Origin of the sequence: Shewanella sp. SW32, from assembly GCF_025653365.1 — a bacterium.
Lineage (GTDB): Bacteria > Pseudomonadota > Gammaproteobacteria > Enterobacterales > Shewanellaceae > Shewanella > Shewanella oncorhynchi.
Genome location: NZ_JAKKSJ010000023.1, coordinates 1 through 57671, shown reverse-complemented (window position 1 = coordinate 57671; position 57671 = coordinate 1). Strand labels below are relative to the sequence as shown.

Annotated in this window: 49 protein-coding genes, 1 tRNA gene and 1 rRNA gene (1 of these 51 running past the window's edge); 30 read left to right on the top strand and 21 right to left on the bottom strand. The window is 45.5% G+C overall.

The annotated features are described in order from the left end of the window. The 6 genes in view from L5M28_RS14700 to L5M28_RS14675 are tightly spaced (at most 25 nt apart) and all read left to right on the top strand, a layout consistent with a single transcriptional unit that may run on beyond the window. Positions 1-674, top strand: the 3' portion of a protein-coding gene (locus L5M28_RS14700; protein WP_263203730.1) for a hypothetical protein. It extends 331 nt beyond the left edge of the window; the window shows 674 of its 1005 coding nt (coding positions 332-1005); the start codon falls outside the window, past its left edge; the stop codon is at positions 672-674. Continuing rightward, positions 667-966: a hypothetical protein gene (locus L5M28_RS14695; protein WP_012089172.1), complete on the top strand. Its 300-nt coding sequence runs from the start codon at positions 667-669 to the stop codon at positions 964-966. The genes L5M28_RS14700 and L5M28_RS14695 overlap by 8 nt, the downstream gene beginning before the upstream one ends. Positions 967-970: 4 nt before the next feature. Next, positions 971-1303, top strand: coding sequence for a hypothetical protein (locus L5M28_RS14690; RefSeq protein ID WP_263203728.1), 333 nt, complete (start codon positions 971-973; stop codon positions 1301-1303). Next, complete coding sequence (locus L5M28_RS14685; RefSeq protein WP_263203726.1) at positions 1300-2208, top strand: hypothetical protein; 909 nt, start codon at positions 1300-1302, stop codon at positions 2206-2208. The genes L5M28_RS14690 and L5M28_RS14685 overlap by 4 nt, the downstream gene beginning before the upstream one ends. Next, entirely contained in the window at positions 2201-4171 is a 1971-nt protein-coding gene (locus L5M28_RS14680) for a hypothetical protein (RefSeq protein WP_263203725.1), read from the top strand. Before L5M28_RS14685 ends, L5M28_RS14680 begins: the two co-directional genes overlap by 8 nt. A 25-nt stretch (positions 4172-4196) precedes the next feature. After that, positions 4197-4409: a hypothetical protein gene (locus tag L5M28_RS14675; RefSeq protein WP_011847761.1), complete on the top strand. Its 213-nt coding sequence runs from the start codon at positions 4197-4199 to the stop codon at positions 4407-4409. On the opposite strand, the gene L5M28_RS14670 is transcribed toward L5M28_RS14675, so the two are convergent. Then, a complete protein-coding gene (locus L5M28_RS14670; protein ID WP_012088299.1) occupies positions 4406-5470 on the bottom strand; it encodes a tyrosine-type recombinase/integrase in 1065 nt (354 codons plus the stop codon). The two genes, L5M28_RS14675 and L5M28_RS14670, sit on opposite strands and share 4 nt — an antisense overlap. A gap of 121 nt (positions 5471-5591) precedes the next feature. On the opposite strand from L5M28_RS14670, the gene dusA reads away from it, so the two are divergent. The 3 genes from dusA (at position 5592) to L5M28_RS14655 (ending at position 7464) form a co-directional block, all read left to right on the top strand. Next, positions 5592-6611, top strand: a complete 1020-nt coding sequence (dusA, locus tag L5M28_RS14665) for a tRNA dihydrouridine(20/20a) synthase DusA (RefSeq protein WP_263203723.1) — start codon at positions 5592-5594, stop codon at positions 6609-6611. 210 nt (positions 6612-6821) lie between these two features. Next, positions 6822-7112 carry a hypothetical protein gene (locus L5M28_RS14660; protein ID WP_263185669.1) on the top strand — a complete coding sequence of 97 codons (291 nt, stop codon included), beginning with the start codon at positions 6822-6824 and terminating at the stop codon, positions 7110-7112. A gap of 151 nt (positions 7113-7263) precedes the next feature. Then, positions 7264-7464, top strand: coding sequence for a PspC domain-containing protein (locus tag L5M28_RS14655; protein WP_263197396.1), 201 nt, complete (start codon positions 7264-7266; stop codon positions 7462-7464). A 131-nt stretch (positions 7465-7595) separates the two neighbouring features. Here L5M28_RS14655 and L5M28_RS14650 read toward each other — a convergent pair whose 3' ends face one another. Next, entirely contained in the window at positions 7596-8333 is a 738-nt protein-coding gene (locus L5M28_RS14650; RefSeq protein ID WP_028761866.1) for an enoyl-CoA hydratase, read from the bottom strand. Positions 8334-8366: 33 nt separating this feature from the next. Here L5M28_RS14650 and L5M28_RS14645 point away from each other — a divergent pair, with 33 nt between their 5' ends. The 3 genes from L5M28_RS14645 to L5M28_RS14635 are packed head-to-tail and all read left to right on the top strand — an operon-like array spanning position 8367 to position 10569. After that, the gene (locus L5M28_RS14645) at positions 8367-8849 is read left to right on the top strand and encodes a copper chaperone PCu(A)C (protein WP_028761867.1); all 483 of its coding nucleotides are present in this window, start codon (positions 8367-8369) and stop codon (positions 8847-8849) included. Positions 8850-8860: 11 nt separating this feature from the next. Beyond that, a complete protein-coding gene (locus L5M28_RS14640; protein ID WP_105251468.1) occupies positions 8861-9829 on the top strand; it encodes a DUF2333 family protein in 969 nt (322 codons plus the stop codon). 2 nt (positions 9830-9831) lie between these two features. Next, positions 9832-10569: a TIGR04219 family outer membrane beta-barrel protein gene (locus L5M28_RS14635; protein WP_028761742.1), complete on the top strand. Its 738-nt coding sequence runs from the start codon at positions 9832-9834 to the stop codon at positions 10567-10569. A 76-nt stretch (positions 10570-10645) separates the two neighbouring features. Here L5M28_RS14635 and tolC read toward each other — a convergent pair whose 3' ends face one another. After that, positions 10646-11953, bottom strand: coding sequence for an outer membrane channel protein TolC (tolC, locus tag L5M28_RS14630; protein WP_105251469.1), 1308 nt, complete (start codon positions 11951-11953; stop codon positions 10646-10648). A 244-nt stretch (positions 11954-12197) separates the two neighbouring features. On the opposite strand from tolC, the gene nudF reads away from it, so the two are divergent. From nudF to parC, 7 genes are read left to right on the top strand one after another with little or no spacing between them, the layout of a single operon-like run. Then, a complete protein-coding gene (gene nudF, locus L5M28_RS14625) occupies positions 12198-12800 on the top strand; it encodes an ADP-ribose diphosphatase (protein ID WP_028759445.1) in 603 nt (200 codons plus the stop codon). A 6-nt stretch (positions 12801-12806) separates the two neighbouring features. Continuing rightward, a complete protein-coding gene (locus L5M28_RS14620) occupies positions 12807-13247 on the top strand; it encodes a DUF1249 domain-containing protein (protein ID WP_105251470.1) in 441 nt (146 codons plus the stop codon). A 15-nt stretch (positions 13248-13262) separates the two neighbouring features. Then, entirely contained in the window at positions 13263-14102 is an 840-nt protein-coding gene (gene cpdA / locus L5M28_RS14615) for a 3',5'-cyclic-AMP phosphodiesterase (protein ID WP_105251471.1), read from the top strand. Between the two features lie 26 nt (positions 14103-14128). Continuing rightward, positions 14129-14704, top strand: a complete 576-nt coding sequence (locus tag L5M28_RS14610) for a YqiA/YcfP family alpha/beta fold hydrolase (RefSeq protein WP_263203720.1) — start codon at positions 14129-14131, stop codon at positions 14702-14704. 56 nt (positions 14705-14760) lie between these two features. Continuing rightward, complete coding sequence (gene parE, locus L5M28_RS14605; protein WP_105251473.1) at positions 14761-16647, top strand: DNA topoisomerase IV subunit B; 1887 nt, start codon at positions 14761-14763, stop codon at positions 16645-16647. Positions 16648-16699: 52 nt separating this feature from the next. Next, a complete protein-coding gene (locus L5M28_RS14600; RefSeq protein WP_105251474.1) occupies positions 16700-17872 on the top strand; it encodes a PQQ-dependent sugar dehydrogenase in 1173 nt (390 codons plus the stop codon). Next, the gene (parC, locus tag L5M28_RS14595) at positions 17865-20141 is read left to right on the top strand and encodes a DNA topoisomerase IV subunit A (protein ID WP_263203719.1); all 2277 of its coding nucleotides are present in this window, start codon (positions 17865-17867) and stop codon (positions 20139-20141) included. Before L5M28_RS14600 ends, parC begins: the two co-directional genes overlap by 8 nt. A 168-nt stretch (positions 20142-20309) precedes the next feature. On the opposite strand, the gene L5M28_RS14590 is transcribed toward parC, so the two are convergent. Next, a complete protein-coding gene (locus L5M28_RS14590; RefSeq protein ID WP_263197389.1) occupies positions 20310-21368 on the bottom strand; it encodes a porin in 1059 nt (352 codons plus the stop codon). A 435-nt stretch (positions 21369-21803) separates the two neighbouring features. Further along, a complete protein-coding gene (locus tag L5M28_RS14585; protein WP_263197387.1) occupies positions 21804-22868 on the bottom strand; it encodes a porin in 1065 nt (354 codons plus the stop codon). A gap of 426 nt (positions 22869-23294) precedes the next feature. Between L5M28_RS14585 and tcdA the strand changes: the two genes are divergently transcribed. Continuing rightward, positions 23295-24104, top strand: coding sequence for a tRNA cyclic N6-threonylcarbamoyladenosine(37) synthase TcdA (gene tcdA / locus L5M28_RS14580; RefSeq protein ID WP_219255115.1), 810 nt, complete (start codon positions 23295-23297; stop codon positions 24102-24104). Between the two features lie 86 nt (positions 24105-24190). Here the strand turns inward: tcdA and L5M28_RS14575 are convergent, their stop codons facing one another. Beyond that, a complete protein-coding gene (locus tag L5M28_RS14575; RefSeq protein ID WP_105251479.1) occupies positions 24191-25816 on the bottom strand; it encodes an ATP-binding protein in 1626 nt (541 codons plus the stop codon). Between the two features lie 168 nt (positions 25817-25984). Between L5M28_RS14575 and L5M28_RS14570 the strand changes: the two genes are divergently transcribed. Next, positions 25985-26596 (top strand): superinfection exclusion B family protein, encoded by a 612-nt coding sequence (locus tag L5M28_RS14570; protein ID WP_105251480.1) that lies wholly within the window; start codon positions 25985-25987, stop codon positions 26594-26596. Positions 26597-26738: 142 nt separating this feature from the next. Here L5M28_RS14570 and L5M28_RS14565 read toward each other — a convergent pair whose 3' ends face one another. Further along, positions 26739-26870: a DUF3149 domain-containing protein gene (locus tag L5M28_RS14565; protein WP_105251481.1), complete on the bottom strand. Its 132-nt coding sequence runs from the start codon at positions 26868-26870 to the stop codon at positions 26739-26741. Between the two features lie 311 nt (positions 26871-27181). On the opposite strand from L5M28_RS14565, the gene L5M28_RS14560 reads away from it, so the two are divergent. Together L5M28_RS14560 and L5M28_RS14555 are read left to right on the top strand one after the other, a co-directional pair. Then, positions 27182-28771: a bacteriohemerythrin gene (locus tag L5M28_RS14560; protein ID WP_105251482.1), complete on the top strand. Its 1590-nt coding sequence runs from the start codon at positions 27182-27184 to the stop codon at positions 28769-28771. 146 nt (positions 28772-28917) lie between these two features. Then, positions 28918-29004: transfer RNA gene (locus L5M28_RS14555), tRNA-Leu, on the top strand. An 87-nt stretch (positions 29005-29091) separates the two neighbouring features. Here L5M28_RS14555 and modC read toward each other — a convergent pair. From modC to modA, 3 genes are read right to left on the bottom strand one after another with little or no spacing between them, the layout of a single operon-like run. Next, on the bottom strand, positions 29092-30177 hold the full coding sequence (gene modC, locus L5M28_RS14550; RefSeq protein ID WP_219255111.1) for a molybdenum ABC transporter ATP-binding protein ModC: 1086 nt from the start codon (positions 30175-30177) through the stop codon (positions 29092-29094). Beyond that, positions 30171-30908 (bottom strand): molybdate ABC transporter permease subunit, encoded by a 738-nt coding sequence (gene modB, locus L5M28_RS14545; RefSeq protein WP_263203716.1) that lies wholly within the window; start codon positions 30906-30908, stop codon positions 30171-30173. Before modB ends, modC begins: the two co-directional genes overlap by 7 nt. Before the next feature lies 1 nt (position 30909). Continuing rightward, positions 30910-31701 carry a molybdate ABC transporter substrate-binding protein gene (modA, locus tag L5M28_RS14540; protein WP_263185678.1) on the bottom strand — a complete coding sequence of 264 codons (792 nt, stop codon included), beginning with the start codon at positions 31699-31701 and terminating at the stop codon, positions 30910-30912. A gap of 205 nt (positions 31702-31906) precedes the next feature. On the opposite strand from modA, the gene L5M28_RS14535 reads away from it, so the two are divergent. The 4 genes from L5M28_RS14535 (at position 31907) to L5M28_RS14520 (ending at position 37938) form a co-directional block, all read left to right on the top strand. Next, on the top strand, positions 31907-32686 hold the full coding sequence (locus L5M28_RS14535) for a TOBE domain-containing protein (RefSeq protein ID WP_263203714.1): 780 nt from the start codon (positions 31907-31909) through the stop codon (positions 32684-32686). A gap of 512 nt (positions 32687-33198) precedes the next feature. Continuing rightward, positions 33199-34431, top strand: coding sequence for an efflux RND transporter periplasmic adaptor subunit (locus tag L5M28_RS14530; protein WP_263203713.1), 1233 nt, complete (start codon positions 33199-33201; stop codon positions 34429-34431). Between the two features lie 2 nt (positions 34432-34433). After that, positions 34434-36467, top strand: coding sequence for a MacB family efflux pump subunit (locus tag L5M28_RS14525; protein ID WP_263203711.1), 2034 nt, complete (start codon positions 34434-34436; stop codon positions 36465-36467). A 7-nt stretch (positions 36468-36474) separates the two neighbouring features. Next, positions 36475-37938 carry an efflux transporter outer membrane subunit gene (locus L5M28_RS14520; protein ID WP_263203709.1) on the top strand — a complete coding sequence of 488 codons (1464 nt, stop codon included), beginning with the start codon at positions 36475-36477 and terminating at the stop codon, positions 37936-37938. A 114-nt stretch (positions 37939-38052) separates the two neighbouring features. On the opposite strand, the gene L5M28_RS14515 is transcribed toward L5M28_RS14520, so the two are convergent. The 10 genes from L5M28_RS14515 to L5M28_RS14470 all read right to left on the bottom strand — a co-directional run bounded on the left by L5M28_RS14515 (position 38053) and on the right by L5M28_RS14470 (position 49497). Next, complete coding sequence (locus L5M28_RS14515; protein WP_263203707.1) at positions 38053-39195, bottom strand: site-2 protease family protein; 1143 nt, start codon at positions 39193-39195, stop codon at positions 38053-38055. A gap of 231 nt (positions 39196-39426) precedes the next feature. Then, positions 39427-39804 carry a DUF4144 family protein gene (locus tag L5M28_RS14510; RefSeq protein ID WP_028759298.1) on the bottom strand — a complete coding sequence of 126 codons (378 nt, stop codon included), beginning with the start codon at positions 39802-39804 and terminating at the stop codon, positions 39427-39429. A gap of 233 nt (positions 39805-40037) precedes the next feature. Continuing rightward, complete coding sequence (locus tag L5M28_RS14505) at positions 40038-41726, bottom strand: DUF342 domain-containing protein (protein WP_198573564.1); 1689 nt, start codon at positions 41724-41726, stop codon at positions 40038-40040. Positions 41727-42206: 480 nt separating this feature from the next. Beyond that, entirely contained in the window at positions 42207-43250 is a 1044-nt protein-coding gene (locus L5M28_RS14500) for a methyltransferase (protein WP_263146794.1), read from the bottom strand. A 184-nt stretch (positions 43251-43434) separates the two neighbouring features. Beyond that, positions 43435-44757 carry an alkaline phosphatase gene (locus tag L5M28_RS14495; protein WP_263142797.1) on the bottom strand — a complete coding sequence of 441 codons (1323 nt, stop codon included), beginning with the start codon at positions 44755-44757 and terminating at the stop codon, positions 43435-43437. 74 nt (positions 44758-44831) lie between these two features. Beyond that, entirely contained in the window at positions 44832-45785 is a 954-nt protein-coding gene (gene gshB, locus L5M28_RS14490) for a glutathione synthase (RefSeq protein ID WP_131525067.1), read from the bottom strand. A gap of 93 nt (positions 45786-45878) precedes the next feature. Then, on the bottom strand, positions 45879-46610 hold the full coding sequence (gene rsmE, locus L5M28_RS14485; RefSeq protein ID WP_105251496.1) for a 16S rRNA (uracil(1498)-N(3))-methyltransferase: 732 nt from the start codon (positions 46608-46610) through the stop codon (positions 45879-45881). An 8-nt stretch (positions 46611-46618) separates the two neighbouring features. Next, positions 46619-47395 carry an endonuclease EndA gene (gene endA, locus L5M28_RS14480; protein WP_411569178.1) on the bottom strand — a complete coding sequence of 259 codons (777 nt, stop codon included), beginning with the start codon at positions 47393-47395 and terminating at the stop codon, positions 46619-46621. Between the two features lie 129 nt (positions 47396-47524). Continuing rightward, the gene (locus tag L5M28_RS14475) at positions 47525-48184 is read right to left on the bottom strand and encodes a SprT family zinc-dependent metalloprotease (RefSeq protein WP_113941552.1); all 660 of its coding nucleotides are present in this window, start codon (positions 48182-48184) and stop codon (positions 47525-47527) included. A 158-nt stretch (positions 48185-48342) separates the two neighbouring features. Beyond that, positions 48343-49497, bottom strand: coding sequence for a hypothetical protein (locus tag L5M28_RS14470; RefSeq protein WP_263203704.1), 1155 nt, complete (start codon positions 49495-49497; stop codon positions 48343-48345). A 330-nt stretch (positions 49498-49827) separates the two neighbouring features. Here L5M28_RS14470 and blaOXA point away from each other — a divergent pair, with 330 nt between their 5' ends. Continuing rightward, a complete protein-coding gene (blaOXA, locus tag L5M28_RS14465; protein ID WP_105251500.1) occupies positions 49828-50652 on the top strand; it encodes a class D beta-lactamase in 825 nt (274 codons plus the stop codon). A gap of 164 nt (positions 50653-50816) precedes the next feature. Here the strand turns inward: blaOXA and L5M28_RS14460 are convergent, their stop codons facing one another. Continuing rightward, positions 50817-51728 carry a LysR family transcriptional regulator gene (locus L5M28_RS14460; protein WP_263203703.1) on the bottom strand — a complete coding sequence of 304 codons (912 nt, stop codon included), beginning with the start codon at positions 51726-51728 and terminating at the stop codon, positions 50817-50819. 121 nt (positions 51729-51849) lie between these two features. Here L5M28_RS14460 and L5M28_RS14455 point away from each other — a divergent pair, with 121 nt between their 5' ends. Together L5M28_RS14455 and L5M28_RS14450 are read left to right on the top strand one after the other, a co-directional pair. Then, the gene (locus L5M28_RS14455) at positions 51850-56403 is read left to right on the top strand and encodes a biotin carboxylase N-terminal domain-containing protein (protein WP_105251502.1); all 4554 of its coding nucleotides are present in this window, start codon (positions 51850-51852) and stop codon (positions 56401-56403) included. Between the two features lie 953 nt (positions 56404-57356). Then, positions 57357-57671: ribosomal RNA gene (locus L5M28_RS14450) — 16S ribosomal RNA — on the top strand; the annotation flags it as partial.

The window sequence follows — 57671 nt, the reverse complement described above, 5'->3', positions numbered from 1 at the left end:
GGCGTTGTGCCACTGGTAATTCAGCACTTGCCTACAAATGGGTAATAATAGCCACCGCAGCCAGTTTTTATTTATTTACTCACGGTGATTCACCAGTAGATAAAACACCATTTAACACAAGCATAATGTTGAGTTTTTTCGTTGGTGATATTCACAGTGTCATACCCAACGATTTTAACCGCTTTATCACATATTCGTATCCATCTAATACGGATGCGATCGATTCAACCACGCCAGATTGGTCTTACGGGATTGGGTATATAAGTAACGGCACACCAGTTGCTAAAATGCACCAAACTGACGGTACTGATAATCCAAAACAGATGGTGATATCTCTTTCATCTGATACGTTCCAGACCACCAGAATTACCGCATTACCTAGCGATGGTTTGGCAATGCTATTTACACCCGCCAGAATTCAGGCCAGTTCTATCAACCCTTCATCCAACTCTTCTACATTTTTGGACTCTACTGGTCAAAACATGTGTAACAGTAATCTCCATCCTGCATTTAGAGGTTATCTGCCCGGGATGCTTCAATCCTCATTCACTGGGTATTGTGATTCACTATTACCACTGATTCGAACTGTAAATGGTGTGGCATTCTATCATATGCCTATTAATCATGTTGGTGCAGGTAATTTGTGGATTTCAACAGGTGATTGGTATGAGTGATTTTATTGCTAAACCAATCATTGAGCGTTCGAATTACCTTGTCGGGTTGTTTGAACTGGATGCCGATGTTGCTGCTGAGCGATATGCCATTTTAGACCGAGTGACTATGAAATTGATCTGGCAAGGTGGTATCAAGCCGGGTGTAATAGTTAGGCACTTGGTTCGCAAAAGCTATGCTATCAATGGCGTGATCGTGCTAATGATTGATGATAATGAAACATTCAATGCAGTGGTTGCAGATGGTGTACGTCTGCCACTTGTCAATAGTAATGATATTGAAATTGGATATTAACGGCATGAATACGGTAATAAGCGTTGCTACAAAAAACATCCTTCTTGGTGCTATCGCTATCGATAAAATTGCTATTCACAGTGGTGAGCCAGGTGCTAATGGTGTTGATAATGAATTGAGTTCGCCACGCCAAGATTGCGTTTTCTCTGCCCCAAGCAATGGTGTTATTTCATTAGTGAATAACGTGCAATTCACCGTTTCTGCTGGTTCTACTGTCAAATATATTAGCTATTGGGAAGGGGCAACGTTCCATTTGTCTCAGCAAATTGATGATTTGGTATACAGTGCAACAGGTACGTTTACGTTATTAAGTGCAGACACTAGGGTGTCACTATGATTATCGACCCTAAAACTGGCAAGCAAATTTTCAATGACATTGTTGAAATAACACCATTACACGCTAATGCATTGCTCGCATACAGCGCATGGGCTACTGAGCTTGGCCTCAGTGATACTGCCACTTTACCCGGCTTGGTTCAGGCTGATGATGCTGCAACGGAAATAGATATAGGGTTTCCAACAGCAATAGATGGGCTATCATCCAAAATAATGCAATCAACTGAGGGATCAATCGGTATTTATGTTGACGAACCACCGGGCTCTGTCTCATCGTCTAGTCGTGCTATAGTAGCCGTTGCACCCAGTCAAGTCAGTGTACCTCGTGCCTATACATCACGCGCCACGATCAACCCTTCATTTGTTATTAACTGTAAGAGCCCCAATGTTGATAGTAAATCGTACAATGCCAAGTGGTATAAAACGGCAGATGCTGCAATTCTATTTATCAGTTGGTCGCAATACGGTAACAGCAATTTAAATAAGACCGACCTCGCGATCAAGTTTTCGAGAGGTAATATTGAACTGGTTTGCACTGCGGGTACTGATGCAGGCAGTTATCTTCAGTTTTTTATCATGGACTCGACCTCTGCATCTGGTCAAGCATTAGTCGGAAATGGCAATTTTGGCAAACAGCTAACACCATCCAACACGTACCAATTCAGGTCTGTGTCACTAAAGAAAATATCTGGTCAAGTGATTGGTGAGAATGGTACCGGTATCATCACCGATATTAGAGCATATCTCCGCAGTAGTGGTTTGCTCGTTGGTTCAACCACTTCTGATAGTTCGGGTGACTACCTCATTGAAACTGCATATCCAGATGAACATTATGTGGTTTGTTTGGCTGAGGATAGTTCCGCACTTAATGCCTTAGTCTTTGACAGGGTGATCCCAATTGATTGATTTCAAGTTTCCTCAAGGGGCTTATTTCCCGCCAAACGGTGAAGCTGTAGATTTTCAGTTTTCTGCAGATCGAGTCATTGCAGTTACGTCTAATTTAACTATCAATGTTTATGAAAATTATTTGCAGGGATTTAGTTTATCTGTACAGAGTAAAGTTGAAGTTTCAACAACTGTACGCATAACCAAACCGATACAGTTAAGATTTAATACACCTTGGCTCAATGCTACATCACCGATAACTTTGCGGTTTGGTGATGAACAGGTCCCAGAGCAGCCAGATCCTATACGTGTAGGAACCATTGGAATGGTTTGCGGGGTGGTTTTCAATACGAGTCAAATTATCGAGCAGCAACTTACACTAAGCCAGCGCAGTCAATCACATGCTGCCCATGCAGTGTTTGCATGGGATAGCTTTTTTAGCTTAAAACAGCAAATTGTAATGGTATGGAATACGCCGCCATTAGCTGGCGAAATATTTGCTGTTAACTGGCAATGGAATACGCTGGTACCTTTTCAACTCAACATGAATTGGTTAGTACCAGAGGCTCATTGTCAGCAAGCCATAAGCAAATGGATAGTGCCAGAGCTGCAGCAGATAATGCTTGAAATGCAGTGGTCACAGGCCGCCGCCAAGAGCCAGCAAATTACCGTTAAACTGCATATCGGCGAGCAACTCGCGACTGAGATAGCGCTTAGCTATACCAACATTCAAAGCCAAGGTGATAATAAGACTGTGGCATGGGCTCCCCATGCGGCGAGATGGGTATGTTCCAGTAAATACGTACCGCCAGTGGGTAAGGTCACGCTGCGCTTTAGCGAACCTTGGATCAACTCAACTAGCCCAACACGGCTTAGATTTACGGCCTCACCGAACGTGTGCTACTGGGACGATGGCGGCGGCCTTATCGATGCTAACCCACCATTACCCAATATCGATTTTAAAATCCCGATTGAACCACAAATCCGCAGGTACTACTTAATGCAGCCAACGATCACATGCGTGCGAGTATCAGACAGTTTACCGATTGTGATCACCAGTGTGAGCATTAGCCAAAGCCGTGGACAGTGGGCGAGGTCGGTTAGCCTTGAGTTCTCAAGCCGTATCGATGCGCAGCGTGCTCACAATGAACTATTGCTGATCACCATCAACGGTTATGAGTTTTATGCCATTACCGAGCAGCCAAGCGCCAGCAAAGCCTTTGGTATTGAAACCCACAGCAGCACAGGCCGATCACGCGCCGCAGAGCTGTCATCGCCTTACCTTTTGCCTATCAGCTACACCAACACTGTATTGCGCAGCCTTGGCGGTATTATTGGTGATCTGTTGCAAAACACAGGCTGGACTGCAGAGCTAAGCGGGATACCAGATTTTAGCGTCCCTGCAGGCGCGTTCAGTGTGGGTAACAAGTCACCGATCGACGCGATTAATGAAGCAGCGAGCCAATTGGGCTGCATGATCTTAGCGGATGATGCCACCCGTAAATTGACTATCATTCCACGCTGGCCAACCGTGCCGTGGGAAATGGCAACAGCGGTACCGGACCTAACAGTGCACGATGCTGTGATCACCAATTACAGCGAATCAGTCTCCCGCAATCCTTTGTGTGATGTAGTGTGGCTGCGTGGTGAACAACAGGGGATTAGCGCCAAGGTGAAACGCACCGGCAGCGCGGGCAATATTCCTGCTGCTGATATTAGCGCTCAGTTGATCGTAGATAACCAAGCGGCGCGCATCGCTGGCACCAATGCGCTGGCAGATACAGGCGACAAGCTGAACGTCACGCTATCCTTGCCCGTCATGGTTGATTTGCCACCCGCAACGCCTGGCATGTTAATTGGTATTCGTGAAGGTGCCGAAGTCTTTAAAGGAACGTGTGACAGTTGGAGCATCCGCGCCAGCGTCAGTGATCGCGGTGATATCGATATCGAACAATCCATTACAGTGATCCGCTCAATCGCGTAACCCTGCTAACAGCCAGCGAGGCACCATGCTTAAACAACTTCAAACAGCGTTAGTACTGCCACGGATGATCATGACTGTAGCTGCAGTAAACGCCGATGGAACGGTCACCGCCAGCAGTGCCAGCGGCCACACTATCCGCGCCATTGGCTCGGGAACGGTTGGTGATCACATCTACGTACAAGATGGCAGGGTGCTAGGGACGGCACCCGACTTGCCATTTGTGGAGATAGAGGTTTAAACATCCTTATCATGCAATCGCTTAGGGAATAACTCGGTATACACCTGCCACAGTGTGTTGATGTTCCTATGGCCTGTCACCTGCGCCACTTCATCAATGCTATAGCCCTTCTCAAACAAACGGCTGGCACCTTCGCGCCTTAGGTCGTGATAGCGTAAATCTTCAATTCCCAATTCATTACGCACCCGCTGAAACCCTGCAGTAACGCTGCGCTCGTTGTAGGGGAAAACCCGCGCATCATTCCTAGGCTGCTTTTGCAGTATCTCCCATGCCCCACCCAACAGTGGTACCAACATATGGTTGCCTGCTTTTTTACGTGGGTCTTTGCGGTCCCGAACGATTACGGCCTTTTGTGCCTCATCCACATCGTCCCATGTTATCCGGCATACCTCACCAATACGCATGCAACTCAGTATCGAGAAATCGAGCAAATCAATATAAGGAATATGCGCAGCTCGTTGATCTGCTCTTGCAGCTAATCCAACTTTTAACCTCTCAATCTCATCCGTAGTCGGTCTGCGCGAACGCTTCCCCGATTTAGCGATCAAGTCTTGGCTATACAGTGCATCGTAAGCCTCAATAACCGAAATTTGTGAAACCTCATGCCCAAAATTTGATTTAGCGATTCGTAGTAGCCATCGGATCACGCTTACATCAACTGCAATAGTAGATGGCCCTGTGCCTGCGCTGCGTCGCAATTTACAGTGATCGATGATGTGGTGCGGCTTAATATCAGTCAGATTCAATTTAGCAATATCGCAATCCGATAACAGCCGTAAACAAAAGCGCTTCGAACGACCAATGCTGCTGTCGATGTTTTCATCTGTCAGGGCTTTGCTGATGATGCTGCCCAATGTAATAGGAGCCGTATCCTCAGTAGCAAACCCGTTTGACTCAATATCAATCACCCGATCTTTACCCCATGCCTCGGCAGCGGCATATTTGGTAAAGGTACGTTGCTCCGTGTATAATATTTTGCCGTTTTTCTTTACACGAACTAGGCAGCGATGCCGCACAGTACCGTCGGCTTTTTCACGTTTTTGAATGCTATAAGATGCCATGTTTTTTGGTTCCCCGAACCCCTCAGTCCAATCCATTGTGGATCACTATAGGTTCCCCGAGCAATGCAAAACATGCAAAAACGTACAAAAATTAGCAAAAATATTAACTTTTCGGATTGTAATGAATTTAGATAAAACCCAGCAACACCAAGGTTTAGCGCCTAAAACCCTCGATCGTACCTTTTCCATTGCGCCCATGTTGGATTGGACGGACCGTCATTATCGTTATTTTGCACGTTTGATGTCGGCTAATGCTTTGTTGTATACGGAAATGGTGACAACAGGAGCGATATTGCATGGTCGCGGTGATTACTTGGCGTATAACCAGGAAGAACATCCTTTGGCGTTGCAGTTAGGTGGCTCTAATCCCTTAGATTTGGCTCGTTGCGCTAAACTCGCTGCTGATCGTGGCTACGATGAAGTTAACCTTAATGTGGGTTGTCCTTCCGATCGAGTGCAGAATGGTCGCTTTGGCGCGTGTCTGATGGCGGAACCTGAGTTAGTGGCTGAGTGTGTTGACGCCATGAAACAAGTCGTTGATATTCCTGTGACTGTGAAAACGCGTATCGGAATTGATGAACAAGATAGTTATGCGTTTTTAACCCAGTTTATTGATGTGGTCAGTGAAAAAGGGTGTACGGATTTTACTATCCATGCGCGTAAGGCGTGGCTTCAAGGGTTAAGCCCAAAAGAGAATCGCGAGATCCCGCCGCTCGATTATGAGCGTGTGTATCAACTTAAGCGTGATTATCCTGCACTTAATATTGGTATTAATGGCGGCGTAACAACTCTCGAGCAAGCACAAGTTCATTTAGTGCAGCTCGATGGAGTAATGATGGGGCGCGAGGCTTATCAGAATCCTTATATTCTGGCGCAGGTGGATCAAATATTGTGTGGCAGTCAAAAAGCAGTGATCAGCCGAGAGGCTGTGATTGAGGCTATGTTGCCTTATATTGAAGCGCATTTGCAGTCGGGTGGCCGGCTCAATCATATTACTCGTCATATGATAGGTTTATTTCAAGGTTTACCAGGTGCCCGTGCGTGGCGTCGTTATTTGAGTGAAAATGCCCATAAAAACGGCGCTGGGATAGAAGTGGTAAAACAGGCTTTTCAGAATATTCAGGCTGAAGTCGCTGAGTGATTTCTAATCAACTTAAAAGATGGTGAAATTTACTAATTTGAGTAGTATTTTTCACCACTTGTTATTTTCCAATCCATCCCTATATCTCATCTTGTCCACATAAAATTTTTTAAAATGATTAAAATCATAATCTTAAAAATACTTTTATAAGTTGGCACGCAGTTTGTAATACTCCTTTCGTCAAGTTAATTAATCGAAAGGGATGCCATCATGTTTACGTTAACCATTAAAAAATCAGTACAAATGAGTGTGTTATTAGGCGCGTTAGTCGGTAGCGTTGCAGCACACGCAGAAGCCGCACCAATATCAGATGTTGTGGGAACTATTGAGCAAACATTAACTGCGCAGACACAAGAATTGTTCGTCAGTGTAAAGCGTGAATTTGTGATGTCATTGCAAACACAACTGGCTGAAAGTATGTATGACTTCAACAGTCAACTTAGCTTAAACGCTGAAAATAAAGGTGAATCGGCAGGTGCCGATGAATATAGCGCTAAGTAAAGGATCTGCTTATGTGGTTTGTAGCACCTTTGATGACATTGCTACTGTTACCTGTAATTAGTCTTGCGTTGTTTTCAGGCATTATTTGCTGGTTTCAGTGGCATAGTGTTAGTGATAAATAAGTTCGCGATCAACTGAGCCGAGGTTTTAGATGAAACGATTAAAAGTGCGTATGGAGAGTCCAGAGCGATTAGTGTGTGGTGTTGCCGCTGGTATGGCATGGAAATTTGATTGGTCTTGTTTTTGGACTCGTGCGGTGTGGATTGGTGCAGTTGTATTTATGCCGGGTGTGAGTTTGTTAATTTACTTTGTTTTAGCATTGTTAGTTGACCAATGGAAAAAACCAGCCTAAGCATGCAGTGATGGCTGGTGTTGATGAGCTAATAAGTGGCTTGTTTTGATTTAAAATGATGCAGTTAAACCTATCAACAAGAGGGTACTTTGACCCTCATGCGAAAATGTATATGCATACTGCCTTGCAGACTACTTTTTCAAAAAAGCCTGAAATCTGCTTTTGGCTTCATCACTTTTTAGCCTAGCGCTAAATTGTTCAAGTTCCTGGTGCATTTGGTGTTGTACACGATTTTTATGCGGACGCATTAATTGACGTGTGATTTGTAGTGCTTGTGGCGGTTGATTGGCCAATTTTTTTGCCTGAGATAATGCATAACTGAGTAAATCTTCATGGGCCACAATTTCGTTGATCATATTGAGTCTATGGGCCGTCTCGGCATTAAAACTTTCACCAAGTAGCAGTAACTCAGCCGCTTTTTGATAACCAATGAGTTCTGGTAAGAGTAGGCTAGCCCCCGCTTCCGGCACGAGAGCCAAGTTGACGAAGGGAAGTTGAAATTTCGCCGTGTTGTCAGCGTATACCAGATCGCAATGTAGCAGTACGGTTGTACCAATACCGACGGCGGCACCAGAAACGGCAGCCACCAGAGGTTTTTTGAGTTCGAGCAGACAAAATAAGAAACGTACTGCGGGATGATTTGGCCCTAAGTCACTATTTTTCAAAAAGTCAGCAACATCATTGCCTGAGGTGAAACAATTATCTTGGCCATGGAGCATAAAGGCACGAATGTCGTTGTCTGCTTCACCTTCGATCAGGTATTCTGTCAGTTGTTTATACATATTAAGATCAAGTGCATTGCGTTTATCAGGGCGATTAAAGCTAATAATACGCACGCCCTGATCATCCTGAACCTGTATATGACTCATGGGTTGTTTCCTTTACGACGACATTGGGTAGACATGGAGTTTAAGACATTGAAACCAATATTCAAACAGCTGTTTAATTGTCTAGTTTTATCTTGTGCATCATTTTCAGCGTTGGCGAACGTAGTCATGACTGAAGGTCATATACGCGCCATGCCTGAGACAGTACCAAATACTGCCGCTTACTTTACGCTTGAAAACCACACAGATAAAGCGATTCGTCTTATCGGTGTCAGTACGACTGTGGCAAAGGATGCCCAATTACACACGATTATCGAAGACCAAGGCATGGTGAAGATGCGCCATGTTGAAGGTTTTGACATCCCCTCCCATGGCACATTAACGTTAACGCCGTCAGGGGATCACGTCATGTTGCTTGGCTTAAAAGCGCCATTGGTGTTAGAGCAACAAGTTGAACTGCAATTAGAGTTTGACGGTGGCGAGAAAATGGCAATTACCCTGCCTGTTAGTAAAGCAGCAGAAAACGCCGCAGAGCAAGAGCATCATCACCATCATTAAGGAGTCGCTTGATGCAAATTACATGGAAAAAAGTTACCGGGGTCGGTTTATTTTTAGTATTAATCGGTTATGGCGTGAGTGTATGGTGGAGTATCGAACCGGATCCAATTAGCCCTCAACAATTAACAGCATCCAATAAGAATATTGTTGGATACGCTACTACTACATCGCTAATCCTCACTGTCGAAAATTTACTCGATAAGCAAGGTGGTTGGTTATCAAACGATGTGATGCCACCTTCCATCTTCATGGATAACATGCCCGCATTTGAATATGGTGCTTTGGAGCAAGCCCGTGATTTAGCCTTGATTATGCGTAAAGAGTTTAGCCGCTCACAGTCACAATCTGCGGCGGACAAAGATTTAGGCGAAGCCCAATCTAAGCTCAATATTGACCACACTAGCTGGTTAGTACCCAGTGCCGAAAGCGAATATCGCGATGCAATCAAATTGCTGAAGCTTTATCGTGCCCGCATGATGGACCCTAATAATCAAGATGCACAGTTTTATGCCCGTGCTGACAACCTTAATGAATGGTTGAAAGAAGTGCAGAAACGTCTGGGCAGTATGTCACAGCGTTTATCTGCCAGCGTTGGCCAAGAGCGCTTAAATACAGACCTAGCTGGTGACAATTCGGCGCGTCAATCAACCCCAAATTTGACCAGCCATCAGGTAAAAACCAGTTGGTGGAAAATTGATGATGTCTTCTATGAGAGCCGTGGTGCTTCATGGGCGTTGTTGAACTTTATGCGCGCAGTTGAAGTTGACTTTGCTGACGTATTGAAGAAGAAAAATGCTGAAGTGAGCCTAAGACAGATCATTCGTGAGCTGGAGGCGACTCAGCAAACTGTCTGGAGCCCTGTTGTGCTGAATGGCAGCGGTTTTGGCTTAGTCGCTAATCATTCATTGGTTATGGCTAACTATGTGTCGCGTGCGAATGCCGCGGTGATTGATTTAACGAACTTGCTATCTCAAGGTTAATTATGAAAAAAACTCTCCTCGCCAGTGCGGTATTAGGATTCTGTATGGCCTCATCTGCCCAAGCGGCAACTGTGGTTGGTTTTACGATTGGTGGTGATTACTGGCGCGCCGATACTAGCGGTACTTTTGCTGATAAAGGTCAACCACAACAAACATTTGATTACAGTTCATCTGCTCAAGGCAGTTATTGGATTGCAGTTGAGCACCCATTGCCATTTGTCCCTAACATTAAAATCCGTGAAAATAGCTTAGATCAGAAAGGCAGCATGTCTGGTGCTGATTTCAACTTCAATGGTCATGATTTTAAAGGTAATGTGACTGCTTATACTGATTTGAGTAACACAGACTTCGTGCTGTACTACGAAATATTGGATAACGACATAGTGTCATTGGACCTTGGTGCTGCATACAAGTTAATGAATGGTTCACTGCGCGTGCAAGACCCTGGTCACCCTGAAGAGAAAGATGTCGATAGCGGTATTGTGATGGGTTACGCCAGTACGCATGTAGGTATGCCTGGCTTAGGCTTGTACGGTTTTGCTGATTTGATGCAGGGCGTCAATGAGTCAAGCGTGCACGACTATGCAATTGGTTTAGGTTGGCAATTTGATGGTTTGGCCGTCGATACCCGTGTACGTGTAGGCTACCGTGAATTTTTATTCGATGTGAGTAATTTCTCGGGTGTGAGTGCTGATACTAAATTTAAAGGTTATTTTGCGGGTGTTGAAATCAACTTCTAATTTTGTTGATTTTAACTTTAAAGCATAAAAAAACCGCCAAATGGCGGTTTTTTATATTTAATGACTGAGAGCGTTGTTACTGTGCAATCAAGCCATTATTGATGGCGATAACATCATCTTCATTCAATGTACCCGCAGCTTGCTTTAGTGCAACAACTGAGTTGATGTAGCTATAGCGCGCATCGGATAATTTACGTTTTGAGTCGTACAAGTCACGGGTACGGTTCAAAACATCAACGATAGTACGAGTACCCACTTCGAAACCCGCTTGAGTGGCTTTTAGGGCACTTTCTGATGAAATAACAGATTGCTCATAAGCTTTGATTGAACTGATAGAAGCACCTACGTTGTTGTAGTTATTACGAACGTTTTTCACTACACCACGGTAAATTTGCTCAAGCTTTTCACTTGCTTCAACATACTGGAATTGTGCTTCATTAACTTGTGAGCTGACTTTAAAACCTTCGAAAATCGGAATGCTTAAGTTGACACCAACGCTGACATTATCAAAATCAGGTTCGTTGAGATTCCCCATTTTTTGCTCAAGACCTTTGTTGTAACCGGCATTTAAGCTTAAAGACGGCATGTGGCCTGCTTGATAAAGCTTAATGGTCTCTTGGGCAATATCTTTACCAATACGTTGAGTCATTAAATCAACACTATTGGTTTCAGCAATTTTTAACCATTCGCTAGATGACGTTGGCGCTGGCGTAACGGCTGAGAAACGGTTGGTATCTAACACATTAATCGTCTTGTGATCGATGCCGGTGATTTCACGTAAGGCTTCATAACTATTGGCGAGCGTGTTTTCGGCTAAAATTTCAGTGGCTGAGGCTAAGTCATATTGCGCTTGAGCTTCATGCACATCGGTAATCGCGGTTAAACCCACTGCGAAACGTTGTTTAGTTTGTTCAAGTTGACGCTCGATGGCGCGTTTTTCTGCACCTTGGAACTCGTAGTTGTCTTTCGCCGTTAATACATCGAAATAGGCTTTAGTGATACGAGTAATCAAGTTTTGTAATGCGGAAGCATAAGCGGAATCAGCTTGAGAAGCGGCTTTCTCAGCAAGACTTAAACCAACCCAAGCACTGTGATCATAGATGACTTGATTTAATTTCAGGCTACCTACTAGACCACTTGCATCATCCTTCGGATCATTCCAAGCTTTGTCATAACCGACGTTTGCACTAATGGTTGGCAACAGCGGAGCGCGGTTTTGTTCGATTTTCTCAAACAAACCATTACGCTGGGCTTGGGCTTGCAATACGAGCGGGTCGCTAGTCAGTGCTTGCTGATAAATTTGCAACAAATCATCTGCTTGCACCGCTGAAGCGGAAGCCGCAAGTGTTAATGCTGCGCATAAATTATGGATCTTAAATTTCATTTGCTGTCCTTATTAGACAAAATCCCCCCACGGAGGAATATTTTAACTTCGTTTAGACTAAGTAATGCCTTTACCAAGGCGGTTTGCGCTTCCCGACGCTTCCCGATACAGCTAAAACTTAATGACCTAGAGTCTAAGAACTCTGACACTTTCAAGTCAAATTCGAAGTGTAACAGATTTTATTTTAAAAATGTGCTCAAATTGCCTTGATTATAGGCGCAAATTTAACTTTTAAGGATAGAGTATGAAACCCCCTGTTTTTTCGCAAACGGATATTGAGATCTTAGGAAAAAAATCCCTTTATCAAGGGTTTTTCTCAATGGACGAATACACTTTCAAGCATAAATTATTCGCTGGTGGCTGGAGTAAGCCTGTCACTCGCGAAGTGTTTGAACGGGGTCATGCTGTGGTCGTCCTTCCCTATGATGCCAAGCAAGATAAAGTCGTACTCATCGAACAGGTACGCTTTCCTGCATTAGCAACTGCTAAATCTCCTTGGCTTCTTGAGTTAGTCGCGGGTATGATTGCGCCCGCAGAAACGCCTCTGGATGTTGCACACCGAGAATTAATGGAAGAAACTGGCTTAATGGCTAAGCAAATACACAGTGTAAATAGCTATTTAGCGAGCCCAGGTGGTAGTACAGAACGTTTCTATTTCTATTGGGCTGATGTCGATTCAAACGACGCCCGTGGATTGCATGGATTAGCTGAAGAGCACGAAGATATTCGATTGCATGTCATGAGCCGCGAGCAAGCTTATGAGCGAGTGGTTGCGGGCGAGATCGATAATGCGTCGACCGTTATTGGATTACAATGGTTACAATTAAACTATCAGCAACTGGTTTAAGTTGGGATGAATTTGGCTACTTCGAGTCTAAAACGGCGCTATAAACCCAACGTCAGTGATTTTTTAGCACTGTGCGGGCGTAATTATGGCTACATGTTGAAATGGTTACCGTTAGAGATAGCTATCGGTGAGTCATGGCGACTCGAAGGTGAGTTTGGTATATTAGTAGTGCGAATTTTAGAAAATACCAAATATACTCAGCTAGTTGAGATATCTCGTCCTATCGAAATAAAGGAGTTTATCAATACTCCCAAGGTGTTAGTGAGAATTTATCACGATGCTAAATTAGCAGAAGTGTTAACTGGCCAACAGATTTACCAATTACGCCCAGTGTATGATTATCCCAATGTACGCATGTATCAAAGTGATGAAAAGTACCAGGTGAATGCATTCCTGGAAGAGTTATTAAAGATTGGTTACCAACACAGTGTCGTGTGCCAGTCTTAGAATTGGGTATTCAATGTGCTGAAAGAGGCTGTCTCTTACTCCATAGCTGAAGGGGAAAGCGTGCGTATCGTGCAAGTCACAGATCCGCATCTTTTTGCCGATCCTGAAGCTCAGCTATTAGGAGTTAATACTAGCAAAAGTTTTGCTGCCGTATTAAATACGATTAGAGCTGTGGACTATCCTGCTCACTTGATGCTCGCCACAGGCGATTTGAGTCAAGACTATTCGGCTGAGTCCTATCAGCAATTTGTGAAAGCAGTCACTCCCGTTGGCTTACCTTGCCATTATCTTCCTGGAAATCATGACGATCCACGGATCATGTATCTGCACATGCAGGGTGAACAGATTTTTGGGCAGCAGCGTATTCTGGCGGGAAACTGGCAAATCCTCATGTTGGATTCAACCGTGCGGGGAAAGCCTGGCGGCAATATGGCCGAGACTCAGTTCGAATTAATTGATGAAGCCATTGCCGCACATCCTGAATGCCATACTTTACTGGTGATGCATCACAATCCCATCGTTGTGAATTGTACTTGGCTGGATCAGCACTGCATGGACAATGGCGCCGAGTTTATCGCGCGAGTGGCAAAGTATCCGCAGGTCAAAGGATTGCTCTGGGGACATGTGCACCAATGTATTGATACCCATCATAATGGGCCCCATGGCACGTTGCAGTTGATGGCGACACCTTCCACTTGTATTCAATTTAAGCCGTTATCGCCTTATTTTGCCTTGGATGGCGTTCAACCGGGTTATCGTTTGCTGGAGTTGAAAGCCGATGGTAGCATCAATACTAAAGTGTATCGCGTACCGGGTAACCATTTTTCCCCCGACAACAACTCTAGCGGTTATTAACGCGAATAGCCGCAGCCTGAGGAAATATGCTGCTTTATATTCACGGTTTTAATAGCTCTCCATTTTCAGATAAAGCTGTGATGACGGCTAAGTACATGGCGCTGCATCACCCTTGTGTGGCCTTCCATCAGCCCCAATTGCCTAATACACCTAAGGCTGCGATGGTGCTCTTAACCGCTTATGTTGAGGCGGCGATTGATGCCAAAGAGCCATTAGCTTATATAGGCTCATCTTTAGGTGGGTATTTCGCCAGCTATTTAGCCGAAACCTATGGTGGCAAAGCGGTGTTAGTTAATCCTGCGGTAAAACCCTTTGAGTTGTTCGATGAGTTTATGGGGCCGCAATTCAATCCTTACACTGAACAGCATTATCTTGTCTTACCTGAGCATAAGTCTGAAGTCGCTGAATTTAATACGGCTGTGATCCGCAATCCGGATCGTTTTTTGGTATTATTGCAGACAGGTGATGATGTGCTGGATTATCGCGAAGCGGTCAATAAGTATCATCACTGTCAATTGCGAGTTGAAGCGGGTGGTGATCACAGCTTTGTTGGTTATGAGTCGCATCTGCAAACTGTAAGCCAATTTTTACACTTACCTTGACAAACTGACATGCCGAGCCGCAACATGGCCGGATATAACAACCTATAGCGTGCCCTATGACAAATCAATACACCTCTGACGCCATTGAAGTTCTCAACGGACTCGATCCTGTTAAACGCCGTCCAGGTATGTATACCGATACCTCCAGACCTAACCATTTGGGCCAAGAGGTCATAGATAACAGTGTCGATGAGGCATTGGCAGGTCACGCGACAAAAATTGAAGTTGTTCTACATACAGATAACTCCCTCGAAGTCACTGATGATGGCCGTGGTATGCCGGTGGATATCCACCCAGAAGAAGGCATTCCTGGAGTTGAGTTAATTCTGACCAAATTGCATGCCGGCGGTAAATTTTCGAATAAAAACTATCAGTTCTCCGGTGGTTTACACGGTGTCGGTATCTCGGTGGTTAACGCTTTGTCGCGCCGTGTCGAAGTTACGGTTCGCCGTGATGGCCAAGTGTATGACATCGCTTTTGAAAATGGCTTTAAGGTTGAAGATTTACGCCCAACAGGGACCTGTGGTCGTCGTAATACGGGGACTCGAGTGCATTTTTGGCCCGATGCGAGCTATTTTGATTCGGCTAACTTCTCAAATTCAAAACTGATTTATCTGCTTCGTGCTAAAGCGGTACTGTGCCCAGGTTTACGGATAAAATTCACCAATAAACAGACAAATGAAGTCCATGAATGGTTCTATGAAAGCGGCCTAACTGATTATTTAAAGGCGGCTATCGGTGACAATTTAAGATTGCCAGAAGAGCCGTTTGTGGGTTGCTTTAAAGGTCAACTAGAAGCCGCAGATTGGGCCATTACTTGGTTGCCTGAAGGCGGTGAATCCATTGGCGAGAGTTATGTTAATTTAATTCCGACTCCACTGGGTGGTACCCATGTGAATGGTTTCCGCCAAGGTTTATTGGAATCGATGCGGGAGTTCTGTGAGTTCAGAAATTTAATCCCCCGTGGTATTAAACTTTCACCCGAAGATATCTGGGATCGCGCCGCGTTTATATTGTCGGTGAAGATGCAAGAACCGCAATTCGCTGGTCAAACAAAAGAAAAGCTTTCTAGTCGCCAATGTGCTGCTTTTGTGTCTGGCGTTGTGCGTGACGCATTCTCACTCTGGTTGAACTCAAATACCGAGTTAGCTGAATCCTTAGCCGAAATGTGCATTAATAATGCCCAGAGCCGCTTAAAGGCCGCCAAAAAAGTGGCCCGCAAAAAGGTGACTTCGGGACCTGCACTGCCGGGTAAGCTGACAGACTGTAGTGGCCAAGATCCGATGCGCGGAGAGTTATTCCTCGTGGAAGGGGATTCTGCGGGTGGTAGTGCTAAACAGGCCCGCGATCGTGAGTTTCAAGCCATCATGCCGCTGCGTGGCAAAATCTTGAATACCTGGGAAGTCGATGCTTCACAGGTGTTAGCTTCACAGGAAGTCCATGATATTTCGGTCGCGATTGGTTGCGATCCCGATAGTAGTGATATCTCTGAATTACGTTATGGCAAGATTTGTATCCTTGCGGATGCCGACTCAGACGGACTGCACATTGCTACCTTGTTATGCGCGCTATTTTTGAAGCATTACCGTATCTTAGTTGAGCAGGGTCATGTGTATATTGCTATGCCGCCGTTGTTCCGTATAGATATCGGCAAAGAGGTGTATTACGCCTTAGATGAGGCAGAAAGAGCGGGTATTTTAGACCGTATTGCCGCTGAGAATAAAAAGGGTAAGGTACAAGTCACCCGCTTTAAAGGTTTGGGTGAGATGAATCCTTTACAACTTCGTGAAACAACGATGGATCCAAACACCCGTCGTTTAGTACAGTTGACGATAGATGACATCGAAGAAACGGATGCTTTGATGGATATGTTGCTCGCTAAGAAGCGTTCGCCGGACCGTAAAAACTGGCTTGAAGATAAGGGTGACATGGCTTTACTTTAATGTTGTGCACTATTGCCGATAACAATAAAACATAGGCATAAAGAAAATTACAATGTTGTATATTAAAACTAATAATTATAATTGCTTAAAGGTGTTTTCTGCCGGTTTTACGCTCTTAGCGAGTGTGACGTTATTGCTCTGCAATAGCGCCTTTGCGGGTTCCCAATCGATCATGATTACCGTCGCTAAGGGGTTTGGTTTATCGCTTTATGCCTCGGATATTGGCGATGCTAAGCAGATGGCGATGGGGGCTAATGGCACTTTATTTGTCGGTTCCAATAAGAGCGGCACTATCCATGCTCTCGTTGATAGTAATCAAGATGGTCGTGTCGATAAGCGCTATGTGATAGCCAAAGGGCTTGAATCACCTGATGCGATTGCATTCCACAACGGTGACTTGTTTGTCGCCACTGAAAATCAAATAGTGCGCTTTGTTGATATTGAACAAAGATTGCGCCGCCCAAGTCGACCCAAAGAGATTTACAGTGACTTGCCTTACTCAGAGAAGAAAAGTTCTCGGGCAATTAATTTTGGCCCAGATGGCCGTTTATATGTGTCTATTGGTGCGCCCTGTAACGTCTGTGAAGCGCCAGTGCCTTACAGTAGTATCATAGCGATCAATGTTGATACAGGCGCGAGTGAGCAGATTGCGGCTGGTGTGCGTGATGCAAGTGGATTTGATTGGTCGCCAATAGACAAAAAATTATGGTTTGCCGATCAAGGCCGTGATTGGATGGGGGACAACTTGCCACCCGATGAGATTAACCGCATCGATGTGATAGGGAGTCATTATGGCTTCCCTTATTTACATGCCAGTAGTGTTGTCGAACCCGCCTATGAAAAACCGAAAAATTTAAAAATCACTCTGCCAATGTATGAATTGCCAGCCCATGTTGCACCCACGGGACTTGCATTTTATCGCGGCAGTCAATTTCCCGATATTTACCATAATCAGTTGTTTGTCGCCGAAAATGGCTCGTGGAATCGTTCGAGTAAAGTTGGCTATCAAGTGGTGATGTTGAAGATTGAAGATCAAAAAGTGGTGAGTCGTGAAACGGTTGTTAGTTTCCTTGACGGTGAATTTCCCGTTGCTCGACCCTTTGCGCTGTTATCGGCATCCGATGGTGCTATGTACATCTCCGATGATTTAAAAGGTAACGTGTATCGCTTGTTTTATAAGGGCGATAGTACTGAAGAAACACAGGAACTAGAAGAAAATGAGTGACGCTATCAAGTTAAGTCTCGATGGGGTAGAGCAAATGCCATTGCGGCGCTTTACCGAAGAGGCTTATCTGAACTATTCCATGTACGTCATTATGGACCGAGCCCTGCCACACATTGGGGATGGACTTAAACCGGTACAGCGTCGAATTATCTATGCGATGAGTGAGTTAGGTTTATCGGCTCAATCTAAGCATAAAAAGTCGGCCCGTACGGTTGGTGACGTATTAGGTAAATACCATCCTCACGGCGATAGTGCCTGTTATGAGGCTATGGTATTGATGGCGCAGCCATTTTCATATCGCTACCCGTTAGTCGATGGCCAAGGTAACTGGGGTGCCCCCGATGATCCTAAGTCATTTGCGGCTATGCGTTATACCGAAGCACGTCTCTCTAAATTCTCTGAAGTGTTACTCAGTGAACTGGGACAAGGTACGGTTGAATGGGGTGCTAACTTCGATGGCACTTTGAAGGAACCTAAAGTACTGCCTGCACGTTTACCGCATATCTTACTCAATGGTATTACTGGTATTGCCGTAGGTATGGCGACGGATATTCCGCCGCATAACGTGAGAGAATTAGTCTCCGCCTGCGTAGCATTGCTCGATGATCCTAAGCTTGAACTCGAGCAATTGATGGCCTTTGTACCAGGCCCTGATTATCCAACTGAAGCCGAGATTATTACCCCGTCTGCCGATATTGCAAAAATTTATGAGTCGGGGCGTGGGTCATTAAGAGCACGTGCGGTTTACACCGTAGATGGCGGTGAAATCATCATAACGGCGCTGCCACATCAAGCCAGTAGCGGTAAAATTTTAGAGCAAATCGCCGGTCAAATGCAGGCGAAGAAATTGCCTATGGTGGCCGATTTACGCGATGAGTCGGATCATGAAAACCCAGTGCGTCTTGTGGTGGTGCCGCGCTCCAATCGCGTCGATTGCGATCAACTGATGGCGCATTTGTTTGCCACCACGGATTTAGAAAAGAGCTTTAGAGTTAACTTAAACGTGCTGGGTCTCGATGGACGTCCGCGAGTTAAAGGGTTGAAAACCTTATTAACTGAGTGGTTAGAGTACCGCGTTGATACGGTTAAACGTCGTTTAGAATATCGTTTAGACAAGGTGGTATCGCGGTTACATATACTCGAAGCCCTAATGATCGCTTTCCTCAACATTGATGAAGTGATCGAGATTATTCGTTTTCACGATGATCCTAAAGCCGAGTTGATGGCCCGTTTTTCACTCAGTGATAAACAAGCCGAATCGATCCTCGAGTTAAAGTTACGGCATTTAGCTAAGTTAGAAGAATTTAAGATCACGGCCGAACAAAATGAGCTTGAAGCCGAACGCGAAAAACTGGAGCAGTTATTGGGCTCAGAGCGTCGCTTGAAGACGTTGATCAAGAAAGAATTAATTCAAGATGCCGAAACCTATGGCGATAATCGTCGCTCGCCAATCGTATTGCGTAATGAGTCCAAAGCATTAACTGAACAAGAGTTAACGCCGACAGAAGCCGTGACTGTTGTCTTATCTGAAAAAGGTTGGGTGCGTTGTGCTAAGGGTCACGATATCGATCCTTTGTCGCTCTCCTATAAGTCTGGCGACCAATATCTATGTAGCGCGATGGGACGTAGCAATCAGGCCGCAGTGTTTATTGATTCGTCTGGGCGGGCTTTTGCGACGGATAGCCATACTCTGCCATCGGCCCGTAGCCAAGGTGAGCCTATTACGACTCGCTTCAATATGGCACCTGGCGAAACCATGCAGCATGTGTTGATGGGTGAAGAAGACCAATGTTACTTGTTAGCAACGGATGCGGGTTACGGTTTTATTTGTTCATACAACGATATGGTGTCGCGCAATAAGGCAGGTAAAGCCTTGCTGAGTCTACCAACAAACGCTAAATCATTAACGCCTAAGTTGATCGACCGCACTAAAGAAATGTCACTGCTAGCGATCACAAACGAAGGGCGGATGTTACTGTTTTCGCTAGAAGCGTTACCGCAATTATCCAAGGGTAAAGGTAATAAAATTATTGGCATACCAACCGAAAGGGCCAAGAGTCGCGATGAACTTATGACGCATTTACAATTAGTGCCTAGTGATACGCCGGTTACCTTGTGGGCAGGTAAGCGCAAACTCACACTGAAGCCAAGCGATCTTGAGCATTATCGAGGTGAACGTGGTCGTCGTGGTGCTAAATTGCCTAGAGGATTACAACGTGTCGATAGCGTTGAATTAGGTGACGGTGGTGATGCTTTAGCGAGCATCTAATGCTTTGTAATGGTTTCAATGCTGTAAAGAATTAAATGGGTTAACTAAAACCACCTTAGTTTGGCTTAGGTGGTTTTTTATTTTTGGCGCTTTTGGATTAGATTTGAGACATAAAAAAACCTACTGTATCGCTACAGTAGGTTTTTAATTTATCTCTTGGTTAAGAGATTAGAAGTCGTAACGTACACCTACAGAGAATACGTTGTCATCTTGTAGATCTGTTTTAGCATTAGCAACAGTAAAATCACCACGGTACATAGCGTATTGACCATAGATCATAGTTGATTTCGCTACGCGATAATCAGCACCAATGTTGAAGTTTTGGAAATTGATGTCATCAGCACCTTTTACGCCGCCCAGTTTAGTGTAAGCGCCACCTAAACCAGCTTCATCAATGCCGTATTCAGCCTTCAGGTTTACACCGTTCAGATCATAAGAAACGTTAACAAAGTAAGTGTTACCTTCGATGTCATTGTTCACAACATCTTCAGAGTTTTGGAATAAACCACCAACTTTGAATTGACCGAATTTTGCTTGGCCAACTAAACGGTATGCATCAACACCCGCGATGCCTTTGTTATAGGCTACTGCAGCGTAGTAGTTTTGCTCTTTAAACTTGCTGTCACCTAGAGTTGCGCTTAATGCATATAGGCTTTCAGAAGTCTTAGCTGTAGTGTCGTTATCATCAAATTGATAGTTAGCGTTTAATGTCACTAAGCCTGCAATTTTTGGTGAATAGTACCAAGCACCATCGGCAGTACGAGTTTGGGCACTGACTAAACGGTCGATATCGGCGTTAGTGTTACCGAAAATATCCACAGCACCTTCGGCTTGTTTGAATACTGAGTCATTACGACCCACTAACACAGTACCAGCGTTAGTTTTTAAACCTAAGAAAGTGTTACGTGCTTTGAAAACATCACCTGCACCAGAAGTGTTTTCAACTTGGAATTCCATTTGGTAGATAACGTCAAAGCCATCAGCGATTTTTTCTGAGCCTTTAACACCTAATAGAGAGAAGTTATTTTCTAAATAAGTACCTGCGTTATTTTCATCGGCATAGTTTGCATTTAAGCCGTTAGTACCTGATTGTAGAGTGGCACCTGTGTCAGTATGGGTTAGAGCAAGCTCTAAACGACCATAGAAGCTTGGGCCTTCGGCTAGCGCACCGAATGAAGCCAATGCCAATACTGATGCAACTGATGCAGAGATGAATGTCTTTTTCATGTTTTGTGCTCCCTCGAACCTAAGTTCTTATCCATTTTTCATGGTTTTTGTGTGGTTTAACGCATTTGCTACCTGAGTCGGTAACAAAGTTGCCGCCGATTTTTACAGTTTTACGACTCGCAGGCTGTGGCGCAGATCATGTTTTTGGCTCTCCTTGCCTATATTCGGGCCATTTCTGGGATCTTTCCTTATATCTTGACTGCAAATTTACCTGAAAGGGGTAAAACTCTATTTTTCACTTACTACTTAAGTGGTAGGTAAGGCGGATTGCCTTAGATAGTGCGTCGGCGAGGGTAACTGTAGCATATACTAATGCTGTAGCAAGTCTGTCATATTGGTTATAGATTTGTGTTTGGGGGCGATATCTAAGCAGAAAAAGCGGCCGAAGCCGCTTTTTTATCAATAAATAACCTTGGGGTTAGTTGATTAATCTATTTAAAAATCAACGCGTAAACCAACAGTAAAGATGTTGTCATTCAGGTCTTGCTTTACATCGGCCAACATAAGATCGCCATCGAAGCGTGTGTAGTGACCATAGACCATAGTCTTAGTGCTCAGGCGGTAATCAGCTCCCACACTGAACTGTTGCAGGTCAACATCACGGACCTGTTCTAGGCCACTGTTGTTTTGGTCACCAACATAACGGCTCACGTACTTGCCTAGACCTGAGTCATCTTTGCCGTACATCATCTTTAGTTTTAAGTCGCCAATTAAGTAGGCTGCGTTGACAAAATAGGTATCGCCTGAGAGATTGGCAAACTTATCATCCACATGCTCACTGTGTTGATATAAGGCACCTAAGATTACGTCACCGAATTTAGCTTGGGCCACACCACGATAGGCTTCAACGTTATCAATACCATCACTATAGGCGGCAGCGACATAGTAGTTTTGTGCTTTAAGGGCTTTATCCCCTAAGGTGGCGCTCAGAGCATACATTTGATCTTTGCTATACACGTCGTTGCCATTGCTATCCACTTGGTCATAGTTATCACTCATCAGATAAGTGGCATTAAGCGTCACGAGATCGGCAATTTTAGGTGAATAGTAAGAAATGCCATCGGCGGAGCGTGTTTGGCCTGCAACCAGTAAGTCGATATCAGCATTGGTATTACCGAAAAGATCGAAGCTACCTTCAGCTGCTTTAAATACGGTATCGTTACGACCCACTAAAGCCGTACCTACGGCACTTTTGATACCTAGGAATGTATTACGGGCATTGAAGGTTTTATTTGAGTTATCAAAGTTTTCGACACCAAATTCCATTTGATAAATGATGTCAAAGTAAGGGCTTACAGCTTCAGAACCTTTTACGCCTAACCAAGAGAAGTTGTTTTCAAGAACAGTGCCCTCCTTTTGGTTTTGAGTTGCATAACCTGTGTCTGAATTGGTAATGGCAAGATCAGCATGACCATAGAATTCAGGGCCATCGGCGAGTGCTGTGAATGAATAGAGTGTGAGGCTAGAAATAATAGCCGTCGTCAGTAGATTCTTTTTCATCTTCATTTTCCTGTGCTTATCGCTGTTATATGCATTGATAACTTCAGTATCTATGCATGCTGTTGAGCTTTTGTGTGGCAAAGTCTGCACAGACTTGAAATGATAAAGTGTGATCCTGATCAAGTTTTATATAAAGGGCGGCTTATTCAACATATTGTTTTACAAGTGAAATACAGGTTTTTATTAAGTCGATTACCAAATGACTCGATTGTAAATGATGGGCCTTTGCTTTTGTTACACTCATTTAGTATTCGTATCCCTTTGCATCTAGTGTTTGGTGGCTGAGGATCTGATTTCGGTTTATGTCGATATCGTTTAGAATCCACGGCACATTTCTGGTGTTGCTATTAAGCTGCCCCTGTTGGCATCCATTCGATGCTAGGGCAAGCGCTCCTGCTGTTATTGGGTAATATAAGGTAAGTATTTATGACTGAGGCCTATCTAAATCGATTTGGCGGAATTGGCCGTTTGTATGGACAAAAGGCGTTGGCTAAATTTGCCACATCCCATGTGATGGTAATTGGCATTGGTGGCGTCGGTACTTGGGCGGCAGAGGCCTTAGCGCGGAGCGGCATAGGGCAGATAAGCTTGATAGATTTAGATGATATCTGTGTCACTAATACTAACCGACAAATACATGCTCTTAGCTCCACCATCGGCGGTTCTAAAGTTGCTGTGATGGCACAACGGATCCGTGAAATTAATCCTGATTGCCAAGTGAATGAAATTGAAGATTTTATTACATTGGATAATCTAGGCGAGTATTTGCTTGGAGCTAAAGAGGGTGGCAATATTGATTATGTTATTGATTGTATTGATGCCGTTAAGCAGAAGGCTGCGTTAATTGCTTGGTGTAAACGTCAAAAAATTAAGATAGTGACAGTGGGCGGTGCGGGTGGACAGACAGATCCGACGCAAATTCAGTTAACTGATCTCGCTAAAACCTACCAAGATCCTTTGCTAGCCAAAGTGCGTAATATTTTGCGCCGCGAGTATAACTTCTCTAAAAACGTGCAACGCCGGTTTGCTATCGATGCTGTTTTTTCCAGTGAGCAGTTAGTGTATCCCCAAGCCGATGGCTCAGTGTGCGGTACTAAAGCGGCGGCTGATGGCAGCATGAGGATGGATTGTGCTTCTGGTTTTGGGGCTGTGACTATGGTCACTGGGACATTTGGTTTTGTGGCGGCAAGTCGCGTGTTAGCGCGATTGGCACAGCAGGCTCAAGAGGCGGTTTAAACTCTTAATCTAGATTCAGCCAAGATATCACCGCTTTCAAGGGCGGTGATACCCCTTCAATATTATGTAATTTCATTAGGTTATAGTTAGATATAAAAATCTTGTTGATTATTGACTGGTTCACATTGAGTGTATGGAAATTTAATATCAAATTGTGGGCCGCCTAGTTTTGAGTCTGCGCGATAACTCATAGTGCCTTTCAACAGTGTTGCGGCATTAAAGGCCGCTGATAATCCTAAGCCAGTACCACCTTTATTACGATTTGTAGTAAAGAAGGGTTCGAACATGTGCTCAGCAACATCGGCTGGAATGGCTAAGCCATTATTTTGAATGCTGATTTGAATTGATTCTTCATCCAAAGTCGCACTAATGTGGATAAGATTGTCTTCATGTCCTTGGAATGCATGGGTAAAGGCGTTCGAGAGAATATTACTAACAATTTGATTTAACAAACTGATATTGGTTTTGATATTGAGTGTAGGCTCCACGTTGATCTCCGTTGAGGCGTTAACATTGGGATGCATAATTAATGTCGACTCTAGGATTTCATGTAGCTGCTGGTTTAGGTTACAGCATTGGTGTTCTTCATGACTGCGATCGATGGCGATCGTTTTAAATTTTTGAATTAAACTGCTGGCTTTAGTGATATTACGGACAATGAGTTCACAGCTTTCTTGGTACTCATTAAGTATTTCATTTATCTCATCTAATGTGGCTTGATCGCTGTGGATCAGGTCGATCAGTTCTTCAATATGGCTGAGCTGCGCACTTGCCGCCGTCAAACAAATGCCAATTGGGGTGTTTATCTCATGTGCAACCCCTGACACGAGTCCACCCAAGGCCGCCATTTTTTCTTGCTCAACTAAAACCTGTTGTGCTCGTTTTAGTGCGCTAAGGGATTGTTCTAACTCTAGTGTTCTTTCTTTAACTTGTCTTGCTAGCTCTTCTTTATAGCTACGTTCGAGCTTGAGTAGCCGCTCTCTATCTTCTAAGGCTATTTGCAGTTCCGTCTTAGAATTCTTTAAGGCGCTAAATGAGCTTCTAAGTTGTACTTGCATGCTATTGATGGAATCGGCGACTTGTTTAAACTCATCAATTTTTTCATGACGGTCAAATTGTAGTGGCTCGTATTCATGGTCTATGTCGATATTTTTGCAGTATTGGCTGAGTTTATCTAAGTGTTTAGTAATGTTGAACCACACTAAAAATAGAATAAACCCAGCCACTAAGAAGGTTTTAATGCCATTAGAAAGCAGAATGATAATGGCCTTATCATACAAGCGTTGATAGATAGCATCGACATCGACTTGTATTTCGAGTGTGCCGACATTGATGTTTTCAGTCGGTGATTTATAGACTAAAGGAAAGGTTTTATCTAAGGAGTGTTCTTGTTTCTGCTCGCCTGCATTCCATGCTTGGCCGCTGTCATCTTTAATCGAAATATAGTTAATATCGGGCAGCTGAATTAGCCCATTGAGCTGAGTGTTAATGAGCCGCTCGTCAATAACCCAAATACTGGCGGCGAGCACATCTAAGTTCACCTTTTCCATGTTGGAAAATACTCTATCGATACGCACGACATCATTGCGATAATCACTGATCAACTGATACGCAGTGGTGATTAAGGTGATAACAGAACTAAAAAGTACAATAGACAGGGTAAGGTGCCTGCCTATGGGGCTTTTGATAAGTTGGCTAAAGAATGTCAGCATCTTAAATTTTCTTTATGCAATAGCGGCTTGAGATGCTTATAAGCATAGACCTACAGATCCAGAAAGTGCATTTTCTCGCAGATAAAATCAACGAAATATGTCTTCATTTGTGGCATTAAATTTGCTTATTAGCCGATAAGTTCAATTTTTTGTCACTGGGATAGCACTATGTTTAAACTCAAGCTGGATTCAGTTAAGTTTTTTAGCCCAAAGAAAATGATGTTTAGAGTCATGCTGTGGCTTATGGTGAGTTGTTCTGTCTTACTTCTTATTCCCCCTAATGTGCTGGCAGTGCTGGCGCTCGATAAATTTGTGCCAGAACATGCACAGTTTGTTGGATTAGGTCTAATCGTTTCTATCGCTTATTTTTTGAGTCAATTAATTAACTTAGGTTTAGATGAGTCTATCCGTCATTTAAGCGATAAGCGTGTTATTGAGACGATTGAAGCTAAAGTGAATCTACTTGATCCCGCTGAGCGAGCTTTAGTGAGGGAATTCTTTCTTCAAGGCGCCACGATTTTGACTCTGCCGCAAAATGAACCCGCTGTAAAAAGTTTAGTAAATGCCTGCATCTTAGAAAAGCTCGGTAACGAGCGCCATTATGCGATTCAGGGACCGACCGCTGACTATAAGATTGCCATGAAAGCGCGTATGTACCTCAACCGTGATGTGCTGCGTTTGCCAGCAGGTGAGCCGAGCCAAGAAGAAATGCAGTCGTTGATTAAGGCGCGCCCGCAATTTTTGAATGGATTAGTACAAAACAGAAAACACGCTGCATAGGCGTGTTTTGTCTCGCTCGGATGAGTGCTGGCTTTAGATGAGTTGCAGTATTCTGAAAAGCGAGACAACAAAAAATGGGGGTGATAAAACCCCCTAGATTTTGCATTTATACAAGAAACATGAAGAACAACTGGAGCAAAAACTATGGTTTCGGTGCCGACTTCACAATGAACATCCAAGTGATATAAGACACTATCCCTATTGTGCTAAAGATAACGATCATTGAAAGTAAGCCTATGGGGTTACCAAACATCAGATCTAACCAAAATGCCATGACTGAAATCCTCTTTCCTGTGAAGTCCTCGCTAAATTAGCGGTATTCGATAGCTAAAATACTGATCTCGATCAATAAAAAATCGACATAGGAATACAAAGTCATAACGCTTAGTTAACTCTGTGATCTTGGTCAAATTTAAAGGTATGCTTAACAGCGACGAGTTCAAATAATTTAGCTTTGTTTCTTCTTCCGTTAGCGTCTAGGATTAACCTATTCAACTCGATCGATATTCAGTTAACGCGCTATTCCATTTATTCGTTCTTGTTTTTATATGAAGGCGCGATATCAGTTTTTTAAAGGAGTAAAAAATGGATTCTAAAAAAAGTCACAAGGATTCAATGGGATATAATTCTATCTTTGCGCCACTATTGTTGCTGATTTATCCCCTCTATTGTTTGGTGATCACAGGGCACTTTGTTGCTATTTTGTGTTTAAGCGCGCTCGCCGCCATTTTAATGTTCAACATCAATAAATTAATTCGTAATTTGAGACAACTTGAACGTGCAGCACACCACTTAGGCGAGGGAGATTTGAGTTATCAATTGGAAGAGAAAGATGCGGGTGTGTTCATTAAGGTAGTACATAACATTAATCGCATGGGCGAAGATGTCAGCCGTACGATTTTGTCTTTATCTGATACCTGTGAAGGGATGAAAAAAGTCGCCTCGGATATCAAGGTTATCAGTGAACAGGCAAAGCAAGGCGTGTTAGAGCAAGAGCATCAAACTGAACTGGCCGCCAGTGCGATGACGCAGATGGTTTCAAGTGTTCAAGCCGTATCGCAAAATGCGGTGAGTGCTGCGCAGGCAGCTGATATTGCCCAAAGTTCTGCTAAGCGCGGTGATCAAATCATGAATGGCATAGTCACTAAAATTGGCGCTATGTCGCAACAGATCCATGATACTCGAACCGTGATCGAGCACTTGGCCGCCGACAGTAACAATATCAGTAGCATTATTGAAACCATTTCGCAGGTGGCCGAACAGACCAATTTACTCGCTTTAAATGCTGCCATTGAAAGTGCGAGAGCGGGTGAACATGGTCGCGGTTTTGCTGTAGTCGCCGATGAAGTACGTAATCTAGCTAAACGAACATCCGAAGCCACGGTTGAGATCCAGCAGCAAATCGCCGCATTACAAAAAGGCGCACAACATGGTGTTGAAGTCATGTTGAAAAACGTGGCGATTGCCGACGAAACGGCTGATATGGTTGATCAAGCTCACAGTGCACTCGGGCAGATTGTCGCTCAGGTGGAGACCATTACCGATATGTCCCACCAAATCGCCACGGCATCGGGACAACAACATACAGTAGCAGAGGAAATTAATAAAAATATCAGTGTGATGGCTGAGCTAGCCCTGAGTAATGCCTCCCACACCAACAACACTAACTTATCGAGTTTGAAAGTGTATAACATGTCGCAGGAAATTGGCTCCTTGCTGCATCGATTCCATGTGAATGCGGCATTTTTTAATTCGAGTCAGGCGCAAAATAAACTCTTTGTGAAATGGGGGCCTGAGTTAGACATAGGAATGCCTGAGATCAATCGTCAACATCAGCGCTTAGTCTCATTGATCAATGAATTACACCGCACATTAAATGAAGAGTATGGACTCGAAGCCATCAAACGTATCGTGCAAGGGTTAGTGGATTACACCGCCAATCACTTTGCCTATGAAGAGGAACTCTTTGCGCGTTTTGGTTACCCTCAAACTGACAGCCACAAGGAAAAGCACGGCAAGTTAGTTGGGCAAGTACTTGATTTTCAAAAGCGGGTTGTTAGGGGTGAAGATGTTGCCGACGAATTAATGGCTTTCTTGAAAGCTTGGTTGGTAAACCATATTCAAAAAAGTGATAAAGAATATACCGCTTTTTTATTATCCCATGGCGCAGAATAACCCCAAGAGCATGATTTTTGAGCGGTTAAATGCAATTTGTATTAAAGTCGCGGCAAAAGACTTGCCATTGTCATAAGCAAAGGTATAATTCCCAGCACTTAGAGACAGCCAGTTGTTTTGATTGCTTCTAAGTGCATATTTGATATGCCAGTGTGGTGAAATCGGTAGACACAGGGGATTCAAAATCCCCCGCCCTTAAAAGCGTGCCAGTTCGAGTCTGGCCACTGGTACCAAATCCTTCTGATGAAGGAACTAAAACCGACCTAGAGTCGGTTTTTTTGTGCCTGAAATTTGGTTTTCGAACGGTGCTCTAGGTTGAGCTAGTGGGATTCAGCGATATCCATTTGCGTCATAGTCACGCCTTTGATTTGTGCATAAATCGCTTTGCCATGAGTGAGTTGCAGTTCGTCGCAGGCCCAAGGGGTGATGTTGGCCCAAAGTTCATCGCGGCCTAGGGCGATTTTTAATTGGATTTGCTCGCCGTTATCGCTGGGGTATAACTCTTTAATTTCTCCCTTTAGCAGGTTGCGGATACTTGAGCCTTTGGGGATCTCAGTGCAAACCGAGACATGATTTGCCTGAATACGCACTTTGAGTTTCTTCGCCGTTTCAGCCAGATAGCCACTTACCCACAAATAGTTTCCATCATCCATCACGAGTCGAGTCATGGGGTAGTCGGGATGTCTGTCGGCGACCTTTGCACTGAGGAGTGAGCTGAGTTCCTGCAATGGCACCCAAGGGCGCATTTGCTCGCTATTCCACACTTCACTTAAGGCCCCTTGGGCGATCAATTTCCCCTGATGCAGCACCAGCATATAATCCGCCAGTTGTAAGATCTCATCTAGGCTGTGGCTCACATACACTATCGGCAGTTTTAGTTCCTGCGATAAGGTTTGCAAGTAGGGCAGTAACTCGCGTTTACGGGGTAAATCGAGTGATGCCAGCGGCTCATCCATTAGCAGCATGTCAGGTGATGTCAGCAGGGCACGGCCAATGGCAACCCGTTGTTTTTCACCGCCAGATAGCGTGCTGGGATAACGACTGAGGAGTTTTTCAATCCCTAGTAGTTGCACAATTCTATCGAACAAGACTGGGTTAGCTTTACGCACACCATAGTTGAGATTGCCCTTCACGCTATAGTGCGGGAACAGCCGTGCCTCTTGAAATACATAGCCAATTTGGCGCTTCTCTGGGGGAAGGTTCACTTTGCCTTGTTGATAAAGCAGTTTGTCACCGAGGCGGATTTCACCGCTATCTGGGGTCGAAAGCCCGCCGAGCAGGTTCACTAGCGAGGTTTTACCCGCACCCGAGCGGCCAAAAACGGCTGTCACGCCTTGCAATGGCAATTGGGTATCGACTTTCAGTTGCAGTTGTCCGAGTCGTTTTTCAATATTGATTGTTAACATACGCTTGCCGTCCTCTGCAGGGCTTTTTTACTCAGCCATTGGGAGGCGAGTAAAGACGCGAGCGCGATAACGATCGAGATAATGCACAGGCGCATGGCCTGATATTCTGCCCCTGGGGTTTCAATAAAAGAGTACATGGCGAGCGGAATTGTACGAGTTTCACCGGGAATATTAGAAACGAAGGTAATAGTTGAGCCAAATTCCCCTAGGCTGCGAGCAAAGGCGATAATCATGCCTGACACTATCCCTGGAGAGGTGAGCGGCAGCGTGATGGTGAGAAATACTCGCCATCGACTGCTACCTAAAGTGCGTGCGGCCTGCTCGAGTCGAATATCAACAGTTTCAAAGGATTGGCGTATGGCTCTGACCATCAGCGGGAATGACACTATCGCCGCCGCGAGGGCAGCACCGCGCCAACTAAAGCTAAAACTGATGCCAAACCAATTAAATAACCACTGGCCGATAAAACCTTGGCGGCCCATGCTGATCAGCAAGAGGTAACCCACTACCACGGGCGGTAACACCAGTGGTAGATGGAGCACACTGTCAAATATAGCCTTGCCAGGAAACTCGACTCTGGCCAGCACCCAAGCGCATAAAATGCCCAAGGGTAAACTGGTGATAACGGCAACGGATGACACCTTTAAACTGAGCAGCAGTGCGGCAATTTCATAGTCGCTTAAAAGAGAGCCACTTAGCATAGAGCCGCTTAACAAAGAACCACTCAGCACCCTAATTCACTCCAAAGCCATATTTCTCAAACACATTTTTTGCGCTTGGGCCCTGCAGATACTCATTGAACGCTTTGGCGCTTGCGGTCGATTCTTGTTTGACTAAGGCGACAGGATATTCAATTGGGCTGTAACTCGTTTCTGGAAAGGTGCCAACGATTTTGATCTTTTGGGCGACTTTCGCATCGGTTGAATACACTATGCCAAGCGGCGCTTCACCCTGTTCAACCAAAGCGAGGGCGGCACGGACATTGTTAGCACGGGCGAGTAAGGGCTCAGCGGCTTGCCACAGCTTGAGGTTTTCGAGGGCTTGCTTGGCATATTGTCCAGCAGGCACATGATCTGGATCGCCAACAGCCATACGACTGCCTTTTAATGCGGCTTTAATATCCCAATCGCCATTGAGCACGACTTCTGTGATGGGACTATTTTTCTCGGCAATCAAGACTAAGGTATTTTTTAACAAGGTTTTTCGGCTGTTAACATCGACCGCTTTAGCATCGACCAGATAATCCATCCACTTTTGATTCGCCGAGACAAACAGATCGGCGGGTGCACCATTGGCCACTTGTTTTGCCAGTGTTGAGGAAGAGGCGAAGGAGAATATCACCTTGGTATTGTGTTCTTTTTCATATTGCTGGCCGATTTCGTTAAGTGCATTGGTGAGCGATGCCGCTGCAAAAACAGTCACTTGCTCATTGTCTGCCGCAAAAATTGGGCTAGATGTCAGTACCATTGTGAATAACGAAGCCGTGGTAAAACGCAGTAATTGCTTAAGGTGAATAGATTTCATGGTGTTCCTCCGTGATAAAAAGTGATCGTTATATATCAATCTATACATCGATCATTCAAGCCCTAAGCAATCAATTAGTGATCTGTGTGCGGTTTCTTGCGGATTAATGGCATTAATCCGCTGAAATATCTCGGCAATCTTATTGGTATCCTCAAGACGATGAAGGACAATAGGACTCAAGTCAGACTTGGGTGCGGGATAAACGATGGATTTACATGCATTACTTACGCTTTCCCTCGGGGATAAGCCCTTCGCCAATCCTAGGCGGATAAGCCTGCTTGAGCAGGTTGCCAACACAGGCTCGATCAGCCAAGGCGCCAAGCTTGCGGGGATCAGTTATAAAGCGGCGTGGGACGCGATCAATGAGATGAACACCGCCATGCCCGAACCCGTAGTGTGTAGCGAAAAGGGAGGCAAAGGCGGTGGCGGCGCGAAACTCACCGAATTTGGCGAGCGTTTGCTCAAGGTGTATTCCATCACCTCCCAAGTACAAGCAATGGCCTTGGCCGCCTTGCTTGATGAGTCCGTCGACATGCACAGTTTATTGGATGTGATGGCGCATTTCTCACTCAATACTAGCGCCCGTAATCAGTTAACGGGTCGTATCAATGGCATTGATTCATTTGGATTAAATGACGAAATCAGCGTGACCTTAGCGGGCGGGCAACAGATTCAGATTTCAGTGACCCATTCGAGCCGCGAGCGCTTGCAGTTAGCCATGGATAAATCTGTGTTGTTACTGTTTAAAGCCCCCGCAGTACTGGCTATGACTCATGCCTGTGAACTGGATGGGCAAAATTGCCTAAGCGGTCGTTTGCTGAGTGTGACTGAACTTGGCGATAAGGCCGAATTAGCCATAGACATTGATGGTAAAGACATCATTTATTCAGTGATGCCACTTACCCAAATGCAGAGTTTGGCTGTCGGCGAATCATGTTTCGCCTGTTTTGATGCCACGCAGGTGATCCTCGCCAGCATGAATTAGTCGAATTGAGTGATTAATTGGGTTAATCATTGGGTTATTCACTGGGGATGGCCAGTAACTTGGCGTTATTGTTTTCGCAATGGGTTGGTGGGGAATCTAATGGTTTCTTTTATTTACGAACTTGATTTGTATTTTTCATTCTTTTAGAGAAGATCAACGTCGTGGGGCTTCACCTTACGACGTTGATTTTTCTTGAAAAAGAATCAAATGAAGTCTGTATCTAGATTCGTTTGAATGGCTGAACTACCACAAGTGGCACAGTCATAGAATGTAGACAACAACAATTTACCACCTAACGATTTGGTATCGTACTAAATCTCCATTGAGCCTAAGCACCACTCAATCGTGCTTTCCTTGTCAATTTCTACACAGATATTTGCAAATCTTTACCTGTTAACGACACTTCCTTCGTCTACTGTCTTTGGCTAACTCTATATACTGTTGGAACAATTTCAGTTCCTTAGCAAGATGAATGCTTGCTGTCTTTAGCATTGATGGACACGACAATACCGATGAAAAAATCCTCAAAGCGTAAATTGCTGCTCGCGTTAAGCGGCTTAATCCTCCTGAGTGGTGGTGCTTATTTTATGTGGCATAAGCCTGAAATGGCACCTACCTATGTAACTGAAGCGGTGCGCCGTGGCGATATCGAAAACTCAGTACTTGCCAATGGCATGTTGCAGGCATCCAAACTGGTGAGTGTAGGTGCGCAGGTATCGGGGCAAATCTTAAGTTTGCCGCTGGCACTGGGTGATGAAGTAAAGAAAGGCGATTTGATTGCTCAGATTGATAGCCTAGCGCAGCAGAATAATTTGAAGGATGCCCTCGCATCACTCAAGAGTATCAATGCTCAGTTCCGTGCTAAACAGGCGCAGATCCGCCAAGCCAAGTTGGAATTTAGCCGCCAGCAGCAAATGCTTGCCGATAAGGCCAGTTCCCGCGCCGATTATGAAGTGGCCGATGCTAATCTAACGGTTTATCAAGCCGAGCTTGAGCAATTAGAAGCGCAAAAACAGCAGGCTGAAATTAACGTCGACAGTGCCAGAATCGATTTAGGTTATACCAAAATTACCGCGCCAATGGATGGCACTGTGGTGTATTCCGCGGTGGAAGTGGGGCAAACCGTTAACGCTAATCAAACAACACCGACCATAGTTGAAATGGCGCAGCTCGATACCATGACAGTTAAAGCGCAGATTTCCGAAGCCGATGTTGTCAATGTCCATCCGGGTCAAGCCGTGTATTTCACTGTCCTTGGAAAACCGAATCATCCCTACCGTGGCGTTTTGAGGGCGATTGAGCCTGGGCCGATTTCGATGGATGGCGACGATAGCAATATGAGCTCTAGCGACTCAGACGCCATTTATTACCATGGTCTGTTTGATGTAGAAAACCCTGACCGCACCTTGCGTATCGGCATGACGGCGCAGGTGTCCATAGTGTTAGCTAAGGCCGATGATGCGCTATTAGTGCCTGCGCAGATATTGCGTATAAAGCCGAGGGAGAAATCCGCGGCGCCAGAGGCTAAGTCTGTCGAGCGTAAAGCCCGCAGCGGCCCGCAATATCAAGTGCCTGTGTTAGTTGATAACCAAGTGCAATATGTGGATGTCACTGTGGGGATTAACAACAAAATCAATGCTGAAATCACCGCGGGTTTGAAGGAAGGCGATCAGGTTGTGCTTGGCATGCCGTCTTCCGATGATGGCAGCAGTAAATTACGTCGCCCACCTAGCGTGAGGTTTTAACAGTGACAACGGCATTACTTGAAATTTCAGGTTGTTATCGCACTTTTCAGGCGGGTGAGCAGCAACTCACTGTGCTGAAAGATGTGAACTTGTCGATTGGCCGTGGCGAGATGGTGGCGATAGTAGGTGCTTCTGGCTCGGGTAAATCGACCCTAATGAACATTCTTGGTTGTTTAGATAAGCCGTCAAAGGGCGCGTATTTTATCAACGGCCAAGATACCTCAACGATGGACGTTGATGAGTTAGCGCAGCTGCGCCGCGAGCACTTTGGTTTTATCTTTCAGCGTTATCATTTACTGGGTGATTTGACCGCCATAGGCAACGTCGAAGTGCCTGCTGTGTATGCGGGTAAAGAACGCACGGTGCGTAAAGACAGGGCCGAGCATTTGTTAACGCGTTTAGGCCTTGGCGACAGGCTTGACCATAAACCCAATCAGCTCAGTGGCGGACAGCAGCAGCGGGTCAGTGTGGCGCGCGCTTTGATGAATGGCGGCGATGTGATCCTTGCGGATGAGCCAACAGGTGCACTTGACAGTCACAGCGGCGAAGAAATGATGCAGTTGTTGCAGGAGCTGCACAGCGACGGTCATACCATCATTATCGTGACCCACGATATGCACGTGGCCCAATATGCCGACCGCATTATCGAAATCAAAGACGGCGTGATCATCAGCGATGAGCGCAGTCAGGATAAACAAACGGCTAAGCCACAAAGCTCGACGTCACAAACTTCGACGTCGCAAAGCTCAACGTTACAAAATATGGCGCCACAAAATCCTAGCAGTGCAGTGGCAGCAAAAGATGGCTCGCGTGCGCGGGTGGCTTCGTGGGACAGATATGTCGAAGCGTTTAAAATGGCGCTGGTGGCAATGTCGACCCACAGGTTACGTACTTTCTTGACTATGCTCGGGATTATTATCGGTATCGCCTCTGTGGTTTCTGTGGTGGCCTTAGGTGAAGGCTCGCAGCAGGCCATCCTCAAAAGTATCAGTTCGATGGGGACTAACACGATTGATATTCGCCCCGGTTCTGGTTTTGGCGATAGACGCTCGGCGCGGGTGCGCACCTTAACCGCAACGGACGCCAATGCCCTTAAAAATCTGCCCTATGTTGATAGCGTGACGCCAAGCATTGGCTCTACTGCAACGGTTCGTTTTGGTAATAAAGCGGTATCGGCATCGGTGAATGGAGTGGGGCCTGAGTTTTTCCGTGTAAGAGGGTACGAGTTAGCGCAGGGCCAATTTTGGGATGATGCAAGTGTCGCATCGCTCGCCCAAGATGCGGTGATTGATGACAATACCCGTAAGGAGCTTTTCCCTAACAGTGCAGCCGACAATAACTCGGCGATAGGGCAAGTGATTTTCCTTGGAGATTTACCCGTACGTATCATAGGTGTGACGCAGCCTAAAGAAAGTGCTTTTGGTAACAGCGATGCACTTAATGTATGGGTGCCTTACACCACAGTTTCTGGCCGTATGGTGGGTAAAAACTATTTGGATGGCATCACAGTGCGACTCGATGAAACTGTGCCGAGTAACGCGGCGGAGCAGGGTATTATCACGCTGCTTAAAATGCGCCACGGCACGCAAGATTTCTTCACCATTAATACCGATACCATTAGGCAGAACATCGAAAAAACCACAGCAACCATGACCTTACTGATCTCGGCTATCGCGGTGATTTCCCTTGTCGTTGGTGGAATTGGGGTGATGAACATTATGTTAGTGTCTGTGACTGAGCGAACCCGTGAGATCGGGGTACGTATGGCGGTGGGTGCGCGCCAGAGTGATATTTTGCGCCAGTTCCTTATCGAAGCCATTTTAGTGTGTTTGTGTGGTGGCACCTTAGGCATCGCCTTGTCCTACTTAATTGGCGTGGTGTTTGCTCAAACGGGGGGCAGTTTCCAAATGATTTATTCTACCTCCTCCATCGTTGCCGCCTTTGCCTGCTCGACCTTAATTGGTGTGCTATTTGGTTTCTTACCCGCCCGCAATGCGGCGCAGTTAGATCCCGTTGACGCACTAGCTAGAGAGTAATAACACCATGAATAATAAACTATTTAATCTACCATTTTCGCTTCGTAGCTGTGCTATTGCTGTTTGCACGGCTTTGGGACCAGCTCTGTGCATAGCCCTGTTGAGTGGTTGTGGCAGTGTTATGCGTTCAGACTTTGAACCACCCGCACTGGCTATTCCCGAACAGTGGCAAAACACCACAGTGAATGAGCAAGTAAAAGTCGACCCTTGGTGGCAGCAGTTTCATCAGCCCGAGCTCGATAAGCTGGTCAGTCAAGTGTTGAGCACTAACAATGACTTAACCCTAGCGACCTTAACGCTGCGTAAGGCACGCTTGCAGGCAGGACTAACGCGGGATGATCTATACCCACAGTTATCGGCAAACCTTGACGCTTCCCGTAATCAGCCACTTGAGGGTGGCGATGCGACTAAGAGTTATCAAGCAAAATTGTCCGTGAGTTATGAGGTGGATTTGTGGGGCAAAGTGTCGGCCAATATCGACCAAGCTCAATGGGCGGCGCTGGCGAGCGCCGAAGATAGAGAAAGTACCACCCAAAGCCTAGTGGCGACCACTGCATCCTTGTATTGGCAGATAGGTTATTTAAATCAACGGATTGATTTAAGCCAAAAGAGTATCGAGTACAGTCAGCAAACGCTGGCATTAACCCAAAGGCAGTATGATTCTGGGGCCGTGACGCAAGTGAATGTGCTTGAAGCTCAGCGCAGTATGGCGGGACAAGAGGCTGCCCATAGCCAGCTTATTCAGCAATTAACTGTGGCTAAAAATGCCCTCGCGATATTACTGAATCAGGCACCTGCAGCTGTTCCTGCGCAGAGTTTAGCTTCAGGGGGAACTTGGGTTGAGATTAAGCAACTCCCCGACGTAGCAGTGCCGGACGTTAGCGTGGGTGTACCCGCAGATTTATTAGTGAGACGCCCAGATGTGAAGGCCTCCTTGTATCAACTGCGCTCCGCCTTGGCGAGTAAAGATGCGACCTATGCGAGTTATTTTCCAAGCCTGAGTTTAACTGGCGGTGTTGGGGAGTCGACCTCTGAGTTAAAAGAGTTATTACGTAATCCCGTTGGCAGTTTAGGCGCAGGGCTAGTCTTGCCCTTTTTGCAGTGGAATCAAATGCAAATCAATAACGACATTGCCGATATCGATTATCAAACTGCAGTGGTGAATTATCGCAAGACGCTTTATTCCGCCTTTGAAGATGTCGATAACGCGATTTCGGCTAAGCAGCAATATCGTTATCAAGGGGAGAAGTTGGCACAGCAATTCAGTGCAGCGGCAGCCGTTGAAGCCATTTATGAGAGTCAGTACCGCAATGGCGCTATCGGTATTCAGAATTGGATTGATGCCCAAGAGAATCGTCGCAGCGCCGAGGCGGCTTTACTCGAGAATCGCTATAACCAACTCACCGCCCAAGCGACGCTTTATCAAGCCCTTGGCGGCAGCGATATCGCTCCGCCTTTGGCAAAGGAATAGCGCATTTTTGTAAAAGCATCACAGCGCGACAGAAAAATAAAAAACCGCTATTAATAGCGGTTTTTTATATTGCTCAGGGTGAGTGTTTGAATCTGTGCTTAGCCGTTAAGCGGATTAGCTGCGTAATATTTGCAGCGGCAAGCTGAGCATATCATCGCCCGTTCCCGCTAAGTGCCAGATGATGCCGACTAAGGCACCAACCGTGAGCAAGTACCAAATAACCGAGAAGATTTGCCCGTATCTGTCTAATGGCAGCAGATGGCTTTGATGACGAGTTCGCCATTCGAAAATGATTTCTAAGCTGCCAATCAACAGTAAGAAGCCCAATAGCGCTAAGCCTAAGGTGTAGCTGATATACACTCCGAAAGCGGCACCGGCGGCGCAGGCGACCAGCCCCATGATACTGTTCATCGAAAAACTAATGCTCTTTAAAATATGGCCGCCATCGAGTGGCAAAATAGGCAATAAATTAAATAGGTTAAGCAGCGCATTAAAGGCGGCAAGGCCAGCAAAAAACACATTGCCTGTTGCGTGGTAAGCAATCAAGGAAGCGATGGACATCAAGAGCCCAAAGGTCGGTCCCATGATGGAAATCACCACATCTTGCCAACGTGTATTAATTTTTTCATCGGAGAGCGCGAGTCCGCCCATAAAGGGAATAAGGTAAATCCCTTTGGTTTTCATCCCAAAATATTTCATTGCGCGAATATGGCCATATTCGTGAAATACCAAACAGGCGATAAGTGCGAGGGCGAATTGGAAGGAGAATAGCCAAGAGTAAGCGGCAACACTGGCGCCCGCTAACACTACCTTTATGACTTTAGCGCTTTTTAACAGCTTAAAGCCGAGGGAGGCGAGTCCTATCATGCTGATTTTTTGCTGCTTAACGATGGGCGTTTCTGGTGTTTGGCGTTCGATATCTTTCTCTGTCCGTCGCCCTTGGTCGATAATCTTGTCATCCATCAGCAAGCAGTAATCGAGGCGGAAAGGCTGCCAAACGAGATCGGTTTCGAGGCGAACTTGGATTTTAGCTTCTGTCATGGCGATGGCTTGCTCACCACTTTCTGTCACCAACGGGCTATTGTGGTGAGTGAGCTCAAAGACATGGACTTTAAGGCCGCCATTATCGACGGAAGCTTCTTTTTGTGAGACTAAGGTGTTGTCCCAGTAGAGTTGTTGCCAGCCCGCGAGCGAGCCTTCTAAGCGCAGTTGTTTGCCTAAGCAGTCAATCTTAAGTAGTTCCAATTTCGGTTCCATCTGTTTGTATATTTAGTGCCAACTTAAACGTCATCCCTTGAGTCGACGCAGAAAACGGTTATTTTGGAGTGCATCTTAAGCGCTTTACCGTCTGGCTTAGCGCTGTTACACCGCGGCAAATTATGCCTGTGAATTGATTGTGAGGATATTAGCTTTTAAGGTCATATTGTTTTTTATTGATTAACTGAGTTATTGATAGCCATTTATTATGGCTTATCATGTGCTTGCTGTTTATTCATCGAGGGTACGAACAATTTCAATGCCTTGGGCAATTGTCGTGAAAGCCAGTTTAGCGACACAACATTGTCCTAGTGCTTGGGCATGATTTTGAACCCATTTGATAAATTCATTGAGTGGCAAATCCTGTTTTTGGCGCAGTAATCGAGGTAATTCGCCAACAGGATCTTCATGGATTTTTTGTGGACAGGCACTGATAAGGTATCGCTGCCCTTTGGAGTCTAATAATTGATCGGTTTCGATGAAGTGATGCTGATAGAGACAGGCCAGTTCGAGCCAATCTCTTTGATGTTCTAGGTAAAGTAATTCGTCATTTTGAGTCAGTTTTACAATCGCTGGCCATTCAATACTCGACATCTTAACGCTAGTCATTTCAGATCCTTAGGAAGTTTAAAATGGGCTCTGAGGTATTCTCTGAGATCAATCGGCGGCAGTAAACAAGGATTAGGATTTAGCAAGAAGGTGACTTGGCATACTGCTGCGTGCGTTTATCTGTGAGCAGTATGCCACGCTTGGAGAAGATAGATAGAGGCCAGAACGAGTTCAGAGGTTTGGCTACCGAGCGAAAGCCGCCTCAGCACTGGCGTTAAGAACCCTAGTGAACTTTATGTGCTCGGTGCAGCTTTGGCCTTGGCGTTATAGTCAAAGTTAATCTCTTGATTAACATTGGCAATACAACAAGTGCCGTGTTCACGTGCCGTACGGTGATTTGCTGGACCTATATGCAGCTCAACGTTAAGGAATACGTGTTTAAGCACTTCGATGCGGTATTTTTCGTAGTAGCCTTCGACTTCTTGTTTAAAGGTATCGAATTCAAGCTCTTCACGGGTACGTTCGTCCATGATGCGATTCTTTTCATCAAGCATCATCTTGATTTGCTCAATCATAACCGCGTCAGCTTGCCATTCTGACTTTGGGGGCAGTTTATTGAGGCGAGCCTCGATATCTAAACTGGCGACAACCATAGCTTTAACGCTCTCATCGAGTAGCTTGAGATCTTGCTTGAGTTCAGCCTGTCCCATTGCGCAGTAAACGTCAGTTTTAGTCCCTGCCGTTGCACCTATGACAACCGCCGTGATGCCTTTTTCAGCGTGTGCAACTCCGCCAACCAGATCACCACGACGACCGCTAGGATCGCTGACCGTTAAACTGCCGGCGGTTTTGGTATTACTGTGCAGCAACTGTTTAGTGACTAAGATATTACCTTTGGCAACTAATTGAGAATATTGCACAAATTGGGCGCTGATCTGGCCTTGAGAATAGATATTGGTAGAGTATTCATTGGCTTTAATCTGGCGGCCAATGATGCCTTTACTCACAGTGACATCGCCTTCTGCTTCAAGGGTGGCGGAGTCCACAAACCCCATCACGGTAATATCGCCTGAGCTTTTAACTATCATGCCCTCGTGGACATCACCTGTGATTAAAATACTGCCCTTGAAGGTGACATGGCCTGTGCTGATGTCGACATCTTTAAGTTGCAGTACATCATCGACATTCATACCTGTACGGGTTTCGACGGGTTGCCCCGGCACTGTGGCGATCAGCTTATTGGGATCTTTGGGATGAAAAGCTGTGCCTGTACCCGCTTGAAGCACTGCATCCTTACCTGGTTTTTGTTTAAGGACTTCGCCCTTGATGTTGTAGCCCGGAGTGCCTTCGGTGGCTAAATGTTTAACCATCAAGAGATCATTGGCTTTAACAACGATCATTGCGCCTAAATTGCGCATATCGACACTGCCATCTTCGCGCTCTTGTGGCTGAAGCAAGCGCTCCCGCGCAAGGAATACTTTGCGTTCTAGTACCGCATTGAGTCCATTAACAGGGGCTTTGCCTTGGGCTATTTCACTTTGGCAGATTTCCCCTGGCTTGAGTGTGCTGAGTTGCTTTAGTAGAGCTTGAATTTTGAGTTTGCTTAGCCCCATGCAGACGTTGTTTTTTTTGAGATGAGTGAGGATCTCTGGCAAATCTATCTGTTTACCACCCCATGCTGCGGTAAGTTTAAGACTGGCTTGCATTTTATCGGGACTAATCTCGATAGCTATGCTGCCATCGCGACGTTCGGCCAAAGTAGTATAGAGCTCAAATTTTCCATCGTCTTGATTACAAAGAGAGTTGATTTTAGCGACGGTTTTAGTAATGGCTGGTTCTAGCGGAAACAGGGCGGCGAATTCAGGTAAAGATAACAGGCGCATTATGTCTTCATGGGTGACTGGACCATGGACATTCGGGATCAGGCGCAATTCAGCTTTTGTCTTATCGCTGTTTAGCTCTATGAGTTCAGGGTCCAGCATAGGGGCATTCCTAGTAATTGCGTTTTATTCTTGTTAAGAAGCTGTTTTGAGTATAACAGTAGAAACTTAGGGTAAAGAAGCCTTTTTGGCTGCAAAATCAGCAAATGTTGTCATTTTGTTGTTAATGGTCTATGAGTGAATTTTAAAATAGTTTTTTATAAAAAATTGAGTCTTATAATCAGTGTTATCTCTGGTTTTATAACAAAAATTACTGAATAAACCACAACTTATATTGATTTTAGGTTTAACCATTATTTTGATGTTTTAAATCGAATCCCTATGTTAGGAACGGCTGTTGAGTGATTATAAGTGAGGAATTGTCAGAATCGCTGGCATGCGGCAGATCACAATATTGAATTTTGTAACACGATGAAAGGGAGGTTTTATCTAAAAACAAACAGGGATTGGGATAAGAGTGAGTGGCTGGTGTTGCCAATAACGCGCTTCAGCGAAAGCATCTGCGCGTTATTAATCAAACATCTATTTGTGCTGGAAGTAATACAACTTGTACTTGTTGTTATCGGCAACCACTTTCAATTGGCCAAATTCGGCGGCGATAATATCGGAATAGGGCAGGTGGCGATTGGCTACTATTTGCCAAATACCATTATGTTGTAATTGCTTAGCACTATCGGTGACAAAGTTCTGCGCTATGCTGGTGGTGCTGGCGAGGCCATCATGAAACGGCGGATTAGAGATAATGCCGTTAAATTTTCCTGTGGTTTGCGCGAGCCCATCGGATGGATACACTTTGGCTGTCATGCCATTGGCCGCCAGGGTGAGTTCGCAAGAAGCTAACGCCATGGCATTAATATCAACACATTCTAGGGATAGGCTCGGTTGTGCTTTTAGTAGGGCTGCGGTGATCACGCCTGCGCCGCAACCAAAATCGAGCACTCGACCCGAGAGTGTTGGTAGGTGTGACAATAATAATTCAGTGCCGAGATCTAACCGTTTTTCGCTAAATACCCCGACTAAATTACAGATACTGATCTCGCCTTGCGGCGTTGTGAGTTGATACTGACTGACCCAGTCGCTAAGTTTCATTGCCGGGGCGCTGCCCTCTAAATGGCTACCAAACAGTAGGCAGTGGCGGGCATTATCGAGCTTCATCCCCGTCGCAAAATACTCAGGCAAGAGTTTAACTAAAGACTTAATGCCGCCTTTGTTTTCCCCAACGACTAATAGCTGGCCGTTAGGCACAAGATGGCTGGCGGCGAGGTTAAACAGATAGGGTGCGAGGGGTTTAGCCTTGGGGAAATAAACGATAACCGTATCGTACTTTTCTGGTGTAATTGGGTCTTGATGTGGCAGTTCATGGCCGAAGTAGCAACGCAGTTTTGAATTCGCGTGCGGCGCTAAGTGTAAATAATGGTGATAATCCAAGGCGAGGGCATCGACCGAGGCCGCGACATCGAGCAGGGCTTTTGGCAGTAGATCGGCTTCATGATTGAGCACTAACACCTTATGTTGGCTTAGGCTGTCTTGATTACGAATAATGACTTGCGATGGATTAGTTAACACAGTTACAGGCACCTATAAACTTAAGTGTGGGCATTATACCCGTTATTCACGCCCGAGCCAGTTTGCATCGAATCACTGCGCTAAGACCTAATAAAATCCCTAATAAAAAGACCCAATAAAAAAGGCAACTGCATTATGCGGTTGCCTTATGTGATTGCCTTTAATGAAAGGAATCGATTAACGCTTAGCTCTTAGGTTTCTTCGGTTTTGGCAATAAGCTGAAAATCTTATTGGCGATATCAGTATTGTCTTGATGGCCGTTAAACAGCTCAGATGCGGGACCTGCGGCAAACACTTGTACGTCTGTGCCTGTATGGCCGTCGGTTGTCCAACCCGTATCAGTTCGCTTATCAATAACATGGCGAATCGCAACCGCTATGGTTTCTAATCCCTGCATTCTGGCGACCGTTAATTTTGCGATTTCTTCTTCGTTGAGCTCAAAACCTAAACCGCGGGCGAGATCGGCCTGCCATTGTTCACCGCTGATGGCGGCTAAGGCTAATGTGTCGGTACTGGCTGAAATGTTACGTAGGACTTCAGGGTTCCAGTTGTAGTTTCCATCGACGCCAATCGATAGGCCGCCGGTATTATGGTCGGCGGTGATCACCATCAGGGTATCAGGATGTTCACGCACGAATTGCTCAACCACTTCAATGGCATTGGAGAATTCATCCATTTCACCCATGGCTGTAGCTATGTCGTTATTGTGACCCGCCCAGTCGATGAGACTTCCTTCGACTAACAGTACAAAACCTTGGTCATTCTGCGACAGTAAACTGAGTGCTTTTTGGGTTAAAGTGCTGAGTTTTTTCGCATCTTTTTCATCAATCGCCCAAGGTAATTGAACTTCGGCAAACAAGCCTAGCACTTTAGGTTGGGTGATGCTGGCGAGGTCTTCAAAACGAGTAATATGTTGATAACCCTTGGCTTTAAATTGCGCTAATAGTTCAGGGGTAAAGTATTTTTGACCACCGCCTAAGAATACATCGGCGTTGGTTTCTAGATAGCTGATTGCCAAAGCATCGTAGTTTTTACGGCTCTCATTGTGGGCTAAAAAGGCTGCAGGTGTGGCGTGGTTTATCTGGGATGTGACAGCCACACCTGTGCTGAGGCCAAGGGATTTGGCTTTTTCGAGTATGGTCGGTAGCGGTTGCTTTTGGGTATCGACCGAAATCGCCCCATTGTAAGATTTAACGCCAGTGGCGAGCGCAGTTGCTGCCGCGGCTGAGTCGGTAACATAACCACTGACACTGGCGGGATAAGTGCTCGCCATCCCTACAAGTAAACGGTCGAATACGGTTTGTTCGACTTCCTCTGTGTCAGGATTATCTTTGTAGTAACGGTAAGCGCTAGTGTAAGACGGTCCCATACCATCACCTATCATGATGACAATGTTTTTGGGACGCGACGGTGCTTTCGTTGGACCTGTTTCTATGTTGGCCCAAGTCGGAGTCGATAGTAATAAACCTATGCCGAGTAACAAGAATGGCGCTTTGGTGAAACTCATATCACATCCCTAGAAAGTGGCTAGGCGCTTGTGATGTCAAAGCGCCTTAAATCAACAAACTCGTTGGTAAATTTTTATGCTTTGGTGTTAATGCGTGCTTCAATAGCATCCATTAACATGCCTGTGATGTCGACATCAAATGCTGCTTGGATCTCACGGATACAAGTTGGACTGGTTACGTTGATCTCAGTCAGCTTGTCACCAATGACATCGAGGCCGACAAAAATCAGTCCACGTTTTTTAAGTTCTGGACCAATGGCGCGGGCAATTGCCCAATCGCTGTCGGATAAAGGTTGAGCCACACCGCTTCCGCCTGCCGCTAAGTTACCACGGGTTTCGCCTTTCATTGGGATACGCGCCAAGGCGTAGGGCACAGGCTCACCATCGACCACTAAAATGCGTTTATCACCTTTGGTTATCTCAGGGATAAAGGCTTGCGCCATGGCATATTGTTGGCCATAGCTGGTCAAGGTTTCTATGATGACCCCAAGGTTTGGGTCGTCCTGCTTCACGCGGAAAATCGAGGTGCCGCCCATACCATCAAGTGGCTTAAGAATAATATCGCCCTTCGCTTGGTGGAAAGCGCGGATACGTTTGGCATCACGGGTCACGATCGTTTCTGGCGTGAATTCGCTAAACCATGCGGTAAACAGTTTCTCGTTAGCATCACGTAAGCTTTGCGGCTTGTTAACGATCAACACGCCTTGTTCTTCGGCGCGTTCAAGCATGTAAGTTGCGTAGATAAACTCAGTATCGAATGGCGGGTCCTTACGCATTAAGATCACGTCGAGTTCGCTCATCGGCGTGTCTTGAGATTCACCTAGTTCAAACCATTTGCTCGCATCATTGAAAACAGTTAACGGACGCATATTGGCCATAGCCACACCGTTGACCATGGCAAGATCGGCCATTTCCATATAAAACAGCTGATAACCTCTTTCCTGCGCGGCCATTAACATGGCAAAACTGGAGTCTTTCTTAATGTTGATCTCACTGATGGGGTCCATCACTATGCCGAGTTTTATCATTAATCTGTTCCTTATTTGTCGCCGTTTGCAGGCAAAAAAGCATTTATTGGATAATGGGGTGCCATACCACCGCTGTGTGCGGTTGTGGACTGTCTAGCCTAAATCACCAAATCTGAGTTGCAGTGCCGTAATGGCGGTGAGCGAGGCGGTTTCGGTGCGTAGCACTCTGGGGCCAAGCAACACATCGGTAAACTGATAGGTTTCTGTCATGGCGATTTCTTCCGCCGACAAACCGCCTTCTGGGCCAATTAATAGTCGCACGCGGGTATGGGCTAAATCTAAGCCATTGATACCGTGTGCGGCACGTGGATGCAAATTGAGTTTAAGCGCTGAGGTCGGCTCACTGCACCAATCGTGTAAGTCCATCGCTGGGCGAACCACGGGCACTTGGCTGCGTCCCGATTGCTCACAGGCGCTCACGACGATCTTCTGCCATTGCTGAATTTTCTTTTCTAGGCGTTCACCGTTAAGTTTCACACCGCAGCGATCTGAAAACAGCGGCGTAATCGTATTCACGCCAAGCTCGACTGATTTTTGAATGGTGAACTCCATTCTATCTCCACGGGAAATCACTTGGCCTAAGTGCAAGTTGAGTGGCGACTCAGATAAATTGGCCTCACAGGAAAGCAGTTTTACTGTGACATGCTTCTTACCTGCATCGACAATTTCAGCAAGATAATCATTGCCATCGCCATTAAATAGACTGATATGTTCGCCGTTGCCCATGCGTAGCACCTTGCCGATATGGGCCGCGCCATCTTCGTCTAAGTTCAACTGTTGATTGATGGCTAATGGCTGAGGTTGATAAATTCTTGGGACTCTCATTGTCGACCTTATTCGGCTAATTGTTGACGCTGTGGTGGCGCATTACAGGCATTCTGCACAAAGGGGTTATGGTTACCTTGGGTTTGCGCTATGGCGTTATCACGTTTGCACTCAATAGTATCAACTGGATAGGTTTTATCCCATGCCTTAAATAATTTTAATTGGCTTGAGGCGATTTTAAGACCATAGGTCTGCTGCATATAGAGGTAGGTTCTGGCTATCTTACCGCGGGTATTCGCGGGAGGTTGTGCTTGACGATTCTTAAAGTCGACTACCATAGCACATTGGCCATATTGGTCGGCCTTACCGTTCCATTGGCTAAATCGGAAGTTGCTGCGATCGCCATTGACCTCACCAATTGCGGGCACCAAATTATGCATGTCCGATTCCATCTTATTAAATTCATTACTGTTATTGGCACAGTTTTTACGGCCACCCTTTTGCCAGCATTGGAGTTGATGGCCAAATTCCCAGGCGGGGACTATGTGTTCCCACTCGATACGGTTGGCGCGGGTTTCCTGTTTACGGACTTGATAACCACAGCTGGCGAGATCGGGTTTCCACGATTTGCCTTTGATCTGAATTTCACAGCCACAGTAAAAGCTGACTGCGGGCAGAGTACCTTGGCGACTGCCTGCGTAGAGCGCCTGTGACTTGGTTTTCGCTTGGCTGAAACTGCTGGGATGTGACACTGAGGCACTTGCGGGTACAGATAAGGTCGCCGCCCAAGTGATTAGGCACAACAAAAGTCGCCGTGAATTAACGGTTAAAGAAGCTATGTTCAAAATTTATCCCAAAATAACAAACACTACGCGAGCCTTTGGCTCATCTTTTATGGCGTGATGGTAAGGGAAATATCGCTGTTTATGCAAATTGAGTCGTACTTAGGTGGGGGTTTTGTTTACTGAAAGTCGCTAGATCGCAGTTAAATGGGTCTTACAGCGTTTACAGATATAACGACTTTCACCACGCAGCACCTTGTTATGGCGGCGAATACTCAGTCGAATTGGCCCACAGGCGCAGCGATACTCAACATCGCGACTCGTAACTGAAGTGGTATTAAAGCTATGTGTGGTACTCGGATTGACCTTAAATACCGTTAACATCAAAGATTGCCATTCTTTACCGTGGGGCTTGGTTTTGCCAAAAAGCTGAAAACACAGCAAATGACAAATTTCGTGGGGGACTACCTCAGTCAGAAATGCCTCGCTGTTTTCGCGTAGCAATACAGGATTGAATCGCAAGCGATTCTGTTGCAGATGAGCCGTACCCGCACTCTTACCCCTTAGACTAAATTGAGTGACTGGGCGTGGAAAAGTGCGCTTAAGCGATATCTCGGCCTCTTGATAACAGGCTTCAATTCGCTCTAGTACTTGAATTTGTAGTGACGAGAGTGGGCGTGATGAACCAGTGAAAATATGTGCCTGAGTCGGATTGGGTGCTGGTGGACTCATTATCACCTGCGACTTATCTTGGCTTTGGCCCAAGGCTGCGTACGTCGATTTTGTCAGCGGGGCAAGTGCTTCACTGCTGCGACGGCGTAAGGCATTGAGTAAGTCAGCGGGTTTCAGCATAGGGTTAGCGTTGGATCTCGTCGGTTAAAGATAAAATTGAGTGCTTAAAACTTATCGGTGATTAAGCCTGCCTAAGCGTTCACATCAGAAGCGTTCGCATCATAGCGAACGCTATTTGACAATGCCAGTTTCGGCCAGTTTCAGCCAGTGTGACTTGGCTATAAACTCGCTGCCGCCTGCATCACCATAGTGCGTACTTGTTCGACTATGGCTTGCTCAGTATCGGCATCATAGCCTTTGACTCTTGGTGTGTGAATGTGGCCGACCTTGGCATGGCTATTAAACTTTTGCTGCAAGACTATGGCGCGATAGGAGATTTCATTAGAGAGATAACCGCCGCCAGAACCTTCGACTGAGGTTTCGTTTTGCAGTTCGCTTAATGACGTCGCGCTAAATTCACCGCGGGCAAGGGTAGTGACAGTATGGTTATCATTGACTTTCCATTGACCATCTTTGACTTGCATAGCCGAAACAGGCAGTGAAAACTCCACAAATTCGGGGCCGATAAAATCTTTACCATTAAGCTTTGGGGCAACGGGTGCGGTTTTCGTGCCGCCAGTGAGTACGTTTTGGTTATCGGGCGCCGCTGCGCTGCGATTTCGCCCTGGGAAACGTTCGATATCAAAATCAGTTCGGCCCATGCTAACGGTGAATACAAATTGGGTTTTGGGATCGCGATAAATCGGGCTCAATAGCGACTCGATAAGTCCTTGATCAAAATCTGCAAAACGTACTGGCACCATAGCGGCTTCTATTTGCGCCGTTTTACCATTAATATCAAAGCGAAAACCATCCAAGGCGAGGGCGACTAAACCTGAAGGATTACTCTGGGTGATATCTTTGTCGAGGAAGAAAGGATCGAAACCAGTGAGAAATATTTTGATTTGGACATCATCACCATATTGAATATCGCTAAAACCCCGTGAGGCCTTTTCAACTGCACTCATTAATATATCTTGTTGCCAATCGGCCATTTTAAAGTTGGCGCTGGTGGTTTTTAGACTATTAAGCATGGCAAGGCGAGCCCAGTATAAAGGTCGGTCGTCAAAATGCCCTGACTGCACATCGCGGACAGCTTGTTGCCATAATCTGTGTCCTTGGCGCGCCGCTAATTGGGTGGCGTCAACTTCGTTTTTCTTTGAGCTCAGCTGAGCCAGACCATCGTCAAGTGCTTGATAGCGAGTTACTACGTCGCCTATGGTTTTTTCGGCTGCTGGTAGGCGGGAAACTTCAACGTCACCAAATAACTGCACGGCACTGGCTGTAGTCATTAAGCTGGTGGTGAGGATGAGTGTTAACACTGGCTTCAACATGTTTGGCTTCCCTGTAGTGATTAGATGTTATTCATTGGAAATAATGATTATTTTTTTCGTGCGGATAGTCTCTTATGCCAAAAAGTATGCACTACAAGCTGAGGGTAATAAAGTTAAGCTCAGTGATCTTTGTCATCTTATGCCAATATCTTCTATCACAAATCATGTGGCGCTGGCATTAACCCATCTGCAACAGTGCAATAGGGTCTAGTTTGCCTCTTTTTTGCCACAATTGGTCAGCAGTTTGCTAGGGCTTGCCAAAACCCTAAGTGATAGCCTTAATCACTTTTTTAGTTCATTGGATTGTTTATTTTTCTACAAGGAGACTTTATGCGTTTGTTCACCATATCGGCTGTGCTGGTGATGTCGTCTATTTTAGTGTCGTCAAGCTTAGTGGCGCCGACTTTTGCATCTACTACAGCTAAGGAGTGGCAAGAAACCCGCAGTTGGGATGCTAGTTTTACTCAGCACCAAACTAAAGGCGTAGTGGTGTTATGGAATGAAAACAAGCAACAGGGATTCACTAATAATCTTAAACGTGCCAATCAAGGTTTTTTACCTGCATCGACGTTTAAGATTCCTAACAGTTTGATCGCGCTAGAGCTTGGCGTGGTGAAGGATGAGCATCAAGTCTTTAAGTGGGATGGTAAAAGTCGAGATATCGCAACTTGGAATCGTGATCATAACCTTATTACTGCAATGAAGTATTCGGTTGTGCCTGTCTACCAAGAGTTTGCTCGCCAAATTGGTGAGGCGCGTATGTCGAAGATGATCGCCTCGTTTGATTATGGTAATGAGGATATTTCGGGAAATTTGGATAGCTTTTGGTTAGATGGTGGCATACGAATTTCGGCTACGGAGCAAATCGATTTCCTACGTAAGCTTTATCACAACAAGATACACGCTTCTGAGCGCAGTTTACGTATTGTTAAGCAAGCCATGCTGACTGAAGCGAATTCTGACTATATTATCCGTGCGAAAACCGGTTATGCAGTCAGAGCAGAACCAAGCATTGGCTGGTGGGTAGGTTGGGTTGAACTCGATGATAATGTATGGTTTTTTGCGATGAATATGGATATTCCCGACGCCGCAGGTTTACCATTGCGTCAAGCCATTACTAAGGAAATCTTAAAACGGGAACGCGTTATTCCTTAGCCCATGCTAGGTCGCGTAAGCATAGCGTATCTAAACCTTGCGAGAATTGCGTATGAAGCGGCCTACTTGGCTGACATCAATCTTGATACTGAAAGCCTAGACTCAGATCTAGGCTTTTTTATTGGGCTTTCTTGAAACAGGTTTCCTTGATGCGACGGGAAATGTTAACCCATTAGGGATTGCAGGCTTTCTTGGCTGCTGAAGCGTTTTACGAAGAAGTCTAAGAAGACACTGATGTTGGTGGCCAGTTGGCGTCGGCTCGAATAAACACCGTAAACCTTAAAAGGTTCAATCGGCCATTCCTGTAAAATCGGTACTAGCTGTCCATTAGCAAGTTCAGTCTTACAGGCTGAATTGGATAACATGGCGATGCCAAAATCATCTATGGCTAATTGCTTCACCATTATCGGGCTGTTGACCCTCACTTTACGCTGAAAGTTCGCCATGGTTTTACGCGAACCTTTACCCAATGGCCAAATTGGTGCTGAGCGAGAAGTCCCCAATAAAATCCCACTGTGCAGGCAGAGTTCCTTTGGGGTCGCGGGTGTGCCTTTGAGTTTTAAGTATGCAGGGCTTGCCACTAAAATTGGCTGGCGTTCAAACAGTAATCTTGCGACTAAGTCCGACGATTGAAGTGGACCATATTTGATGGCTATGTCATATCCTTCACCGACTAAACCAATATCGTTGTCGGTAAACTGGACATCCAATTCAACATTGGGATATAAACGCATAAATCCGCTACAGAGGTTAGCGATAAGTTCTTGGCTAAATGACACTGGGATTGCAATGCGTAATGATCCTGACACATCATCGTGAGTATTCTCGATAACTGCCTTGGCCGCTTCTACCTCATTGCGAATCGAATCACAGTGTTGATAAAAGAGTGCCCCGATTTGGGTCAAACTCAAATTACGGGTGTCGCGCTGTAGTAATCGCACGCCAAGTTGTTCTTCTAGCTGCGCGATTTTGCGACTTATGGTGGATTTTGGGTGGCCGGTTTCACGTGCAGCTTGGGAGAATCCCTTCGCTCTAACTACGGCTGCAAATAGCATCATACCGTTTAAATCTGGCATGTTATTCCCACTGTCTCATATTTGGAACAAAGCGTCCTATGCAGTTTAATGGCATTTGACGGGATAACAAAGTTATATTTATTGGCTAAAAATTTTCAGAGGCTAAGCAGAGGATCTTTTGATGACCAGCAATAATCAGCCCAAACACATGACTCAAGCCCAAACGCCCGATCCGCTTTTTTTACAGGCCGAGCATTTGGCAAAAGATTTTTCTCTGTTTCCTAAGCACAGTAAACAGAGTTTATCGGAAGAAATTAAAGGTCTTTTAAATGAGGATGCTATTCAAGCAAACTTAAAAGACTTGGCATCTTTAGATGTCGACGGTTACGTTGCTAAAGTGATCCAGCCGACCCAAGATAAAGGTCGTCCTGGTGCAAAACGTATTATTGCCGATCTTAAAGGTCGTTTGATTACGGAAACTCACTTGGGTTCTTTTTACAGTGCTGAGGTCGAGCTGAACTTTGGTTCACGCACTCGTCGTATTGGCTTTATTGCCCAAGAACGCACTACCGCTAACGGTGCTTGGATGCCTGAGCATCATTACGCCGCTTGTAAAGCAATTCGTCATTTCGCCGAATTGTCTATGCCTATTATCTATTTAATTGATACCCCAGGGGCGGATGCTGGCGAAATCGCTAACAGCCAAAACCAAGCGCATTCAATTTCTAAAGCCATCGCAGAAAGCGCCAACGTTGACGTACCGACAGTCGGTATCGTAATTGGTGCTGGTTATTCTGGTGGCGCAATTCCATTAGCGGCGGCGAACATTCTGTTGTCGTTGCGTGACGGTATTTTCAACACGATCCAGCCACAAGGTCTGCAAAGTATTGCTCGTAAGTACAACTTATCTTGGCAAGAATGTGCGAAATCTGTGGGTGTATCACCAGAAGAGCTTTATACCTCAGGTTGTATCGACGGTATCATCGACTTTTCACCGGGCGATCGTGACGAGCGTCAGCACAATCTGCGCCGCGCTATTATTAGCAGCGTAGAAGCGGTTGAGCGTGCAGCGATGAATTTTGTGCGTGAATCTAAAGATTTACGTGAGCATTATGATCGAAGTTTAACGCGTTTCCTTAATCCATCTAAAAACTTGATGGCTTTGGAACTGAACGCAGAATTAGCTGTGGCAACGAGCCCGACCAGTCACCATAACTTGTTCGGTAGCGCCTATCGCTATTTGCGTTATTTAACGCTACGTAGCCGTATCCATTCTATTTCTCAAGAGCAATATGGCCGTCTGTCACGTGCTAGCGTGCCAGAAGGTGATCTGTTGGCACGTATTCAACAGGAACAAGACCGTGTGTTCCAAGCTTGGTTGTCTAACCCTGACAAGCTAGTTTATGACGAAGATTTGAATAAATTGTGGACTAACTTTGTCGCTAAACGTGACGAAGTCTCTACCGAGCGTAACATGCTGACACGTTTGATTTTGGGTGAGCCAAAAGAGAACTATAAAAAAGCACGTAAGGCGTTGTTATTCAACATTAGCTGGTCTTTGTATCATCGCTGGAAGAGCAATGCGGCTAACAACTTTAAAGGGCTGATTCAGCACTTAGAAAGTTTGCCAAAGTCTGTGACTCAAGCTAAATGGCCTGAGCTGAATCAGCTGACTGTGCTTGATGTGGTGGTAAATGAAGAACTGCGTGAAGACTTTATTTGGCAATGCCATAACATTCTGATCTTTAATGCCTTGTATGACAACGTTGTGGGCAGCTTAGCGTCAATCGCTAAAGAAGCCATGATGTCGAAGAGTTTGTCACGTAACTCAGTGAACAACCTGTTGCACAAGTCAATTGACCATGCATTGTCGACGCAAGATACCTCGAACGACAAAGCTAAGTTCTATAAGTGGCTCAAGTATTTTATGGGTCAATCGAACCGCGCCGATTTGTTGGTGCGAGTAGAGCAGTGGAAGAGTGTGGGTTTCCCACAACTTAACGACAGTCTATTCGTGGTACTGACTTACTTCTTCGAGCGTTTACTGCCTGAGTATTTCGATAGTGAAAGCGATACCAGCAAGTACACTGGTGCGATCAACCCTGTACGTATCGGTCGTCGTAAGGACTTCTGGAACCGCTTGACCATGGGTTATCAAGATCTATTGATCCAAAAAGTGCTACGTGACGAAAAACGTAAAGGCAACATGACTTGGGAAAATGTGGTGAAGCAGTTCTTTACCCATTTCGAAGAGATCAACGGCGACAAAATGTCGGCTAACTTGCTCAACTTCCCAGGCTTCCGTTTATCGATTGAAGACGCATTAGATAAAGGCATTCGCCCATGTGGTTTGATCACAGGTATTGCTGACTTTAAAGAAAAAGGTCAAAAAGTGCGTGTGGGTGTGGCAGTGTCTAACACCGCATTCCAAGCGGGTGCATTCGATATGGCCAGTGCTGAGAAATTCTCTGCACTATTAATCGAGTGTGCTAAGCGTAAATTACCCGTTGTGTGCTTTATCAGTTCAGGCGGTATGCAGACTAAAGAAGGCGCCGCGGCGCTATTCTCTATGGCTGTGGTGAACGATCGTATCACGCGCTTTATTCGTGATAACGAATTGCCAGTACTGATGTTTGGTTTTGGTGACTGTACTGGTGGTGCGCAGGCGAGTTTTGTGACTCACCCATTGGTGCAAACTTACTATCTGTCTGGTACTAACATGCCGTTCGCAGGTCAAATGGTGGTGCCAGCTTACTTACCATCAACGGCAACGCTGTCTAACTACTTGTCAAAAGTACCTGGCGCAATGGCGGGCTTAGTCCATAACCCATTCAGCGACAATTTAGACTCTCAGTTAGCGGGTATCGATCCTCTGATGCCAATGCCTTCGGCAAAAATTAACGACGTGATCATCAATGCACTGTCGACCTTAGTGGTTGAAGCTACTGTTGAAGAAGAAGTGATCGTGCAGAACGATCCACGTAAGTTAATGAAGCCAATTAACAAAGTATTGGTTCACGCCCGTGGTTGTACTGCGGTGAAACTTATTCGCAAGGCGCATGACAATAATATCAATGTGGTATTAGTGGCGTCGGATCCTGATATGACGTCAGTCCCCGCGGATATGCTTAAAGAAACTGACAAGTTAGTTTGTCTTGGTGGTAACACATCGGACGAAAGTTACTTGAACGCATACTCAGTGCTGAAAGTGGCCGAATATGAACAGGTTGATGCATTGCATCCTGGTATTGGTTTCCTATCAGAAAGCCCGCAGTTTGCTGCATTGTGTGTGAATAACGGTGTTAACTTCGTCGGTCCTAGCGTGCATTCAATGACGACTATGGGTAACAAGTCGAATGCAATTAAGACATCGCAAGCGCAAAACGTACCTGTTGTGCCTGGTTCGCACGGTATTCTGACCAATGCTGAACAAGCCGTAAACGTGGCGAGCGAAATCGGCTATCCAGTACTGCTTAAAGCGGTACAAGGTGGTGGCGGTAAAGGTATTCAGGTTGTAAAACGTCCTGAAGACATGATTGGTTTATTCCAAAAAACCGCAACTGAAGCGGCCGCCGCCTTTGGTAACGGTGACTTGTACTTAGAGAAGTATGTGACATCACTACGTCACATCGAAGTGCAGTTACTGCGAGATAAGTTCGGCAACGCGAAAGTATTAGGTTTGCGTGACTGTTCGGTTCAACGTAACAACCAAAAAGTGGTCGAAGAATCTGGCTCAACTATGCTGCCGGATGAGCTGAAGCGACAAGTGCTGGCTTATACCCGTGCCTTAGGCGACGCGACCGATTACATGGGCGCAGGTACCGTAGAGTTCATCTATAACTTAGATGCAAACGAAGTCTACTTCATGGAAATGAACACGCGTCTGCAGGTTGAGCATCCAGTTACGGAAGCGACTTCAGGTATTGATATCGTTAGCGCGCAGTTTGATATTGCTGCTGGCCGTTCAATTGCAGCGTTAGAACCGAAAGAAATTGGTTATGCGATGGAAGTACGTGTGACGGCTGAGAAAGCGGCGCTCGATAGCCATGGCATACTGCAACTGATCCCAAATCCGGGCAAGATCACAGAGTGTGTCTTCCCAGATCATCCAGATGTGGAAATCATTTCGATTGCTGCGCCAGGTAAAGAAGTATCGCCATACTACGATAGCTTGATTGCGCAAATCATCATGCGCGGTGAAAATCGTGAAGATGTGATTGCCAAACTGTATGAATACTTAGACAGTGTAGTGCTGAAAGGCATCGCGACTAACATTCCGTTACTCAAGCTGATCCTGAAAGATGGTACCTTTAACGAAGGTGTTTACGATACTAACTATCTGCCACGTTTAATGGCTGAGCTCGATATTCCTGCGTTGATCGCAGAAATGGAAGCTGCCGCTGAAACTGTGGAAGTAGACACTGAGTCACTGCGTGTTGGCGAAAGTAACGAACTGAAAGTGTTAGCCCAAGGCGCAGGTATCTTCTATACCTCTTCTGCACCGGGTGAAGCGGACTTCGTGAAAGAAGGTGACATAGTCACAGTCGATCAAACACTAGCACTAACAGAAGCGATGAAGATGTTCTCGCAAGTGACCTTAGCCGGCTTTAACCGTCAGAGTGCGATTCTGTACCCAGAAGATAAGAAGTATCGTATCGAGCGCATCCTGAACAGCAATGGTCAGCAAGTGTCTCAAGGCGACTTACTGTTCGTGGTCTCGCCTGTTGAAGAATAAGCTCAGCGTTTAACGCCATAGCTGAATGAGAAAATACCCGTCATTGGCGGGTATTTTTTTGCTTCTAAATTATTGCTTCTAAATTATTGCTTCTAAATTATTGCCACTAAATTATCTGTCACTAAATATAGGTAAGCGAACATGCCACTCTTAATGTGCATGACGTCTTTGATAAATCAACTTAGCTTTAATAGATAAGCTTATCGTTAACAAGTGGCCAATATCAGCTTTGTGCAATACGGCCTGTATCTCTGATTAAGTCGGCAAAGAGTTTCTTTAATCTATCGTTCGCCCATTTATTAGAACAAGCTGCATCAAGAACCCACCTCTGGCCTCGAGAATCAACGGAATCTCCGTGCTTTATTCGTAGTAATAGAGGTTCATCAAACCTCATTTTAAGTTGAAACTGAGTCTAAAATGAGCAGGGTGTGGATAACTTTGGGGGTAAGTGGTGGGTATGGTGTGGCTAGATTAGATAATTAGAATTAACTGCAAATTTCCTTAAAATAGGGGTTGCGCAAAATCTCCTGCTGCCTATAATGCGCATCCACTGACACGGCAGACAGCGTTAAGCAGCCTGATGTGACTGTTCATCGATGAGTTTAGTGATTGATGAGTGTTAAGAAAGTTTGCAAAAACTCCTTGACGCGAAACGGGAAATGCGTAAAATACGCAGCCCTAGCCAACTGGAAGCGTTCGACGCTCAGTGTGGTACTCAAATTCTCTTATGAATATTGAGTTGCTCTTTAACAAGATAAAACAAGAAATCTGTGTGGACACTCACAGGTGTTGAGTTAATCGAAACTGCTTAGCCTTCGGGTTGGCAGTCAAAAATTTAAATCAATGTAACAATGAGTGTTCATAGTAATATGTACAGTTTGTTTCTTTAGCGAGAAACAAAAAATCAGAATTCATTGAGCCGCTGAAGTCGCAAGACTGAAGCAACAAAACTTTAATTGAAGAGTTTGATCATGGCTCAGATTGAACGCTGGCGGCAGGCCTAACACATGCAAGTCGAGCGGCAGCACAAGGGGGTTTACTCCTGAGGTGGCGAGCGGCGGACGGGTGAGTAATGCCTAGGGATCTGCCCAGTCGAGGGGGATAACAGTTGGAAACGACTGCTAATACCGCATACGCCCTACGGGGGAAAGGAGGGGACCTTCGGGCCTTCCGCGATTGGATGAACCTAGGTGGGATTAGCTAGTTGGTGAGGTAATGGCTCACCAAGGCGACGATCCCTAGCTGTTCTGAGAGGATGATCAGCCACA

Bases quoted from the DNA above. Each gene is read 5' to 3' on its own strand.
- parC (WP_263203719.1), top strand. From the start codon at position 17,865: ATGAGTGACGCTATCAAGTTAAGTCTCGATGGGGTAGAGCAAATGCCA.
- L5M28_RS14620 (WP_105251470.1), top strand. From the start codon at position 12,807: ATGAATTTGGCTACTTCGAGTCTAAAACGGCGCTATAAACCCAACGTC.
- L5M28_RS14650 (WP_028761866.1), bottom strand. From the start codon at position 8,333: ATGAGTCATATACAGGTTCAGGATGATCAGGGCGTGCGTATTATTAGC.
- L5M28_RS14530 (WP_263203713.1), top strand. From the start codon at position 33,199: ATGAAAAAATCCTCAAAGCGTAAATTGCTGCTCGCGTTAAGCGGCTTA.
- L5M28_RS14535 (WP_263203714.1), top strand. From the start codon at position 31,907: ATGGATTTACATGCATTACTTACGCTTTCCCTCGGGGATAAGCCCTTC.
- L5M28_RS14515 (WP_263203707.1), bottom strand. From the start codon at position 39,195: ATGGAACCGAAATTGGAACTACTTAAGATTGACTGCTTAGGCAAACAA.
- L5M28_RS14455 (WP_105251502.1), top strand. From the start codon at position 51,850: ATGACCAGCAATAATCAGCCCAAACACATGACTCAAGCCCAAACGCCC.
- parE (WP_105251473.1), top strand. From the start codon at position 14,761: ATGACAAATCAATACACCTCTGACGCCATTGAAGTTCTCAACGGACTC.
- tcdA (WP_219255115.1), top strand. From the start codon at position 23,295: ATGACTGAGGCCTATCTAAATCGATTTGGCGGAATTGGCCGTTTGTAT.
- nudF (WP_028759445.1), top strand. From the start codon at position 12,198: ATGAAACCCCCTGTTTTTTCGCAAACGGATATTGAGATCTTAGGAAAA.
- L5M28_RS14610 (WP_263203720.1), top strand. From the start codon at position 14,129: ATGCTGCTTTATATTCACGGTTTTAATAGCTCTCCATTTTCAGATAAA.
- L5M28_RS14460 (WP_263203703.1), bottom strand. From the start codon at position 51,728: ATGCCAGATTTAAACGGTATGATGCTATTTGCAGCCGTAGTTAGAGCG.
- L5M28_RS14635 (WP_028761742.1), top strand. From the start codon at position 9,832: ATGAAAAAAACTCTCCTCGCCAGTGCGGTATTAGGATTCTGTATGGCC.
- L5M28_RS14685 (WP_263203726.1), top strand. From the start codon at position 1,300: ATGATTATCGACCCTAAAACTGGCAAGCAAATTTTCAATGACATTGTT.
- L5M28_RS14520 (WP_263203709.1), top strand. From the start codon at position 36,475: ATGAATAATAAACTATTTAATCTACCATTTTCGCTTCGTAGCTGTGCT.
- L5M28_RS14670 (WP_012088299.1), bottom strand. From the start codon at position 5,470: ATGGCATCTTATAGCATTCAAAAACGTGAAAAAGCCGACGGTACTGTG.
- L5M28_RS14560 (WP_105251482.1), top strand. From the start codon at position 27,182: ATGGATTCTAAAAAAAGTCACAAGGATTCAATGGGATATAATTCTATC.
- L5M28_RS14645 (WP_028761867.1), top strand. From the start codon at position 8,367: ATGGAGTTTAAGACATTGAAACCAATATTCAAACAGCTGTTTAATTGT.
- L5M28_RS14570 (WP_105251480.1), top strand. From the start codon at position 25,985: ATGTTTAAACTCAAGCTGGATTCAGTTAAGTTTTTTAGCCCAAAGAAA.
- L5M28_RS14475 (WP_113941552.1), bottom strand. From the start codon at position 48,184: ATGCTGAAACCCGCTGACTTACTCAATGCCTTACGCCGTCGCAGCAGT.
- L5M28_RS14470 (WP_263203704.1), bottom strand. From the start codon at position 49,497: ATGTTGAAGCCAGTGTTAACACTCATCCTCACCACCAGCTTAATGACT.
- L5M28_RS14690 (WP_263203728.1), top strand. From the start codon at position 971: ATGAATACGGTAATAAGCGTTGCTACAAAAAACATCCTTCTTGGTGCT.
- L5M28_RS14655 (WP_263197396.1), top strand. From the start codon at position 7,264: ATGAAACGATTAAAAGTGCGTATGGAGAGTCCAGAGCGATTAGTGTGT.
- L5M28_RS14585 (WP_263197387.1), bottom strand. From the start codon at position 22,868: ATGAAAAAGAATCTACTGACGACGGCTATTATTTCTAGCCTCACACTC.
- L5M28_RS14590 (WP_263197389.1), bottom strand. From the start codon at position 21,368: ATGAAAAAGACATTCATCTCTGCATCAGTTGCATCAGTATTGGCATTG.
- dusA (WP_263203723.1), top strand. From the start codon at position 5,592: ATGAATTTAGATAAAACCCAGCAACACCAAGGTTTAGCGCCTAAAACC.
- L5M28_RS14660 (WP_263185669.1), top strand. From the start codon at position 6,822: ATGTTTACGTTAACCATTAAAAAATCAGTACAAATGAGTGTGTTATTA.
- tolC (WP_105251469.1), bottom strand. From the start codon at position 11,953: ATGAAATTTAAGATCCATAATTTATGCGCAGCATTAACACTTGCGGCT.
- L5M28_RS14600 (WP_105251474.1), top strand. From the start codon at position 16,700: ATGTTGTATATTAAAACTAATAATTATAATTGCTTAAAGGTGTTTTCT.
- blaOXA (WP_105251500.1), top strand. From the start codon at position 49,828: ATGCGTTTGTTCACCATATCGGCTGTGCTGGTGATGTCGTCTATTTTA.
- L5M28_RS14640 (WP_105251468.1), top strand. From the start codon at position 8,861: ATGCAAATTACATGGAAAAAAGTTACCGGGGTCGGTTTATTTTTAGTA.
- L5M28_RS14495 (WP_263142797.1), bottom strand. From the start codon at position 44,757: ATGAGTTTCACCAAAGCGCCATTCTTGTTACTCGGCATAGGTTTATTA.
- modA (WP_263185678.1), bottom strand. From the start codon at position 31,701: ATGAAATCTATTCACCTTAAGCAATTACTGCGTTTTACCACGGCTTCG.
- gshB (WP_131525067.1), bottom strand. From the start codon at position 45,785: ATGATAAAACTCGGCATAGTGATGGACCCCATCAGTGAGATCAACATT.
- L5M28_RS14565 (WP_105251481.1), bottom strand. From the start codon at position 26,870: ATGGCATTTTGGTTAGATCTGATGTTTGGTAACCCCATAGGCTTACTT.
- L5M28_RS14510 (WP_028759298.1), bottom strand. From the start codon at position 39,804: ATGACTAGCGTTAAGATGTCGAGTATTGAATGGCCAGCGATTGTAAAA.
- rsmE (WP_105251496.1), bottom strand. From the start codon at position 46,610: ATGAGAGTCCCAAGAATTTATCAACCTCAGCCATTAGCCATCAATCAA.
- L5M28_RS14695 (WP_012089172.1), top strand. From the start codon at position 667: ATGAGTGATTTTATTGCTAAACCAATCATTGAGCGTTCGAATTACCTT.
- L5M28_RS14675 (WP_011847761.1), top strand. From the start codon at position 4,197: ATGCTTAAACAACTTCAAACAGCGTTAGTACTGCCACGGATGATCATG.
- modC (WP_219255111.1), bottom strand. From the start codon at position 30,177: ATGTTAACAATCAATATTGAAAAACGACTCGGACAACTGCAACTGAAA.
- L5M28_RS14575 (WP_105251479.1), bottom strand. From the start codon at position 25,816: ATGCTGACATTCTTTAGCCAACTTATCAAAAGCCCCATAGGCAGGCAC.
- L5M28_RS14505 (WP_198573564.1), bottom strand. From the start codon at position 41,726: ATGCTGGACCCTGAACTCATAGAGCTAAACAGCGATAAGACAAAAGCT.